This is a genomic window from Lysinibacillus sp. NPDC093210 (genome assembly GCF_044753985.1).
Lineage (GTDB): Bacteria > Bacillota > Bacilli > Bacillales_A > Planococcaceae > Lysinibacillus.
The window spans coordinates 115,344-173,014 of the sequence record NZ_JBIVOE010000005.1 but is presented as its reverse complement, the minus strand read 5'-3'; the positions used below and the strand labels follow the sequence as shown (position 1 = coordinate 173,014).

Annotated in this window: 51 protein-coding genes, 1 riboswitch and 1 other annotated feature (2 of these 53 cut by a window edge); of the genes, 33 read left to right on the top strand and 18 right to left on the bottom strand. The window is 35.6% G+C overall.

Features of this window, described 5'->3' with window-relative positions:
- Positions 1–222 carry the 5' portion of a serine hydrolase domain-containing protein gene (locus tag ACIP9C_RS14075; RefSeq protein WP_401011538.1) on the bottom strand. 816 nt of this gene lie to the left of the window's left edge, so 222 of the gene's 1,038 nt are visible here — the first part of the coding sequence; it begins with the start codon at positions 220–222; its stop codon lies beyond the left edge, outside the window.
- A gap of 146 nt (positions 223–368) precedes the next feature.
- A complete protein-coding gene (ku, locus tag ACIP9C_RS14070; RefSeq protein WP_401011536.1) occupies positions 369–1,187 on the bottom strand; it encodes a non-homologous end joining protein Ku in 819 nt (272 codons plus the stop codon).
- A 102-nt stretch (positions 1,188–1,289) separates the two neighbouring features.
- Here ku and ACIP9C_RS14065 point away from each other — a divergent pair, with 102 nt between their 5' ends.
- Positions 1,290–3,116: a DNA ligase D gene (locus tag ACIP9C_RS14065; protein WP_401011727.1), complete on the top strand. Its 1,827-nt coding sequence runs from the start codon at positions 1,290–1,292 to the stop codon at positions 3,114–3,116.
- 72 nt (positions 3,117–3,188) lie between these two features.
- Here the strand turns inward: ACIP9C_RS14065 and ACIP9C_RS14060 are convergent, their stop codons facing one another.
- Positions 3,189–4,142 carry an MBL fold metallo-hydrolase gene (locus ACIP9C_RS14060; RefSeq protein WP_401011534.1) on the bottom strand — a complete coding sequence of 318 codons (954 nt, stop codon included), beginning with the start codon at positions 4,140–4,142 and terminating at the stop codon, positions 3,189–3,191.
- A 141-nt stretch (positions 4,143–4,283) separates the two neighbouring features.
- Between ACIP9C_RS14060 and ACIP9C_RS14055 the strand changes: the two genes are divergently transcribed.
- The 5 genes from ACIP9C_RS14055 (at position 4,284) to ACIP9C_RS14035 (ending at position 11,959) form a co-directional block, all read left to right on the top strand.
- Positions 4,284–5,768, top strand: coding sequence for a methyl-accepting chemotaxis protein (locus ACIP9C_RS14055; protein WP_401011532.1), 1,485 nt, complete (start codon positions 4,284–4,286; stop codon positions 5,766–5,768).
- A gap of 341 nt (positions 5,769–6,109) precedes the next feature.
- Entirely contained in the window at positions 6,110–8,815 is a 2,706-nt protein-coding gene (gene acnA, locus ACIP9C_RS14050; protein ID WP_401011531.1) for an aconitate hydratase AcnA, read from the top strand.
- 176 nt (positions 8,816–8,991) lie between these two features.
- Positions 8,992–9,465 (top strand): MarR family winged helix-turn-helix transcriptional regulator, encoded by a 474-nt coding sequence (locus ACIP9C_RS14045; protein ID WP_401011529.1) that lies wholly within the window; start codon positions 8,992–8,994, stop codon positions 9,463–9,465.
- Between the two features lie 521 nt (positions 9,466–9,986).
- Positions 9,987–10,361 (top strand): DoxX family protein, encoded by a 375-nt coding sequence (locus ACIP9C_RS14040; RefSeq protein WP_401011527.1) that lies wholly within the window; start codon positions 9,987–9,989, stop codon positions 10,359–10,361.
- A 353-nt stretch (positions 10,362–10,714) separates the two neighbouring features.
- Positions 10,715–11,959, top strand: coding sequence for an MFS transporter (locus ACIP9C_RS14035; RefSeq protein WP_401011525.1), 1,245 nt, complete (start codon positions 10,715–10,717; stop codon positions 11,957–11,959).
- Positions 11,960–12,009: 50 nt separating this feature from the next.
- Here ACIP9C_RS14035 and ACIP9C_RS14030 read toward each other — a convergent pair whose 3' ends face one another.
- Positions 12,010–12,594, bottom strand: a complete 585-nt coding sequence (locus tag ACIP9C_RS14030) for a DJ-1/PfpI family protein (RefSeq protein WP_401011523.1) — start codon at positions 12,592–12,594, stop codon at positions 12,010–12,012.
- Positions 12,595–12,735: 141 nt separating this feature from the next.
- Between ACIP9C_RS14030 and ACIP9C_RS14025 the strand changes: the two genes are divergently transcribed.
- The 8 genes from ACIP9C_RS14025 (at position 12,736) to ACIP9C_RS13990 (ending at position 22,197) form a co-directional block, all read left to right on the top strand.
- Positions 12,736–13,176, top strand: a complete 441-nt coding sequence (locus ACIP9C_RS14025) for an Lrp/AsnC family transcriptional regulator (protein ID WP_401011522.1) — start codon at positions 12,736–12,738, stop codon at positions 13,174–13,176.
- 68 nt (positions 13,177–13,244) lie between these two features.
- Positions 13,245–13,760 (top strand): sigma-70 family RNA polymerase sigma factor, encoded by a 516-nt coding sequence (locus tag ACIP9C_RS14020; protein ID WP_401011521.1) that lies wholly within the window; start codon positions 13,245–13,247, stop codon positions 13,758–13,760.
- Positions 13,753–14,700 carry a DUF3221 domain-containing protein gene (locus ACIP9C_RS14015; RefSeq protein ID WP_401011519.1) on the top strand — a complete coding sequence of 316 codons (948 nt, stop codon included), beginning with the start codon at positions 13,753–13,755 and terminating at the stop codon, positions 14,698–14,700. The genes ACIP9C_RS14020 and ACIP9C_RS14015 overlap by 8 nt, the downstream gene beginning before the upstream one ends.
- A 101-nt stretch (positions 14,701–14,801) precedes the next feature.
- Entirely contained in the window at positions 14,802–15,206 is a 405-nt protein-coding gene (locus tag ACIP9C_RS14010) for a hypothetical protein (RefSeq protein ID WP_401011517.1), read from the top strand.
- Positions 15,207–15,240: 34 nt separating this feature from the next.
- Complete coding sequence (locus tag ACIP9C_RS14005) at positions 15,241–15,984, top strand: DUF2785 domain-containing protein (protein WP_401011515.1); 744 nt, start codon at positions 15,241–15,243, stop codon at positions 15,982–15,984.
- A gap of 139 nt (positions 15,985–16,123) precedes the next feature.
- Positions 16,124–16,362: a binding site (T-box leader), on the top strand.
- A 55-nt stretch (positions 16,363–16,417) separates the two neighbouring features.
- Positions 16,418–19,510, top strand: a complete 3,093-nt coding sequence (gene ileS / locus ACIP9C_RS14000; RefSeq protein ID WP_401011513.1) for an isoleucine--tRNA ligase — start codon at positions 16,418–16,420, stop codon at positions 19,508–19,510.
- 1,042 nt (positions 19,511–20,552) lie between these two features.
- Positions 20,553–20,780, top strand: a complete 228-nt coding sequence (locus ACIP9C_RS13995) for an ATP-binding cassette domain-containing protein (RefSeq protein WP_401011725.1) — start codon at positions 20,553–20,555, stop codon at positions 20,778–20,780.
- Between the two features lie 550 nt (positions 20,781–21,330).
- Positions 21,331–22,197, top strand: a complete 867-nt coding sequence (locus tag ACIP9C_RS13990) for a helix-turn-helix domain-containing protein (RefSeq protein ID WP_401011512.1) — start codon at positions 21,331–21,333, stop codon at positions 22,195–22,197.
- Positions 22,198–22,244: 47 nt separating this feature from the next.
- On the opposite strand, the gene ACIP9C_RS13985 is transcribed toward ACIP9C_RS13990, so the two are convergent.
- The 5 genes from ACIP9C_RS13985 to ACIP9C_RS13965 all read right to left on the bottom strand — a co-directional run bounded on the left by ACIP9C_RS13985 (position 22,245) and on the right by ACIP9C_RS13965 (position 27,767).
- Positions 22,245–23,462, bottom strand: a complete 1,218-nt coding sequence (locus tag ACIP9C_RS13985) for an MFS transporter (protein ID WP_401011510.1) — start codon at positions 23,460–23,462, stop codon at positions 22,245–22,247.
- A gap of 138 nt (positions 23,463–23,600) precedes the next feature.
- A complete protein-coding gene (locus ACIP9C_RS13980; protein WP_401011723.1) occupies positions 23,601–23,765 on the bottom strand; it encodes a zinc ribbon domain-containing protein in 165 nt (54 codons plus the stop codon).
- Between the two features lie 38 nt (positions 23,766–23,803).
- A complete protein-coding gene (locus ACIP9C_RS13975; RefSeq protein WP_401011509.1) occupies positions 23,804–24,748 on the bottom strand; it encodes a hypothetical protein in 945 nt (314 codons plus the stop codon).
- Positions 24,735–25,811, bottom strand: a complete 1,077-nt coding sequence (locus ACIP9C_RS13970) for an arginase family protein (RefSeq protein ID WP_401011507.1) — start codon at positions 25,809–25,811, stop codon at positions 24,735–24,737. The genes ACIP9C_RS13975 and ACIP9C_RS13970 overlap by 14 nt, the downstream gene beginning before the upstream one ends.
- A 1,353-nt stretch (positions 25,812–27,164) precedes the next feature.
- A complete protein-coding gene (locus ACIP9C_RS13965) occupies positions 27,165–27,767 on the bottom strand; it encodes a LysE/ArgO family amino acid transporter (protein WP_401011506.1) in 603 nt (200 codons plus the stop codon).
- Between the two features lie 100 nt (positions 27,768–27,867).
- Between ACIP9C_RS13965 and ACIP9C_RS13960 the strand changes: the two genes are divergently transcribed.
- The gene (locus tag ACIP9C_RS13960; protein WP_401011504.1) at positions 27,868–29,307 is read left to right on the top strand and encodes an aminotransferase-like domain-containing protein; all 1,440 of its coding nucleotides are present in this window, start codon (positions 27,868–27,870) and stop codon (positions 29,305–29,307) included.
- Positions 29,308–29,677: 370 nt separating this feature from the next.
- Here ACIP9C_RS13960 and ACIP9C_RS13955 read toward each other — a convergent pair whose 3' ends face one another.
- A complete protein-coding gene (locus ACIP9C_RS13955) occupies positions 29,678–30,256 on the bottom strand; it encodes a hypothetical protein (protein WP_401011503.1) in 579 nt (192 codons plus the stop codon).
- A gap of 294 nt (positions 30,257–30,550) precedes the next feature.
- On the opposite strand from ACIP9C_RS13955, the gene ACIP9C_RS13950 reads away from it, so the two are divergent.
- Entirely contained in the window at positions 30,551–30,784 is a 234-nt protein-coding gene (locus ACIP9C_RS13950) for a hypothetical protein (RefSeq protein ID WP_401011501.1), read from the top strand.
- A gap of 202 nt (positions 30,785–30,986) precedes the next feature.
- Positions 30,987–32,171: an oxalate decarboxylase family bicupin gene (locus tag ACIP9C_RS13945; protein WP_401011499.1), complete on the top strand. Its 1,185-nt coding sequence runs from the start codon at positions 30,987–30,989 to the stop codon at positions 32,169–32,171.
- 86 nt (positions 32,172–32,257) lie between these two features.
- Here ACIP9C_RS13945 and ACIP9C_RS13940 read toward each other — a convergent pair whose 3' ends face one another.
- Positions 32,258–33,409, bottom strand: a complete 1,152-nt coding sequence (locus tag ACIP9C_RS13940) for an MFS transporter (RefSeq protein ID WP_401011497.1) — start codon at positions 33,407–33,409, stop codon at positions 32,258–32,260.
- A 97-nt stretch (positions 33,410–33,506) separates the two neighbouring features.
- Between ACIP9C_RS13940 and yeiL the strand changes: the two genes are divergently transcribed.
- On the top strand, positions 33,507–34,172 hold the full coding sequence (yeiL, locus tag ACIP9C_RS13935) for a transcriptional regulator YeiL (RefSeq protein ID WP_401011495.1): 666 nt from the start codon (positions 33,507–33,509) through the stop codon (positions 34,170–34,172).
- Here the strand turns inward: yeiL and ACIP9C_RS13930 are convergent.
- Complete coding sequence (locus ACIP9C_RS13930) at positions 34,169–34,456, bottom strand: hypothetical protein (RefSeq protein ID WP_401011493.1); 288 nt, start codon at positions 34,454–34,456, stop codon at positions 34,169–34,171. The genes yeiL and ACIP9C_RS13930 overlap by 4 nt on opposite strands.
- Positions 34,457–34,738: 282 nt before the next feature.
- Here ACIP9C_RS13930 and ACIP9C_RS13925 point away from each other — a divergent pair, with 282 nt between their 5' ends.
- The 14 genes from ACIP9C_RS13925 to panF all read left to right on the top strand — a co-directional run bounded on the left by ACIP9C_RS13925 (position 34,739) and on the right by panF (position 51,083).
- Positions 34,739–35,719, top strand: coding sequence for a diaminopimelate dehydrogenase (locus tag ACIP9C_RS13925; protein WP_401011491.1), 981 nt, complete (start codon positions 34,739–34,741; stop codon positions 35,717–35,719).
- A gap of 393 nt (positions 35,720–36,112) precedes the next feature.
- Positions 36,113–39,301, top strand: coding sequence for a BTAD domain-containing putative transcriptional regulator (locus ACIP9C_RS13920; RefSeq protein ID WP_401011489.1), 3,189 nt, complete (start codon positions 36,113–36,115; stop codon positions 39,299–39,301).
- Positions 39,302–39,335: 34 nt separating this feature from the next.
- Complete coding sequence (locus tag ACIP9C_RS13915; RefSeq protein ID WP_401011487.1) at positions 39,336–40,166, top strand: alpha/beta fold hydrolase; 831 nt, start codon at positions 39,336–39,338, stop codon at positions 40,164–40,166.
- A gap of 168 nt (positions 40,167–40,334) precedes the next feature.
- Complete coding sequence (locus tag ACIP9C_RS13910; RefSeq protein ID WP_401011485.1) at positions 40,335–41,579, top strand: substrate-binding domain-containing protein; 1,245 nt, start codon at positions 40,335–40,337, stop codon at positions 41,577–41,579.
- Between the two features lie 110 nt (positions 41,580–41,689).
- Positions 41,690–42,466 (top strand): ABC transporter ATP-binding protein, encoded by a 777-nt coding sequence (locus tag ACIP9C_RS13905; protein WP_401011483.1) that lies wholly within the window; start codon positions 41,690–41,692, stop codon positions 42,464–42,466.
- Positions 42,441–43,148 (top strand): ABC transporter ATP-binding protein, encoded by a 708-nt coding sequence (locus tag ACIP9C_RS13900; protein WP_401011481.1) that lies wholly within the window; start codon positions 42,441–42,443, stop codon positions 43,146–43,148. Before ACIP9C_RS13905 ends, ACIP9C_RS13900 begins: the two co-directional genes overlap by 26 nt.
- A gap of 15 nt (positions 43,149–43,163) precedes the next feature.
- Positions 43,164–44,036, top strand: coding sequence for a branched-chain amino acid ABC transporter permease (locus ACIP9C_RS13895; protein WP_401011479.1), 873 nt, complete (start codon positions 43,164–43,166; stop codon positions 44,034–44,036).
- Positions 44,033–45,052 (top strand): branched-chain amino acid ABC transporter permease, encoded by a 1,020-nt coding sequence (locus tag ACIP9C_RS13890; RefSeq protein ID WP_401011477.1) that lies wholly within the window; start codon positions 44,033–44,035, stop codon positions 45,050–45,052. The genes ACIP9C_RS13895 and ACIP9C_RS13890 overlap by 4 nt, the downstream gene beginning before the upstream one ends.
- Positions 45,049–46,053: a 3-oxoacyl-ACP synthase gene (locus ACIP9C_RS13885; protein ID WP_401011475.1), complete on the top strand. Its 1,005-nt coding sequence runs from the start codon at positions 45,049–45,051 to the stop codon at positions 46,051–46,053. The genes ACIP9C_RS13890 and ACIP9C_RS13885 overlap by 4 nt, the downstream gene beginning before the upstream one ends.
- A gap of 12 nt (positions 46,054–46,065) precedes the next feature.
- Positions 46,066–46,977: an intracellular short-chain-length polyhydroxyalkanoate depolymerase gene (phaZ, locus tag ACIP9C_RS13880; RefSeq protein ID WP_401011474.1), complete on the top strand. Its 912-nt coding sequence runs from the start codon at positions 46,066–46,068 to the stop codon at positions 46,975–46,977.
- Positions 46,961–47,692 (top strand): 3-oxoacyl-ACP reductase FabG, encoded by a 732-nt coding sequence (gene fabG, locus ACIP9C_RS13875; protein WP_401011472.1) that lies wholly within the window; start codon positions 46,961–46,963, stop codon positions 47,690–47,692. The genes phaZ and fabG overlap by 17 nt, the downstream gene beginning before the upstream one ends.
- A 17-nt stretch (positions 47,693–47,709) precedes the next feature.
- Complete coding sequence (locus tag ACIP9C_RS13870; protein WP_401011471.1) at positions 47,710–49,176, top strand: class I adenylate-forming enzyme family protein; 1,467 nt, start codon at positions 47,710–47,712, stop codon at positions 49,174–49,176.
- A 198-nt stretch (positions 49,177–49,374) separates the two neighbouring features.
- On the top strand, positions 49,375–49,638 hold the full coding sequence (locus ACIP9C_RS13865) for a YhdT family protein (RefSeq protein WP_401011469.1): 264 nt from the start codon (positions 49,375–49,377) through the stop codon (positions 49,636–49,638).
- Positions 49,638–51,083 (top strand): sodium/pantothenate symporter, encoded by a 1,446-nt coding sequence (panF, locus tag ACIP9C_RS13860; protein ID WP_401011467.1) that lies wholly within the window; start codon positions 49,638–49,640, stop codon positions 51,081–51,083. The genes ACIP9C_RS13865 and panF overlap by 1 nt, the downstream gene beginning before the upstream one ends.
- A gap of 98 nt (positions 51,084–51,181) precedes the next feature.
- On the opposite strand, the gene ACIP9C_RS13855 is transcribed toward panF, so the two are convergent.
- A complete protein-coding gene (locus ACIP9C_RS13855) occupies positions 51,182–51,553 on the bottom strand; it encodes a nucleotide excision repair endonuclease (RefSeq protein WP_401011465.1) in 372 nt (123 codons plus the stop codon).
- A gap of 320 nt (positions 51,554–51,873) precedes the next feature.
- Positions 51,874–51,983: riboswitch (SAM riboswitch) on the top strand.
- Between the two features lie 104 nt (positions 51,984–52,087).
- Here ACIP9C_RS13855 and metA point away from each other — a divergent pair.
- Positions 52,088–53,023: a homoserine O-acetyltransferase MetA gene (gene metA / locus ACIP9C_RS13850; protein WP_401011463.1), complete on the top strand. Its 936-nt coding sequence runs from the start codon at positions 52,088–52,090 to the stop codon at positions 53,021–53,023.
- A 76-nt stretch (positions 53,024–53,099) separates the two neighbouring features.
- On the opposite strand, the gene ACIP9C_RS13845 is transcribed toward metA, so the two are convergent.
- The 5 genes from ACIP9C_RS13845 to ACIP9C_RS13825 all read right to left on the bottom strand — a co-directional run.
- Positions 53,100–54,398 (bottom strand): GerAB/ArcD/ProY family transporter, encoded by a 1,299-nt coding sequence (locus ACIP9C_RS13845; RefSeq protein WP_401011461.1) that lies wholly within the window; start codon positions 54,396–54,398, stop codon positions 53,100–53,102.
- 26 nt (positions 54,399–54,424) lie between these two features.
- The gene (locus tag ACIP9C_RS13840; protein WP_401011459.1) at positions 54,425–54,658 is read right to left on the bottom strand and encodes a hypothetical protein; all 234 of its coding nucleotides are present in this window, start codon (positions 54,656–54,658) and stop codon (positions 54,425–54,427) included.
- Between the two features lie 6 nt (positions 54,659–54,664).
- Positions 54,665–55,861 carry a Ger(x)C family spore germination protein gene (locus ACIP9C_RS13835; protein WP_401011457.1) on the bottom strand — a complete coding sequence of 399 codons (1,197 nt, stop codon included), beginning with the start codon at positions 55,859–55,861 and terminating at the stop codon, positions 54,665–54,667.
- 21 nt (positions 55,862–55,882) lie between these two features.
- On the bottom strand, positions 55,883–57,436 hold the full coding sequence (locus tag ACIP9C_RS13830) for a spore germination protein (RefSeq protein ID WP_401011455.1): 1,554 nt from the start codon (positions 57,434–57,436) through the stop codon (positions 55,883–55,885).
- A gap of 145 nt (positions 57,437–57,581) precedes the next feature.
- Positions 57,582–57,671, bottom strand: the final stretch of a protein-coding gene (locus ACIP9C_RS13825; protein WP_401011453.1) for a HesB/YadR/YfhF family protein. 201 nt of this gene lie beyond the right edge of the window; the window shows 90 of its 291 coding nt (coding positions 202–291); its start codon lies beyond the right edge, outside the window; the stop codon is at positions 57,582–57,584.

Sequence of the window (57,671 nt, the reverse complement as noted above, 5' to 3'; positions counted from 1 at the left end):
TAAGTAACCTTGTTCTACTAATTTCATCACTAACATGCTAGTTAAAAATTTACTAATTGAGCATGCATTGAAAATAGAATGGTCATTTACTTGTTGTTGCGTTCCTGCTTCAAGCGTCCCGTGGTGTTCCATTTTACTGATGTGTCCATTTTCAATAAACAATAAACTTAACCCTTGCACACGATAATGTTTCATTCGTTCTTCGATATTTATGTTGGTCATTTATACACTCCCTCCTTTCATTTAGTGTATCACAAACAGCAAACGTATGTTTCCTTATGTATATTTTCACCAACGGCATGAGTGCATAATAAAGGCATCGAGAGTAATTTTCTCGATGCCTATCTTTTTGTAAGGCAGAGCGACCATTACGCATTTTTCTTCGTTTTGGTTGCTCTTTTTCTTGTTGCTGGTTTTTTGGTTTTATCTAAAGAAGCTTGGAGTGCTGACATTAAATCGGTGACATTGTCAGGTAGAGGACGTTTATCGCTTGCAGAAACTGAATTTGTCGCTTTCTTTTCCTCTATGAGTTCCATCAAGGCATTACGATATTCATCCGTATATTTTTCAGGGTCAAATACAGTTGTTAATTGGTCGACAAGCATTAGCGCAGCGTCCAATTCCTTTTGAACAATCGTTGGCTCGCTCGGAATATTTGGAACATCTTGTACACTTCGTACTTCATCAGGAAAATGGATTGTTTCCATCACTAACGCATTTTGATAGACACGAACGATTGCTAGCTGTTCCTTTGAACGAATGATAATTTTAGCCACACCGATTTTACCTGATTCCTCTAATGTTTGTCTTAATAGCGCATACGCCTTACTGCCAGTAGTATCAGGTGATAAAAAATAAGTACGCTCAAAATAAATAGGATCAATTTCGCCTAAATTTACAAAATCTATAATTTCAACTGCCTTATCTTCATTTTCTTTACGTAAGTTTTCTATTTCTTCTTCATCAAGAACGACAAATTTATTTTTTGCATATTCATATGCTTTCACTATATTTTCATCTGTAACTTCTTGGTTGCAGCCCTCACAAACTTTTTTATAGCTAATAGGTGTATGGCATTCTTTATGAAGCTGTCGTAATTTGATGTCTTTATTTTCTGTAGCTGCATGTAATTTTACAGGAATGTTGACAAGTCCAAACGATATACTGCCCTTCCAAACTGTATGCATGTTGTCACCTCGTTTTTCTTACTATGTTATATTTTGATGATTTTTATGTATGCTAAATAGAAATAGTCACTACTGGACGAAAAAAGAAAGTAGGTGTGCATCATCAAACCAATGCTATTAACAGAAGCAATTGAAACGCCAAAAGGAGAAGAGTGGTTTTACGAAGCAAAATACGATGGTTTCCGCTGTATTTTACAGTGGGCAGAAGAAGAACCTATACTAATAAGTAGAAATGGTAATGTTCTTAATCATTTATTCCCGGAGATTATTGCGTATTGTAAAACTATTTTTAATCAAATAAAAGCATACTTACCATTAACATTTGATGGTGAACTAGTTTTTTTAATGAACGACTATAAAAGTGAATTTTCAATCGTACAACAAAGAGGTAGAATGCAAAATAAAGAAGTAATTGCTGCACACGTAAAATCTTTTCCATGCCATTATATTGTATTTGATTTACTATATTTTAAAGGGGAAAGTCAAGCAAATCGATATTTAAAGACACGTAAACAGCAACTAGCGACCCTTTTTACTCATTTGAAGCTGCCGACTACTATTAATTATGAAGAGAACCGACGTTTGCAAGCAATCGATGTTTTCGAGGCGAGTCAAACTTTATGGCATTTAATAACTATCAATAATGGCGAAGGTCTTATTGCGAAGAAAAAAACGAGTAAATGGCAAGAAGATGTACGCTCCACGCAATGGATGAAGATAAAAAATTGGAGAATTGTTACGGTGATTGTCACCAAATTTGATAAAGGAAATGGTTATTTTCATGGTTGTGTAGAGCGACAGGGCGAATTAACGGAAGTTGTTGTTTTTAGACATGGTATGAAAAATGATGAGTTAAATACACTCATCGCGTTTTTCCAAGCAAATGGTCGCAAACTGAATGAGACATGGCAATTAGAACCATCCATCTGTGTAGATATAGCTTGTATAGACTTTGATGGCAAAAAGTTAAGAGAGCCACGATTTCATGCCTTTCGATTAGAGAAGGCTCCACAGGAATGTAATTGGCAACAAATGCAACGACAGCTAATGCCGATACCTGAAAGTGTACAAGTAACACATCCAAACAAGCCGATTTGGCCAGATATCGGTATTACAAAGGATAGCTATTTGTACTATTTACAACTGATATCACCTTTTATACTGCCTTTTTTACACCAACGACCTGTGACATTAATTCGTTTTCCTCACGGGGTACCTGGTGAGAGTTTTTATCAAAAAAGCAGTCCAGACAATCTACCGGAATTTGTCGCAACGGAGAAAGTTAGTGATCATCATGCAATTCTATGCAATAATCTCGAAACATTATTGTGGCTAGGAAATCAGCTTGCGTTAGAATTTCACATTCCTTTTCAAACAATAGACACTGAGAAGCCGACTGAAATCGTTTTCGATTTAGATCCGCCTTCGGTTGATGCATTCGCACTTGCGATAAGTGGTGCACGCCACTTAAAAGAAATATTTGATTATTTTAAGTTAAAGTCATTCGTTAAAACTTCCGGCGGCAAAGGATTACAAGTTTACATTCCGTTACCGTATAATGCTTTTTCGTATGAGCAAGTTCGAGTATTTACAGAGTTTGTAAGTCGTTTTTTATGTGAGCAAAAACCCGAATTATATACAATTGAGCGGTTAAAGAAAAATAGAAATGGACGATTGTATTTGGACTATATTCAACATGCGGAAGGAAAGACTATTATATCGCCATTTTCCACTCGTGGTAATCCGATGGGGTTAGTAGCTACACCGTTATATTGGGGTGAGGTAAATGAACAGCTAAGACCAGAACACTTTACAATACCTGCAGTCATTGAGCGAATCAAACAACTAGGCAACCCATTTAGAAATTTTCGAACAATAGGGGAGGAGCAGGATTTTCATTCTGTGCTCCAGCATTTAAATAATCAATGACTGTCGTAAAAAATCTGCAAAATTTCTCGAAATAGGACGGAGAAACATTGCAGATTTTTATTTTTTATTTTATTAGACGTTTTTCTTTTTTTGCAAATAATCGAGAATACCCATAGCCGATACGATTGTATCATAAGGAATCGTTTGATAGACAGGATGGCTTTCTGCTATACCATTTTCTTGTAGAAAATGATGTAATAACGTTTGTAATCCTCTATCTAACAATTTAACTTGTTCTGTAAAGATATCAGATGCTGCTAGTGCCTTTTCACCTTCAGCTAGAAATAATGGTGTCCAGTAGCGTACTTGCCGATAAGCTTCAGTAGGGTTTTGATAGGCACCGTAATGACCGAAATACAATTCATGTACATTTAGTTCCTCGTATAATTGAATAGATTTTTCCATCGTTACAGGGTCGTACTGATTAGGGGAGGTAGAAGGGATAATTAAATCAATTGCTTCATCCGCCATCTCTGGATATCTGACGCCAGTAGTATCACCTACAAACAATCCGTTGGTAGCAGAATAATGCATCGATACGTGGTGCTTTGCATGACCCTCCGTATGATAAAACGTTAGCTGTTGGCTGCCTAATGACAATATATCCCCATGTCCAGCTTCAATAATTCGTTCTGGAGCAATGGGCACTATTGGGTCGAAAAGGCGATCAAATTCATTACCATATACAGCCTTTGCACTGGCAATTAGACGAGTTGGATCAACCATATGTGATACACCACGCGGGTGTACAACCAACTTTGCGTTTGGGCAGCTTTGAAGGAACAGTCCCGCTCCACCTGCATGATCTAAATGAATATGTGTAACAATAACATAATCAATATCATCTAATGTAATTTGCAATTCATTTAAACCTTCTATTATATAAGGAACTGAAGGACTAGCAGATGTCTCGACTAAAGCAATTTTTTCATCAATCAGTAAATAGGCACTTGTACGTTCTTTCCTATTTAAATCATTTGTATCAATGCAAAAAAAGTTTGGCGCTATTTTTTGTGTTCGCTCCATTAAATAAATCTCCTCCTATTTTGAAAAAACCTTTTTTTTCTCTAAAATACCTTTTTTAGCTACAAAAATAGTAGTTATACTATATAATAATGGAAAAACAAACTGAATGTCCATTCATTTTTAAAAAAGGAGAATGATATAATGGAGAAAAATATCCGCTATGACACACGTAAAGTTCATCAAGTTAATTTAGCAATCATTTCAATTTTGGCCATTCTTATTTGTGGTCCAATGATCCTTTCGAAAGGTATTGTATTTTTATTCATTGGTCTAGCGGTAATTGCTTTAGCTATATGTAATTACTTTTTACCAATTAGTACATATGTTAAAGGTTTTATATTCGGCATGATTCCTACATGTATTGTCTTTACATTGTTTTTACTTGATAGCTTTTCATTAAACAAACATTATATTTTGCTTTGTACAATTGCTATTATTGCGTTGTATTTTAAAAAGGAGCTAATAGTCGCTTATGGGGTTATTCTAAACAGTTGCTTTGTTATTTTATATATCTTTAAATCAGAATCGTTATTGGGGCCATTTAACGATATTATTGTATTCGTTACACTTATAGCTATTACAAATGGGGTAATCATCGTTTTCTTCCTACTCGCGAAATGGGGGAATGAGCTTATTACACATGCAGCTGCCCAGCGAAATGAAGTAAGGATTTCTCTCGAACAGCTACAGGCGACCTTCAATCAAATTGAGCAAAGTAGTTATCAACTAGATGAGCATGCAACATTATTTCAACAAACTATGAATAATATTTCAGGATCAAGTAAGCAAATACTTCAAGCAACCGAAGATATTGCAGCAAGTATTCAACAAGAGGCATCAAGCTTACAATTGATTCACGGCACTATGAAGCAATCAGTACACTTTGTAAATAAAACATTTACAATATCAAAGGATACTGTATCTAAATCAAGTGATTTACAACAGGAAGTGTTAGCTGGTTGGGAGAAAATGCAAGAAGCGATGGCTCAAATGAGCGTAATGAACAATGCGATGTGTTCAACAGCTGACACAGTCCAAGCGCTACAGCATAGTTTGCAAACCGTTGATACGTTATTAAAGGGAATCCATCATATAGCGCAGCAGACTAATTTACTAGCGTTAAACGCGGCTATTGAGGCAGCTAGAGCTGGTGAGCAAGGAAAAGGTTTTGCTGTCGTGGCAGATGAGGTGCGAAAATTAGCTGAAGAAAGTGCTGCCATTACTGTTAGCATTACAAAAGTAACAAAAACGTTATTTGAAAAATCTACGGAAGCGCAACAGCAATCAAGTGAAGGAGAAAAAGCATTACAGTATGGAGAAAGTCTGTTACAGGAAGTCAGCCATTTTTTCAATGTTTTAAAGGAATCTTATGCAAAGACCAATACTGATTTAACAAGTGGTATGAATGAATTAAGTAGTGCTATCCAGCAGTTTGAAAAAATTCAACAACAAATTGAAAAACTAAATGAGATGACCGAAGAGAATGCAGCTTCTACAGGTGAGATTTTACTTTCAGTAGAGGATGAACATCAAATGCTTGAAATGATGACGACTACAACGGATCAAATCCAAAAGCTTAGTATTAGGTTGAAATCACTTGTTACAAATGAACAGTTAGCAACATAACATAATTGCAACACCAACTTTTTCTCTCAGAATTTGGTGCATTAAGGATATATTCCTTGTATTTTTATAGCAAACAAATAGTTTTACTATTGTTCAAAACTATATATGAATATTTTTTTAAGAAATGTTCACAATAAATTAGGCCGAAATATGTCATTTTCGTCACAAATTCGCTCATTCATGTAAATTAAACGAAATAAATTCAATGTCATAAGAAATACTTATTGAAAAAGATAATATTAATGTAATTTACTTATGAATATAAATACGCTATCATGGGTGGTGGAGAAAAGATGCTTTACATTAGGCCTTTTCAAAAAGATATTTAGGGGGATCCGCAAATGGCACAAGGTAATTTACACAACAGCCGTGCATCATTCGAAGTTAATGGTAAAACTTACAATTACTACGACTTAGCTGCGATTGAAAAAGCTGGCGTTGCAAAAGTTTCAAACCTTCCTTACTCAATCAAAGTATTATTAGAATCTGTTTTACGTCAATATGATGCGTATGTAATCAAAGAAGAACACGTAAACCAATTAGCAAAATGGGGTAACGGTGCTGATCCAGAAGCAGAAGTACCATTCAAACCTTCTCGCGTTGTATTACAAGACTTTACTGGTGTACCAGTAGTAGTTGACCTTGCATCTCTTCGTTCAGCAATGAAAGAAATGGGCGGCGACCCAAGCAAAATCAACCCTGCTATTCCAGTTGACCTTGTAATTGACCACTCAGTACAAGTTGACAAATACGGTAATGCATCTGCATTACAAGCAAATATGGACCTTGAATTCGAGCGTAACGCTGAGCGTTATAACTTCTTAAAATGGGCTCAAACTGCTTACAATAATTTCCGTGCTGTACCACCAGCAACTGGTATCGTTCACCAAGTAAACTTAGAGTATTTAGCTCCAGTTGTACACGTAAACGAAAATGCTGACGGTACATTCGAAACATTCCCAGATTCAGTAGTAGGTACTGACTCACATACAACAATGATCAACGGTATCGGCGTTCTTGGATGGGGTGTTGGTGGTATCGAAGCTGAAGCAGGTATGCTTGGTCAACCTTCATACTTCCCAATCCCAGAAGTTATCGGTGTTAAATTAGTTGGCGATCTTCCAAACGGAACTACAGCTACTGACTTAGCATTAAAAGTTACACAAGTTTTACGTCAACGTGGCGTAGTTGGTAAATTCGTTGAGTTCTTCGGACCTGGCGTATCTAAATTACCACTAGCTGACCGTGCAACAATTTCTAACATGGCTCCTGAATATGGTGCTACATGTGGTTACTTCGCAATTGACGAAGAATCATTAAACTACATGCGTTTAACTGGTCGTGACGAAGAGCACATCGCGGTTGTAGAAGCTTACTTAAAAGCTAACCACATGTTCTTTGATCCAGCATTAGAGCCAGTTTACACTGATGTATTAGAAGTAAACTTAGATGATATCGAACCAAACCTTTCTGGTCCTAAACGTCCACAAGACTTAATTCCACTATCTCAAATGCGTTCTCGTTACAAAGAAGCAGTAGTGGCTCCACAAGGTACTCAAGGTTTCGGTTTAACAGAAGCTGAATTCGAAAAAACTTCTGTAGCTAAATTTGCTGAAGGTGATGTAGAAATCCCAACAGGTGCTGTAGCAATTGCTGCAATCACTTCTTGTACAAATACATCTAACCCATACGTATTAATCGCTGCTGGTTTAGTTGCGAAAAAAGCTGTAGAAAAAGGTCTAACTGTACCTAAATGGGTAAAAACTTCTTTAGCACCAGGTTCTAAAGTTGTAACTGGTTACCTTGAAGATTCAGGTTTACAAACGTACCTTGACCAAATCGGTTTCAACACTGTAGGTTACGGCTGTACAACATGTATCGGTAACTCAGGTCCATTACTTCCTGAAATCGAAGACGCTATCAAAGACAACGACTTATTCGTAACGTCTGTTCTTTCTGGTAACCGTAACTTCGAAGGTCGTGTACACCCACTTGTAAAAGCTAACTATTTAGCTTCACCACCACTTGTTGTTGCTTATGCACTTGCTGGTACTGTGGATATCGACCTACAAAAAGATTCATTCGGTAAAGACAAAGATGGTAACGAAGTATTCTTCGCTGATATCTGGCCTTCAACTGAAGAAGTTAACGCAGTATTAGGTACTGTAGTTAACCGTGAATTATTCCAAAAAGAATATGAAACTGTATTCACAGCGAACGAAAAATGGAATGCAATTGAAACATCAACTGAGTCTCTATACACATTTGATGACAAATCAACTTACATTCAAAACCCACCATTCTTCCAAGGTCTTGCTAAAGAGCCAGAAGCTATCAAAGGCTTAGACGGCTTACGCATTATGGCGAAGTTCGGTGACTCAATTACAACTGACCATATTTCTCCAGCTGGTGCAATCGGTAAAGATACACCTGCAGGTAAATATTTAATCGAAAACGGTGTTGCAATCCGTGACTTCAACTCATATGGTTCTCGTCGTGGTAACCACGAAGTTATGATGCGTGGTACATTTGCCAACATCCGTATCCGTAACCAAGTAGCTCCTGGTACAGAAGGTGGATTCACTACTTACTGGCCAACAGGCGACGTAGAGTACATCTATGACGCATGTATGAAATACCAAGAGCAAGGTACTGGCTTAGTAGTACTTGCTGGTAATGACTACGGTATGGGTTCTTCTCGTGACTGGGCTGCGAAAGGTACATTCCTACTTGGCGTGAAAACTGTTATCGCACAATCTTACGAGCGTATCCACCGTTCAAACTTAGTTATGATGGGTGTTCTTCCTTTACAATACTTAAACGGTGAATCTGCTGATTCTCTAGGTTTAACTGGTAAAGAAGAAATCTCTGTAAACATTACTGACAACGTAAAACCACGTGATATCTTAACAGTTACTGCTAAATCTGAAGACGGTACAGTTAAAACTTTCCAAGCTTTAGCTCGTTTCGACTCAGAAGTAGAAGTAGACTACTACCGTCACGGTGGTATCCTACAAATGGTTCTTCGCGCGAAAGCTGCTGAATAATTATGTTATTAAAGCCGATCTCTTAGGAGGTCGGTTTTTTTGTTGTATTTGTTTTTTCAGTGGCTTTTTTTGGAACAGTTCAATGTAAATAATCGTTGTTTTAGTATTGTTGAAGTAGAAACAAAAATTCATTATACTATTGTTAAATGCACCATCGAGTAGGAGGGCGGCTGGCCATGAACAAAGAAGAACAAATTATAATGGGATTTCGGGACGTATATAACAAAATGGTTTGGCTTAATAAAGATAAGATGGAAGAAAGCCTTAAAGGGCATACACCTTCAGAGGTACATTGCATCGAGTACATTGAAAAAAATGTAGATTCCAACGTAACTAAACTTGCGGAGTTCTTTTACATGACGCGCGGTGCCATTAGTAAATTAACGAAGAAACTTATAAAAAAGGGCCTTATTGAAAGCTATCAAAAGGCGGATAATAAAAAAGAAATCTATTTTAGACTTACTGAACAAGGGAAAGTAATTTTTAATATCCATGAGGAGCTCCACAAAGAGTTTCGAGAGCGTGATAAGATCGTCTTTGAGCAGATAACGGATGCTCAATTAGATAGTATGCTTAGCTTTGTAGAAAAGTATCGGGCGCATTTGGATGCAGAAATAAAGAAACAAGATAAAGATTTGAAGAAAGAGTAAATTTGAATAACAAAAAAGCAGCCTAATTTTGAACTACACCCCAATTGTTATGTCTAACAATTGGGGTGTAGTTCATTCTAACAAGAAAAGGTTTTTTTTATAATTATTATTATTTTATTGTTGATTAGGAAACAAAAATATGTTATTATTTTGTTTCTTAGGAAATAAAAAAGTTGTTAAGTCCAGATTCAGTTCAGCACAGCTATATAGTAAAGGTAGCGCTAAGTTGGGGACCACTTATTACAATTGCCAACAGTATTAGGTAAGAATTACTTTTCTCAATGTCGTGAAGGAATTTATAACTTAACGAACCGCAATAAAGTGTGAGGTCCTATGGGAAAAGGTTTCTACCTTATAAGTGAACATTATGTAATGATAACATCAATTGGAGGAGTGAAATGATAAAGGAGTTGTCCGAAATTATTATAAACTAATGCAATGAAGATGGTCATTCTCCGATTGGATCAGCGTATCTAACAATGCAAAATAACATTAAATTGATGGAAAAAGGGAGTTTGAACATGAATATTGTATCGATTATTTTACAGACCTTATTGACGCTTATGTTTCTTATGGCGAGTTTCGGTAAGTTGAGAGGTGCTAAAACACCTATTGAAGAATTTAATAAATTGAGATTACCCCAATGGTTTCGAGTAATCACAGGTGTCATCGAATTCATTTCAGCAGTCGCTCTAATTATCGGTTATTGGGATGCTAGTTGGCTTGCAATAGGAGCGCTTCTAATTGCATGTACAGCTATCTGCGGAGTTTTAGCACAAATACGCATTAGAGATTCTTTTAAAAATATGCTAATGATTATAGTAATAGGTGTAATGGCAATTTTCTTATTTATAAACAACATGCCTGCACTTTTAAATTTTTCTAGTTTTAAATAATAGGCAATAGAAATGAAACAGTTCTGGGTCTTGATTTAAGAAGAATCAGTAAATTAAGAACAAGTAGTAGAAAATTAAATATTAAAGATAATACCTAATGCAGTCCGTCTAAAGTTAAATCGGTCTGCATTTTTGTTGTCATTTTAGGAGAATTTTTTAATCGAGATTGGAATTATTAGAACAGGTTTTCTATAAACAGTAAGAATTATATACAAATTCTATATAAATAAAGTAAATAGAGACACCCACTATCCCAGATTACCTTTTTTGATTTTTGTTGACTGAGAAACAAAAAGGTGTTATTATTTTGTTTCCTAGGAAATAAAATAATAACGTTCAAGGAGAGAATTCGCATGTCAAACTTTAAATCACATAATGAACTAAGCACAGAACAAACCATAGATAAACACGCATTAATATTCGGCCTTTTTTCGGTGTTTCTTTGCGGAATAGGCTTCAGTATCATAATACCTGTCGTTCCATTTTTAGTTCAGCCATATACGAGTAGTCAAGGACAACAAGCAGTAGTTGTGACATTGCTGACCTCTGTATATGCAGTTTGCGTATTTTTTACAGCCCCCGCACTTGGAGCTTTAAGTGACAAATATGGTCGCCGTCCATTGCTTCTATTCTGCCTTTTGGGTTCTGCTATCGGCTACTTCGTTTTTGGCATAGGTGGCGCTCTATGGGTACTTTTTGTTGGGCGTATAATAGAAGGGATTACAGGAGGAAGTATAAGTACTATCTTCGCATATTTTGCAGACATCATTCCTCCAGAGCAGAGAACAAAATACTTTGGATGGGTTAGTGCCGTTGTAGGTGTTGGCACCGTCATTGGGCCTACGCTGGGGGGATTACTTGCTAAGCTTGATTATTCTGCACCGATGTATTTTGGCGCAATTATCACTTTAATGAATGTGGTTTACGGATTCTTTTTTATGCCTGAAAGCTTGAACAGGAAAAATAGATTAAAAGAGATTACCTTTGCCAGATTAAATCCATTTATCCAGCTTGCAAATGTACTTTCTGTAAAAAACTTAAATAGACTACTTGTCTCAGCATTTTTACTTTGGATACCGAACGGATCGTTACAAGCAATTTTTTCACAATTTACAATGGATACTTTCAGTTGGAAACCTGCGTTAATAGGGCTTATGTTTTCAATTATGGGCTTCCAAGACATCATTTCACAAGGCTTCATTATGCCAAAGCTATTGAAAAAAATTAGTGATCAACAGATTGCAATGTTAGGAATGTTATCAGAGATTATAGGCTACAGTCTAATTGCAGCATCAGCTTTATTTACCTTTTATCCTCTTTTAATCGCTGGAATGTTTTTATTTGGATTTGGAGATTCGATTTTCGGACCTTCTTTCAATGGAATGCTCTCTAAGTCAGTCGATTCGAGTGAACAAGGCAGAATTCAAGGAGCTAGCCAATCAATTCAAGCTTTAGCAAGAATAATTGGACCAATCATTGGAGGTCAAATCTATGTCTTACTTGGCCATACAGCTCCTGCTTTTATGGGGATGATTCTTATTACAGTAGCAATAGTCGTATTGCATAAAAGCAAGCGTGAAAAACTATCGATGGTGTAAGCCTAATAAACAAAAGTAAGGGTTTCAGAGCGCTCTGAAACCCTTTTGTGTTATTTAAATCCCATTAAATCTTTTACTCTCAGTGTATTTTCAGATGTTGTTAACATTTCAAGTAAGCCAAAGGCAACATCGAAAGCAGTGCCTGGATTCGATGATGTAATAATGTGTTCTGTCTGTACAATTCGTTCGTTAACAATATCTACTCCATAAGAACGGAGCTGCTCTAATCGTTTACTTGTTGGATGATTGTAGGTTGTCGCTTTTTTATTTTGTAATATGCCACAATGTCCTAAAGCAAGAGAAGCTACACATATAGTAGCAATTGGTTTTTTCAAATCGTTAAAGTGGCGAATAACTTGCTGAAATTCTTCACTAAAAGCATCCTCATAAAAACCCGCTTCCTCAAAGCCTCCAGGAATGGCAAGTGCATCAAAATCCTCTAGAGCAATCTCATGCAGCCATTTTTCTGGTGTGACCTGAAAATTCCATGTGCATTGTAGGTGTTTATGTAATCCAACTGTAACGACTTCCGTAGTGCCATCGCCCTCCCATTTATTCCAGCCTAGTACATCGGTAAAGACACTTGCTTCTACAGCTTCAAAACCATTTGCTAAAAGTAATAATATTTTTTTCATGTAGTTTATGCCTCCTTTATAGCTTTAATTGTAATAAATGAAGTGATTTAATTACATACGCTATATAATGTAAATAAGAGTGTTTTCCTAATATTCAAAGGATTTATTTGAAAACTCATTAATAAAAAAAGGTGGATTCTAATGGATAAAATTGATACGGAAATTTTGCGCCAATTACAGTTAAATGCAAAAATTTCAATGAAAGAATTAGCAACGAACGTTCATTTATCATCTCCGGCTGTAATAGAACGTGTTAAAAAGCTAGAAGAGCAAGGGATTATTGAAGGTTATACAACGAAAGTAAATTTAAAAAACATGGAGCGTTCTATACAAGCAATCGTGTTGTTTAAGTCTATTGATTGTAAAAGTCTTTCAAATTTTTGTAACGCCCATCCAGATGTTCTAGCATGTTATCGAGTAGCTGGAGAAATTAGCTATATTGTCAAACTTGCCACGTACTCAGTTGAAACGTTAGAGCAGTTTATTGATGACGCGATGCCTTACGGTACACCATCAACAAATATTGTGCTGTCTTCAAATGAAAAAACAATGATCCTTCCATTTTTTGATGAAAATCAATAATAAATTCCCAAAAAACAAACCTTTGTATCTTGAGCACCGTTTATAGGGTATAGAAGGGAGGCGAGACGTTGCTAGTAAAGGAACTAGAAGAAATAATGGAGCTACATACGGAACGACTTATTCGTCTTGCTTATTATTATGTAAAAAATTTACAGGAAGCAGAGGATATTGTACAAGATGTCTTTATTAAGTTTTACGACAATCAACAAAAATATGAAGAACGCGGAGAGCTAAAGGCGTATTTATCGAGGCTTGTCATTAACAAAAGTAAAGATTATTTACGCAGTTGGAGCTATCGAAAAGTACAAGTGCAACAGAAAATTTTCGCTAAGCAAACGATTGAGAAAAGGGACATGCTCGTACAGCAAGATGAGCAAACATTAATTGAAACTGCCATATTCGCACTACCATTAAAGCAACGGGAGGTACTCAGTTACTTTTACTTTGAGGAAATGCCCATTGCGGAGATTGGCAAGCTTCTAAGTATTCCTGAAAGTACAGTGAAAACAAGGCTACGTAGGGGACGTGAATTATTAAAGCCAAAGCTACAGCATATTGAATGGGAGGTGTTGCTACATGAGTAAATACGAAGTAGAAGCTTTAAAAGACTTACAAGCTAGTAAAAATCGTGTCATGACAAATGTAGTGAGGCAAATAGAACAACGCGCAATACCCAAACAATCTAGACGGTGGCAGTATAGTATGTTTACCTTGATTCTGACAGTATGTATAGGCTTATTTGTATACGCACAAGTCAACAACGGGGACAAGTTATCTGCAAATGCTGTACCAATATTAGATGAAAAAATATATGATATGGTTCTTCAAGAAGCAATTGATGCAAATGAAAGCCAAGAATCTATTAATATGACTTTTCAAACATTATTCGAATTGGATGCTTATTATGTCTATGCAGAAAGTAAAAACATCAAATTTAGCGAAAAGGCAATTGCTAAACAGATGCAAGCGGAAAGAGAAAAATTAGTAAAGTCATATAAAGAGAGTGCAGTATTTAAAGACGGTTTAACAAGGCTCAATCTAACATTAGATGAATTTTTCGATAAATATTACAAAGCAAATGCACTTAAATGGTTTGCCCAAGCAGAACTAATGAAGGAATATTACCGAAAATACGAAAATAGTTACCAAATGCATGCTTACTTTGCAGTGAAAAAAGAAGCGATGGATTATTTCACTGCTAAATATGGCCAACAAATTGCTTATTTAGAAAACAAATACAATGTGTCTAAACCAAACACGTCTATACAATACAAATATGGTACAGTCGTTGCCATTGAGGAGGATCGATTTTTAGTTGTTACAGGTGCACAAAAGGATGAAATTGGTCGTTTATCAAATGAAGAAATGATTAACATGCACACAAATGGCGTGTGGTTTCCTCTTCTTGCCGTACAACAAAAAATTACAATCGGTCAAAACGTAAATGTCACATATAGTTGGCATGTACGATTAAATCAATACGATTTTGTTGCGAATTTGGATGAAATCGAAATTTCAGAGTAGCAACGCTCTTAAACAGCTTACATGTATAAGCTGTTTTTTCTTTTGGATTAAGGTACACTTATTGTAAGTTACTGTATAAAAATGAAAAAGGAGCTTTATCTTTGATTGATTATTTCGAACGGACATTAAGGTTAACAGATTTAGAAGTCTGGACAATACGTATTCAACGAGTACATTACAGCTTGGTTATTGTGGATGAAAGAAGAGAGGCCACAGTTGAAGAATTAGAGATAGCTGATTTTATCATGGATGAAGACGAGCAACGAACAAATTATGTATCCGTTAGCATTTATTCAGAAAGCGATGTACAAGACGAGCATATCGAACCATTAGCAGATTTGGCAAAGCAATTAACAGAGCATTTAGCACTTGCACACTGTGATGTAATAACAAAATTTTATACCGAGGAACCAGCAATCGCTGTTGATCGTTTGCTCGTTGAGAAGTATGGCTATAAATTAGCGGACATCTCATTGGAAAAATTATGGCATTTAAATCAAGAATAAATGATGTTGAAAACAAAAGGAGAAATTATTACATATGATATTACATGAAAAAGTATTAAGTGAAGCTGATTTAAAACGTGAACTTCAAGCATTCCTAAATAACAGTAATGCCTGGCAACAAGCAGATCAACAAATACTTATTCAGTCAATGCTTGCACATATTGGTTCGGTAGATAGCGAACTGCGAGACGGTTTAATCTACGATTCCTTCTATACAATGATTTTAGAAAGAAATTTATTAGATCATGCCATATTAAGCGACACGTTGGACTACTGTTTAACTGTTTTATTAAGTGAAGGCATTGGAGAAGATAATTCAGATTTAGTTTTTACTAGAACGTTTACTTTGTTACTAATCGCACTAATATTAGCAAAAGATAATGAAGCTGATTTTATAGAAGTGCACAAAATCGAGGAACTTACAAATAAGTTCAGCACTTATTTATTGGCTGAAAAAGATGTAAGAGGCTATATACCTGTAAAAGGGTGGGCTCATAGTGTGGCACATGCGTCAGACGCAGTAGATGAATTAGTGAAAAGCCCGAAATTCAAGAAATCTTCTTTTATGGATATTTTACGTCCTTTATGGAACATGATGTTGCAAACAAATTATGCATTCATTCATGATGAGGATGAAAGGCTATTAGTACCTATTTTTACAATGCTAAAACAAGGTTTGCAGCAGCAAGAAGTTATCGCATTATTAAATGAAACGATGGCAACGTTAGCTGCTCAAAAGGAACAGCTTGATGTAGCACTATCGAATAGTACGATTTAACTGGAAAACATTATTAAAAAGTTTTTATATTCAAACTGCTGATAGTCCTCAATATACGGCACTTCATCAAAGCGTCGTAGAATGTCTGAATATTGACAAGTAAATGGCAGTTTGTTAAGATGAGTGACAATAAAAGCATACAAATTCGTTGATGAGAAAGAGTAGTGTTGCATTTTGTTCTACAGAGAGCCGACATTTTGGTGGAAGTCGGTGTGCAAATGTTTCATGAAGATCCTCTCTGAGAAGATTAGCTGAAATGAGTAAGCTAATTCGGGTGTCTACCGTTAAAAAGAACACGTATGATTGTACGTTGCTGAGTGCTATTGAGCGGTTTTCAATAGAATTAGGGTGGTATTCGCGGTTAACCCCGTCCCTTACTTGGGACGGGGTTTTTTGTATGCCTTTTATACACTACTGTATAGGAGGAGATTGCATGCAAGTCGAAAAGAACAAAGAGACAACTGTTGAGAGAGAAGAAAGAGTTCGTAAAATATGGGAGGAAGAGAGAACGTTTCAAGCGTCCATTAAAAATCGTTCTGCTAGTAAACCCTTTGTATTTTATGAAGGACCACCAACAGCAAATGGCTTACCACACGTAGGTCACGCTTTTGGTAGAACGATTAAAGATGTGGTGGCACGATATAAAACAATGCAAGGTTTCTACGTTGAACGAAAAGCTGGTTGGGATACACATGGGTTACCTGTAGAATTAGGTGTGGAGAAAAAATTAGGGATATCCGGTAAACAAGAAATTGAAAACTTTGGTGTAGAACAATTTATTAAGGAATGTAAAGGTAGCGTTTTTACGTACGAAAAGAAATGGCGTACGTTTACCGAACAATTAGGCTATTGGATTGACTTGGATGATCCTTATCTAACGTTAAGTAATGAGTATATAGAATCTGTATGGCATATTTTAAGTCATGTGCATCAGGAAAGGCTTTTGTATAAAGGGCATCGTGTGTCCCCTTATTGCCCAAGTTGCCAAACGTCTTTAAGCTCTCATGAAGTAGCACAAGGTTATAAGGATGTAAAAGATTTATCGGTAACAGCGATGTTTAAACGAAAAGACAAGGACGAATATTTTCTTGGTTGGACTACAACGCCATGGACATTGCCGGCCAATGTAGCGTTGGCCATGAATCCACATATCACATACGTTAGAGTAAAACATGACAATACCATTTATATCCTTGCAAAAACACTTGTTGATAAAGTATTTTCTGCACCTGTTGAAGTGTTAAGTGAGCATTTAGGTCAAGACTTTGCAGGTGTTGCCTATCAACCGCCATTTTCATATGTAACAGTTGAAAAAGGCCATGTTGTCGTATTAGCAGACTATGTAACGGATCAAAGTGGAACGGGCATTGTGCATACTGCTCCGGCATATGGCGAAGATGACTATAAAACTGTGCAACAACACCAGCTTTCTTTTGTCAATGTGGTGGATGTCAAAGGTTGCTATACAGAAGAAGTGCAGGAGCTTACAGGTAAGTTCGTCAAAGACTGCGATGTCGATATCATCAAAATGCTTGCGGAAAAAGGGCTGCTGTTTGCTAAAGAAAAATATGAACATAGCTATCCTTATTGTTGGCGCTGTGATTCACCACTACTTTACTATGCAACAGATAGCTGGTTTATCAAAATGTCGGCATTAAAAGATCAAATCCTACAAAATAATGAACAAGTAACATGGTATCCTGACCATATTAAACACGGACGTTTTGGAAATTTCTTAGAAAACATCGTAGACTGGAACATTAGCAGAAATCGCTACTGGGGTACACCGTTAAATATATGGATTTGTGAGACATGTGGTCATGAAGAAGCGCCAAATAGTATTGCTGCGCTAAATAAACTAGCAAAAGAAGCATTGGACGAAAACATGGAACTGCACAAACCATATATCGATGACGTAATTTGTAGTTGTCCATCATGTCAAGGGGATATGCAACGTACACCTGAAGTGATTGATGTATGGTTCGATAGTGGCTCAATGCCGTTCGCTCAGCAACATTATCCATTTGATAATGTTGATGCATTTTCCAATCAGTTTCCTGCAGATGTTGTCATAGAAGGCATCGATCAGACACGCGGCTTTTTCTACAGTTTATTAGCAGTATCCACATTATTTACAGGGAAAGCGCCATACAAAAATGTGTTGTCCTTAGGCCATGTATTAGATGAGCACGGACAAAAAATGTCGAAAAGTAAAGGCAATGCATTAGAGCCAGTTGAATTAATCCAACAGTATGGTGCGGATGCTTTACGATGGGCATTTTTAGTGGATAGTTCACCTTGGAATTCGAAGCGGTTTTCTAAGAAAATTGTGATGGAGGCAAAGTCCAAACTCGTTGATACATTCGATAATACATTTAAATTTTATCAGTTGTATGCGGATATAGATGGCTTTCAATACGATGCTAAAAAAACTGGTAAACGGACGAAATTAGATAATTGGATAAAATCCCGGTTACACCATACGATTCAGCTTGTGACAAAATATATGGATGATTTTCAAATGACACAAGCTACAAGGGAAATTGGCAAACTTGTTGAAGAGCTAAGCAATTGGTATATACGTCGGTCACGCACTCGTTTTTGGGCAAACGGTTTATCAGACGATAAACGTGGTGCCTTCAGTACATTGTACGAAGTGCTGACAACTGTAAGTAAACTGCTTGCACCATTTACGCCTTTTCTTGCAGAAGATGTATACAGAAGTTTATGTGGTGAAAGTGTCCATTTACAAGACTATCCGAAGTACGATGCAAAAATACTAGACCAACATCTTGAACAACAAATGGCAAATGTTCTTGCAGTAGTTGAACTTGGTCGAAGTATTCGTAATAGTGAAGGACTTAAAGTGAAGCAGCCATTAAAGGAAATGGTGATGTCAGTAGTTGGAGAAGTGGAAGATTATGCTCAGTATAATGATATTATTCGAGATGAATTAAATGTGAAGGAATGTAAGTGGACACAGGACTTTACTGCTTATGAAACCATTCACTACAAACTAAACTACAAAACAGCTGGTGCAGCATTTGGATCACAAGTGCATAAAGTAAAAGATTATGTTACGCGATTAAGTGAAGCAGAGCAAAAGGCACTACAGTTAACAGGTGCAATTGCAATAGATATTGATCATCAACAACTTACTTTGTTAAAATCACATGTGTTAAAAGAATCCGTCATCAAGGAGCATTATGTATTGGCAGAAGAGAATGGATGTCGTGTCTTACTGAATACCCAACTAACGAATGACTTACTTCAGGAAGGGCAAATAAGAGAGTTAATACGTACGATCCAAGATACACGAAAAAAATGGCAATTACCTGTTGAACAATATATTTCGATTTCAATCTCTGCAGATGCTGAAACTGAGAAAATCATCCAACACTATACTGCATTATTGAAAGCTAATGTATTGTTAAATGACATTTTATTCGGGGAAGTGAAAACAGGAGAAAATGTGATTCAGGCGAAATTGTTTGATAAGGAAATCGAGATTACTTTTAATTTCTAATATGTAGTTTAGGAAAAGTCGATTAAAAGATGCGCTAAAATCTTTTAATCGGCTTTCTTTTCTTATTATTTATATTTAAGTAAGCTTATTGTTTTCTTTAATGCCCACAACAGAAAGCACCCCTATTATAAAGAAGATTAAACCTTGAGAAAAACCTAAAACTATAAATATTCAAGCGATAAATAGATAGCTTGCTACATTAGGATTTTTATAATTAATCGTCTTCAAGATATTACCTCCTGCAAACTAATCACTTATATTCACAAAATATTCAAAAAATATACACTTTTCATCTTGCAAAAAGCATTTTATACTGATTGTAAAAATAATATTTATTTTCAAAGAGGGTGAATAGAATGTTATTCTAGATGACATCAGCTAAAAATGTTTTAAAATAGAGTGACAAGTAGTATGTAAGGTAAAATATCAAGTGAAATCTACCCATCGGATTATTTGCTCACAACTTCCATGTATATTTCACTCTGTTTCTGATGTGGAACAGCCCAAAGATGGACGGTGCACAACACAATAAACTATGTCTTTAATCTTGATATAGCTTCTTTATCATATACTAAATATAAACATTATAAAAAATTGATTAGGAGGAATTGGTTATGAATTTAGAAGTGAAAAATGTCAATTATCGATAAAGTAAGTATTGAATATGGCCCCCATAGTAATGCTGTTTTAATTACAAAATTACATCTAATTCGATCCTTAATAAGTCATTATGAGAACAAAGAATTAATTAATGATTTAATTAATGAAGTGAGCCTTCATTATGCTAGAACTTAAATCAATTTATCGAATCTTAAAAATGTGATTTAAAATAAGTGATGATTCCCAAGAAGCCTTAAAAAATTTATATGATAATATTAATTCTATTCAAACTGATAAAGTAAGGTTTATTGTCGCAGAAATGAGAGAACCGCTAATCTACGCTGATAAATTATTTAATGAAAAAATTAGCATGTTAGCCCAAAGGACATATATAAATTTGGAGGACTTATGATTATTAAACATGTTTATGATTATAATCTAGATCATTCCTTTATCTGGTGGTCAAATACAGAGAATTGCATTGTCTAGGGCTTTATTGAGAAATAAAAATATTTTACTTTTAGATGAAATTACAGCTAACCTGGACAATAAAACTGCCGAAAAAATAGAACATTTTCTATTTAGTAGAAGGGATTTAACAATTATTATGGTGACGCATAGAATAAATGATCGCTTACTTAAAATGGTCGATGGCATTTTACAATTATAACTGATTATAGAATTTCTAAAATGATTGAGGACTGTTTATAATTTTGCTGGAAATGGCACTTTGCCTGTCACGTGAACTTAGAAGCGAGTAATAATAAACTTTTTGTTGTTTCGTCTTTGTAAAACAGAAATACTAAAATAATTATTAAAATAGTAAAGGAACCAATAGTACTAAAATCGAACCAATACTAAAAACTAATACCACTTTTATTATGTCTTTTTTCAAGATAACACCACCTTAACCTAAATGTAGTTAACTAAAAAAGAAAATAAGGGTTAAAAAAATAATATCATCTTTTTTTCCGAAAATTCTAATTAATATATATATTATGAAGACGCAAAATCAGAACTTAATCTAGCAATTCACTCAATGGTTCGTGAGTTCTCTAAAGCAACGATGAAGGGGCTTATGGTGAATAAAAAGCGACCAATATTGTAAATTTTGAAATTTTTATAATAAGTTAGACACTTTAAGATGAAATTTATATAGCACAAAACGGAGGGCAATTCGATCAATAATTTCTATTTTATATATGATAAAGGTGATTTTTATGGATAACTTAGGTAATACTTTTCGCAAGTTACGGTTACACAAAGGTTATAGTCTTAATAATACTGCAAAAGATATAATTTCTGTTTCTCATTTATCTAAATTTGAAAGAGATGAAACTGGCATTACTGTTTCTAAGTTATTATTGTTACTTAATCGAATTAATGTAAGTTTTGAAGAATTTATCTATATCCATAATGAATTTAAAGTAGGGCATTTTGAAGAATTAATTATAAACATGAAGGAATCTTATTTGCGTGGAGACTTAAAGTTTTTAAATAAGTTAAGAAATGATGAAATTTTTAAATTTGAATTAACTAATGTATTGTCATATAAATTAAACAGTATCATGATCGAAGTAATTATTTCGGACCTTACTGACAAAAAAGTTAAACAAGAAAATTTAGAAATACTCGTTGATTATTTATGGCAAGTAGAAGTTTGGGGAGAATATGAATTAATTCTTTATGGAAATACGTTACATTTATTGGATATAGATACTGTAATTATGCTATCCTCAGAAGTCATTAAAAAGAGTATTTATTTCAAAAACATGTTAAGTTACAAGCGTAATTTATTTGATATCTATTTTAATACAATTAGAACATGTCTTGAGCATAATAAGTTAAAAGAAACTGAAGCATACTTATATGAATTAAAAAATCAAAATATACCTGAAACCTTTATTTTAGAAAGAACAATTCTAAATTTTTACTTCGGTATATTCAAAATGCATACAAAATATAAACAAGGTCTTGAACTTGCTCAAGAATCAATAGATATATTACATAAGGTTGAATCCTTGAATCATGCTCTAAATTATGAAGAATACTTACAATCATATATAAAAAAGCTTAAAAACGAATAAAAATATAATAGCCAGCTATCAATAAAAAAACAGATAGCTGGATTTTTTTAAGAATGCCTTTCTTCTAAGATTTCCTTTTTATCTCGTAAAGATGGTAAGTAGAAAATCGTTACTAAAGCAATTACTATTAAATAGGCTGCAATAATAAAACCTGTATTAATTATGCCGATACGATCAATAAAGTAACCGAAAAGTAAGTATCCTGGCAAGCTTACTCCAGTGTAAACGAAATGGTATAAGCTGTATACTCGTGAAAGATATTTCTCTTCTACATTGCTTTGTAAATATGTATTTATAAAAATTAAAAATAAACCTTGTGCAAATCCACCGATAAGTAATCCTATTAACAATACCGCTAGTGGTAATTTCAATGAGAATAATGCGATAATAATACCAAAGAATAGACTTGAGGCATAAAGCCCTATTTTAGGATTAATTCGTTTGTATAAGTAAGGTGATATGAAAGATCCTAAACCAATTCCAATCAAACTATATGTGGTAATTATATATAAATCTTCATGTGGTCGTTCCAATATTTCCACTAAATATGATATTAAATAAAGATCCACTGATGAACCAACTAACCATGCAGCACCAAATATTTGAAACAGCTTACTATATAATTTATTTACTTTAATATAAGCTAATCCAGCTTTTACGTCTTGTATGATAGTTTTCGGTTCGTTGTTTGATAAATTTTTGTGATATGGCTTTACCGCTAAAATCATAATCATCGAAATAATGTAAAATGAGCCTATGATAAGTAGCAAACTAGAATAACTCAATCCACTTTTAATCAACCAGGCCCCCACGCTATAAGAACCTATTTTTGCAAAGAGCATTGTGATTTGGATATAGCTATTTGCATTCGCTAAATATTCCGTCTTAACAATTTTGGGCAATAGAGACGAATTGGCCGGGATGTAAAATACATTACACAGGACAATGGCAAAGATAAATATATAAATTATAGTAGGTGTTAAATGAATCGCGTTAATTATTGCTAGACATCCAACTAAAACAAATCGTATTATATCAGTAAAACTCATGACTTTTTGAAGGTATTTTCTTTCAATAATTGCCCCTGCTGGCAAAGAAAATATAATGGCTGGGAGTGTAGAAAATATAAAGAAAATTGAAAGTCCGATAGCGTTAATACCAAAAATACCCAATAAAGATAATAGAATTATAAATAACATAGCATCCGCAAATACACTAAAAAAACGAGAGAAAAACAGTAAAACAAAATTATGATTTTTAAACATAATAGCCCCCCTAGGCGAATTATTACTGGCTCGTCATCTTTACTTTGTAAAATACTCACCCCTTAGCTAAACCTAACAATTCTTAACACTTGAAGTGGGTGCTTCTTGGGGATAGAGCATACTTGCAAGTGTATGTCTTTACTTACGGTGGTTTCTCGCGAATGCTATTATTCTTAGACCTTTAGTCAGAATATTGATACTTGCATTTATATCGCAGTCATGATGAGTATGACAAATAGGACCAGTCCATTCTGGAATTTCGAGCGGTTTCGTGCGGTCTTTGTATCCACATGCTGAACAGATTTGACTAGCTGAATTAAGTTAAAATAATCTGCTGTTTATTAATCTAATTTGTATACATTTCCTGTAGTTAAATCTAATCCTAATCCATTATTACTTCGCCAATCAATCGATGGACTATTTGTCATTGAATTTTTTATTTCTATCCAACTATTCACATAAAGATGATGCCTATACCAAAATCTCCATAATTCAGGTTGATTGATTAGTGTGTTTCTAAAAATGGTGTAAATTTCATTTACAGATTGCTCAAAGTTCTCTTTCCTAAAATATCTTAGATTCTCAGCTTTCAAACGAGGTTCTCCATTCGAATTTAAATCTGCCATTACAAGACACAGTGGCTTTTTAGTTAACTGCAACAATCGGAAAATACCGCTTCTTAACCTTATTAATGATGTAATATGTTGAACTTCAATTGGTTTTGAATCTTCTCCAGCTCCTGTATTTCCATCTAAATATAATAGAAATGAGCCTCCTTGTTTAAGTAAGCGAAGCAACTTTAACCCACTTATATTTTCCTCTGCAATTATGTAACTTATATTATTCTTTTGCTTAATTTCATTCCACTTTGTTAATTTTAATTCACTATTATAAGATTCTCTGTCTACTACAATATCCAATGAAAATTTGTTACAATTATTTAATGATTTTGTTAACTCTAAAGGAACGTGACGGTAATGGCCAAAATGAAAAGTAGCAAAACCCCCGCCTTTTTCGAAGCAAGAAATAATATTCTCCATACCTATTTTTTCCTTGAATCCCGAAAAAGCAAATGGCTCCTGTCTTAAGTAGTTTTGTACTTCATTATTAAAGCGATACTTTTCCCATACTTGTTTTATTTTTAATTTATCATATTGTAATAAAGGTTGTAGTTCTTTTGATAAATTCACTAATGCTATAAAATTATCAAAATCTGATCCATACATCGATTCCTCATTTAATTTCAGCATACAATCATATTGAATTTGATTTTCATTTTTTATCATGACTACTTTTCATCTCCCTAGTTAACCCTTCCAGTAGATATAATAAAATATGAAGAACCGAATCATATTGTTCTGGCTTACCTCCTGATTGTCCTTCTACTAAATCTACTGCTTTTATGGATGGTACAATTTTAAAAATTTCCTGTATCATATTGATAACTTCTTGTAATTTTGGTCCTTCAATTTTTGGAAAATCTACTAATGGGAAATCTCTAGGTTCTAATACATCAACATCGAATGAAACATACCCAATTATTTCATCTTCAATATTTAATAATTCAGATACAATTGAATGAAGCTTATCTAAATCAGCAAAATTGAGTTGAAAAAGTTTAGGGTGATTATAATATTGTCCTAATGATCTCAGCCCTCTAACACCTATTTGAATGATTCCAGCAACCAATTCCTCTTGTAATAAAAAACGAACAAAATTGCTATGACAAATCTCTTTATCCATTTTTAAAATATCCGATCCGCAGTCATGATGAGCATCAAATTGAATAATAAGTATTCTTTTCGATAATATCTTTGTTAGGTTTCTTACAAGAGTATATGTGATTGAATGATCTCCACCTACTACACAAAATTTTGTTTTTTGAGGTTCTATGTAGTTCAACACTTGGAATATTTGGTGATTAGCTTCTTCTAAACTACCGTTGACTATCGATAAATCACCATGATCGACTAACAAACAATTTTTCATCAAATATTTATCTCTTAAATAATCATAAATACCCGAAGTTTGTTCATTATATTCATCTAAATATATTGGAAGTCGTAGGCTCGATTCCCTTAAAGCAGCAGCAAAATTTTTCACTTTTGAATTACTTTTATTAGACCCTTTATTAAAAGGGATTCCGAATAAATGAACATTCCCAAATTTTTTTAATGGGTAGGAAAAGAAGGCTTTATCCACGGAGGTAAAGAAATTCATTTCTTCTTTATCTGTATTTTCTGCATGATAAATTTCTTTGGATTCCCAAAATAAGGAATTGTCCTCGTTTGTTAAAAGAATTTTGGAATTACCATATCTTACTTTATATTTTTTATCCGTTGTTTCCATATTCGATGCTCCTATACTTACTTATTTTTCTGAAAATTTTATATAGTAATAGCGCGGGTAATATCATAATAATTAATGAATTACTGAATGAATTATCGAATAGTACAAATAAATATTTCCATGTGAAGAATATTGATATAAGAATAGATAAAATAAATAGCAAATAAAAGAAAATAATAGAACCTTTTATATTCTTTAATAGTGGCAAAAGATAATATCCATCTAAGGGTTTTATAGGCAAAATATTAATTAATATTGCCGGTATATGAATAACAGCAACTATTTTTATGAATAAGCTATAGTTTTGTAACAAAATCAGTATGGAAAGCGTTAGTTGCAATATGATCCCAGAGAGCGTTATGATGTAATTTTCTAAATTGCTCATTTTCCTTCCAAAACTGAAAGAGGTACTAGGATTAACATTTTTTATATTTAATACAATTCTTGTTTGCCTTGCTCCAAGAAGTTTTGCAGCAATAAAATGTCCAAATTCATGAACATATAGACTTAAATACGAATATAAATTAAAAACTATAAAGAATAAAAATAGATAAAATAATATCATTTTATCAACCTTCAAAGAAAATCATTTGTAATTTAATTTTCCTAATAAAAACTCAAACGTAAAGTAGAACACAAAGAGCGAATAAAATTCGTTCTTTGTGTCTTAAAACTAGCATCGAATAACAGTAATCTTGTCGCCGTTACGAACTTCTTCAAACTTCACTAATTCTTCTGAAGAAATAGGTTGTAATTTGCCCATTCTATATCCTCCTCCCTTGTGATAATTTAAGTTTATAATAATAAATCTGATTATTGAAAAAATTCTAATATTTTAAAATGGATATATACATGAAAAGAGTGGATAGCATCCTCTAAATTTAGAAAAATAATAAATACTAAGCTCTTATTAATGCTGTTGAAAAAGTAAAGTAAAAGAAATATATTTTCATTTTTTGGTTTTCCATTTTTTCATATATTAAAAATCGTTAGTATATACGCCCAGATATATTTAAATAAAATGGAGGTGATTTTACAAAGTACAAAGGGGAAATTTACATTAAGAAGCGGACTAGACAGAATAGATATCACTAGGTTGGAAACTCATTTGAAAAATATAGGACGATTACTATTTATTATAGATTTTTGAAACATTAAGACCACTCGATACGGGTGGTCTTGATGAAAATTAAAGAAGAATAAAAGGCGACTTGGAGCAATCATCATTGAAATTGTGAATAACTTTATTAAAAGTTAAGCTCTTTAAAACTTATATAAAACAAAAACGTCGTTATAACAATGCAACTACAGCAACTATTTATTATAAAATGTATCTCTAAACTATGTAACAGATTAAAGTAAACCACTCAGTAAATAAATAGCGGTTGCCCAAATAAAGATTGCAGAGCATTTATTAAAAATATTCATCAACTTGCCTGAGCTATCAAGCTTTTTAAAAGATGCACCTGCTAGTGTAAGACCGAAAAACCATAGCCATGAAATAAGTACACATGCAGCAGTAAAGAGTATTTGTTCAGTGCTATTATATTTTAATGCGCTTGTGCCAATCACGCCGATTGTATCTAAAATAGCATGTGGATTTAATAACGAAACAGACAGCGCAAATACAATTTGTTTTTTGACAGGCATTGCTTCGCTCTTTTCGCTAGTGGTTGCTGTCGAGCGCCAAATACTATAGCCGATGTACAACAGAAACACGATACCAACGCACATTAAAGCCATACGTAGCCATTCAAATTGCAAAACAATAACGGATAAACCAAAAACAGCAAGCAAAATCAATAAAGTATCGCAAAGAGCTGCCGTAATAGTAGCTGGTAGGGCAAGTATGAAACGTTGTTGCGTAGCGCCTTGTGAAAAAACGAAGACATTTTGCACACCTAACGGTAATATAAGTCCGAACGCTAATAGCATCCCATGTAAAAAAGCCTCCAAAGACAATCCCTCCTTTCCATACTTATTCTACCTATGTTATAACTAAAAGAAAACGACCAATTGGATGGTATTTCACCCACCCAATTTACGAGGTGAAAACATGAACTGGCAACCAACTAGACAAGGGGATAGTACTTTACAACAACAAATTGTTACTTGGATATCAGAGCGCATTGAGCGAGGGGATTGGGTTGCAGGTACGAAGTTACCAACGCAAAGACAACTTGCGATGCAATTAGGGGTTAACAGAAGTACTATTCAGCATGCATTGGAGGAATTAAAGGCAGCGGGCATACTGGAAACGACAGTAGGCTCAGGTATTTATGTAGCGAACTCTTCCTGGCATTCCTTAATTAAACAAAGACAACCAAATTGGCAAACTTACATTGAAACAAGTTTACACAAGCCAAACTACCATACCATTCAATTGATCAACGAATATGAACAAAGGGATGATATTATTCGCTTAGGAACTGGAGAGCTTGCACCAAGCCTTTTGCCAACGAGTGAAATGGAGGCATCCTTAAAGGAGTTATTCCTACAGCCGAAAGCTTTAGGGTATTCATCTCCGCAAGGCAATAAGCGACTGCGGGAAGCAATTTGCCAATATGTACAAAAAAGAGGCATACAGGCTGAAGCTGAAAATGTTTGTATTGTGTCGGGTGCACTACAAGCATTGCAGCTTATTGCGGTTGGTTTGCTTGAGCAGGGGTCTATCGTATTTCAGGAAAAAACGTCTTATTTAAATTCGGTTCATCCTTTTCAATCTGTTGGGATGCAAACGATGGCGATCGACCGTGATGAACAGCTCGCCCAAACATTAGCCCTTAAGAAAAGAAAAAGACAGGCTGTTTTTTATGCGGTACCTACGTTAAATAATCCAACTGGAGAAGTGTGGACATCGCAAGAAAAAAGGCAACTCTACGAGGCATGCAAACAATCGCGTATTCCTATAATCGAGGATGATGTCTATCATGAATTGCTTTTCAATGAAGAATCACCATCTATAAAGTCAATGGATGATAGTGGACAAGTTTTATACATTGGCAGTGTTTCCAAAACACTCAGTCCTGGACTACGCATCGGTTGGTTAATTGGACCAACAACAGTGATTGAACGATTAGCAGATATTAAAATGCAAACAGACTATGGGTCAAGTGCCATTTCACAGGAAATTGTGTTGCACTGGCTGCAATCAGGTAAGTACGACCGTCATATTGAAGGCTTACGACACGAGCTTCAGCAGCGAGCAAATTTTGTTGAGAACTTATTACATGAAAAATTGAAGGACATTGCGAGTTGGGAAAAGCCAAAGGGTGGTTTTTATATATGGCTAAAATTCAATGCACCGATTGTTAATAAAACATTTTTTATGAAGTTATTGCAGTTGAATATCCTCATCAATCCTGGCTATATATATGATGCGCAAGATACACAGCATATTCGACTTTCATATGCCTATGCATCACGAGAAGAATTGCAATATGGGATAGAAATGATGGTTCAAGTGGCAAAGTCGCATTTGAAAAAATTGTACTAAAAGATTCTCCTATGTATATTGAGGGATATAAAAAAGCGTTTTGTATCGTGAAAAAACGAAGCAAAACGCTTTTTTTTTCAGAAATATTAATTGGCTAGTATCAGCAATTACTTATCCATTATCTGCAAAAATCCTAAGTAGGATAGAATGCCAGTTACTATAAAATATAATGTCGCTGGGATAGCTCTTTTTTGTGGAGTATTGTATTTACGACTCAAAAAATATTCAAAGGTAAATATGTTTAACACCATTAGAATAAAAAGGATGACAGTAGGGTAGATGGTTCGGGTGATATGATAGATGGTTAGACACGTAAATAGAAAGATAGTTGAAAAATTAACAGAAAGCTGGTATGTTTTCAAAAAAATTTTTAGTTTGGACATGCAAGTGACCCCAAATAGTAAGCCGCAGCAATACCAGTCCCAACTGTCCAACCTACTGGTCCTGAAATACCTAATAATACACCAGCTCCTGAAACAGCTGCAGCATGAGCAAGTCCTAAGCCACCTAACCATTTACTACATGATCTTTTTACGATACGTGGTGCAGTCTCCGTTCCATATTGAATAAGATTTCTAGATTTAACTAGTAATTCTGTCGTTTCACCATTTCCGTTTTCTTCAGCTAATTTAGTATTTATGTCAGCAATTGCTAAATTAATCTCCTCAGCAGTAATAATAGAATTAATGTTTTGTAATTTTATCTCCATCTCTGAGATATTAGAAAGTGTAAAAACACCAACACCATTTTTTCTTTCATAAGATACATGATCTGTTATAATTTGAGCTTCTTCAAGCTGTTGTTCAGAAAATATTACATTGTCAGTAGCATCTTCTATAGTTTTATTTTCCACCGCTTTAGCTTCACTAAGGTTAAATGGCAAAATAACTAAATTAGAAATTAAAGACATTGAAACAATCGTTACAATTGAATTTTTTTTCGAAAACATCCTATTCCTCTTCTCCTTTCATTAATTTACTTCTATATGGAATAGTGGTGTTGGCATTATGATGCCTTTTAGTTAATTGAATAGCTGAGGCGATAAGGAAAGCGATGATAAAAAATTTAAAACTATTAAGTGGTTAAAAGATGAAATTTCATATATATTCCTCCCGTTTAATGGTTGTTATATAATTAATTTTAAGAAAAATCAGATGAATTTCAACTTTTATTGAAAATTTCGTTTATATCGTTTTTAATAAGGATAATATTAACTTTCTTATAAATTAAAGGGGAGTGTATTATGGAAGACAAAATTGTAGGTTCACTGTTTTTACTTATCGCAGCTATTTTCATTTCTACACAATATATTGTGACGGCTATCCTAGTCTCAAATTTAACGTATGTAAGTAAGGAAGCTTTTTATCATTCATTTTTTGATTCGGGCTACTTGTTGATTCTTTTCAGTTTAATTTTCTTTATCGTAGGTATTCTTTTCTTAGTTAGAGGCTTTACTCATCATAGAATGAATGAGTAATTTATTACAATGCAAATACATATAGGGTCAAATATCATCACAAAAGAACGAACTTTTGCAGCTCCACTTTAACCAGCTTAGCTGAAAGTGGGGCTATTTTAATGATGGACTCATTACAAGTGCTGAACTTTACATTAAAAGAATAAAACACATGATGCATCATACATTTTATATAGCGATTACTTAATAAAGAGGTGAATAGTTGGATAACAAGCCAGAGGGCTATTATTATGTTCCGCAGCCTATTCGCAATGATGGTGCTGGAGGGGTGGATAAAGGGCCGCGTGATATTATGCGGGATTTAGAAAATCCAGATTTGCTTGTTCCACCAATAACAGATGCAGGTCTTTTACCGAACTTGAAATTTTCCTTTTCTGATACACATATGACGTTAAATAATGGTGGTTGGTCTCGAGAAATTACTGTACGAGATTTGCCAATCGCCACTACATTGGCAGGTGTCAATATGAGTTTGACACCTGGTGGCGTGCGTGAGCTTCATTGGCATCAACAGGCGGAATGGTCTTACATGCTTCTTGGTCATGCTCGCATTACTGCCGTCGATCAAAATGGGCACAATTTTATTGCCGATGTTGGGCCAGGCGATTTATGGTATTTCCCGCCAGGTATACCTCATTCCATTCAAGGGCTTGAAGATGGCTGTGAATTTCTACTAGTGTTTGACGATGGGCATTTTTCAGATCTAAATACATTATCTATATCTGACTGGTTTGCGCATACACCGAAAGATGTGCTGTCGTCTAATTTTGGTGTTCCGATGAGTGCTTTTAATCATATACCAAAAGAACAAGTGTACATTTATCAAGATAAAATCCCCGGACCTATCGAAACACAGCAAGTACAATCTCCATACGGTAAAATTCCTCAAACATTTAAACATAGTCTGCTTGCCCAAACGCCCATTAAAACACCAGGTGGCAGTGTGAGAATTGTAGACTCCACGAATTTTCCAGTTTCCAAAGCTATTGCTGCGGCACTCGTCGAGATTGAGCCTGGTGCGATGAGGGAGCTACATTGGCATCCGAATAATGATGAATGGCAATATTACCTCCAAGGAACAGGTCGGATGACCGTGTTTGCAGGAAACGGTACAGCTAGAACCTTTGATTATCGAGCTGGAGATGTAGGATACGTGCCGTTTGCAAACGGTCATTATATTGAGAATACGGGGACTGAAACATTATGGTTCCTTGAAATATTTAAAAGTGATCGATTCCAGGATGTTTCCTTAAATCAATGGATGGCGCTTACACCATCTGAATTAGTAAAGAGCAATTTACATGTTGGTTCTGAACTTCTCAATGCTTTACGCAAGGAAAAATGGCCAGTAGTCAAATACCCTGGATTTTCTTATTATCCAAGGTAGCATTTAGTAAGAAGCTAGGACCAAAAAGAAAAAGTGTTAGATTGACTACAAACAATCTAACACTTTTTTGCTATCCGCCTATATTTTTAATAATGAAATCTATTTCTAGTAGCTAGTAATATCCCGATTGCCGGCACTGTACAAATAAGCATTGCCGCAAAGGCAAGACCAGGGGAAATTTCATATAAATAGCCACCTAAAAATGTAAGAATTGCTGTGCTTAATCCCATTGCTAGTGCAGAGTATAAGCCTTGTGCATTAGGAATTTGTTCTTTCGGTAGGTTTTTCGTTAAATAGCCAATGAATGCAAAATGTGCAAGTGCAAAGGATAGGGCATGTAATACTTGTGAGCCGATAAATACCCAAACGTTTGGAAATAAGAAGATGAGTAACCAACGTAATGACGATCCACTAGCCGCTAGCAGTAAAAGTGAAGATGAGCGCCATTTTTTAAACAGTGTATCCGCCTTCATAAAATATAAAATTTCACAAATAACCGCGATGTTAATAATCATGCCCATATAAAATGGATCAACGTGCAAATCCTCTAAATAAATATAGCCATAACTATAATAGGATGCGTGTGCACCTTGTAATAAAATAACGATAAATAACACAATAGGAAAACCTTTAATAGTCCATAATGTTTTCATTGAAAGTGATTGCGCTCGTTGTTCCTTCGTTGGTACAATAAGTAATTCTTTTGGTGTTGCCATTTGTTGCATTAATAACATACCGATGATGCCAAGAATCATGCTCCAAAAAATAATTTGTTTACCAAAAACACCTGTTAACATACTAATAATGAGTACCGCTATAACAAAGCCAAATGAACCATAGGAGCGACTTTTACCGTAATGTACGTTGCCATGTTGTACTAGCGTTGCCGCGCTGCTTTCCACAGCAGGTAATAGAGCAGGGTAAAAAATACTGAATAAAATAGTTACAAAGAGAAGGGCGATAAAGCTAGTACTTGGAATGTAAAGTAAAGCCGTTAGTAGTGCTCCAATTGCTAAAATTGTAATAAGTCGTTTATTGTGTACGTATTTTGCAAGGATTGGAAAGAAAAAAAGATTTGACGTTGCGCGAGCCAAAAGACCACATCCCATTACGACACTCGCTTGAGATACGGTAAGGTGCTTTGCATCGACTAGCCAACCTGTCCAATAAGGTAAGAAAATACCCCATGTAATAAAAAATGCAAAGAAATTTTGAGAAAGCCATCGTTGATTGTTCATAAAATTTTGTACCTCCATTTAACTATGTTGAATAATAGCATGTTCCTCGCTACAATAATGTGAGATATCTCATATTTTGAATAGGAGTCTAGAAAAAATGCAAAAACTTACAGGTGAAGAACGTTCTTACTATATAAAAAAATTTAATATTGATGATTTTTTCTCTTTTGACTTTCATCCATTTATTGAAATATGTAAATTTGAAAAGGGAGAATGGATTTTCAAAGAAGGATGCTTTCCAGATACGATGTACTATATGATGGAAGGCAAAGCAAAACTATATGTGACGCATAAAAATGGTAAGGTTTCTTTGATTGAATATATTCAAGCACCATGCTTTATGGGGGAAATTGAATTGCTAAATGAGGCGAGATATACAAAAGGGATTCAAACTGTTACAGAAACCATTTGTTTATCGATTGCAACACAGGGATGTAAAGATTTGTTGCTGGCAGATGCGCCATTTTTACGTCGATTATGTGTATTTCTCGGGGAGAAAGCTTCCAATATGACATCAAAATACACGCAAAATCAGGCTTATCCACTGGAAAATCGATTAGCGGCTTTTATCAAGCTATCGTCGGACAATGGTATTTATAAAGAAAAACATACGGAAATATGTGAGTATTTGGGGGTATCATATCGTCATTTATTATATGTACTTGCTCAATTTTGTGAGGATCATATTTTGGAAAAGCAAAAAAATGGCTATCATATAGTCGATGAAAAACGGCTTTCTCGATTAGCGCAAGAAATTCATTAAAAGGTGCTTTCATTGTACTCACTTTTTTTAATAAACCAGCGTGCTATTTGCTTCTCACTATGGTAATTACTATGTGTTTCGCTAATATCACGCTCATTTATTGGAATTGAAAGAGGCATATTGGCAGGACAAGGTATTTTTTGCATAGCTCGTTCATTGCTGAGGCGCTTGCTTGTAGAAAACCTTGCATCTAAAACCCTCAATGGTGAAACAACAAAAATTACGTTATCTTTGGGATTTAAAAAAACCGCTGTTTTACATAGTGAATAACATTTACCTTTCATTCAACATGCCCCCTTTATTGTTATATATATTGTACAAGACCTATGTTGCAAAAAGTCTCGATTTACAAGCCTTTTACGAAAACTTAATGGTTCGTTATATTTTTTAGTAATTTGTAACCGTATTCATGCCATTCATGTATAGAAATCATAGAAAAATTGTATGATTTCACTAGAAAAACACGTACTCAAACTATTGTGAATTTTTCTAACTCAAAGTATTATTGTAATTAGATTTAACGTGAAAGGTTTCACATTGTCACGTTAACGTGAGGAGGAATTTTAATGAGTGCAATTCGAGTAGGTATTGTCGGTTATGGAAATTTAGGGCGCGGTGTAGAATTCGCTATTTCGCAAAATCCAGATATGGAATTAGTAGCAGTTTTCACACGTCGTGATCCTTCAACAGTAAGCGTTGCAAGTAACGCGAACGTATATTTAGTAGATGATGCTGAAAAATTTCAAAATGACATTGATGTAATGATTTTATGTGGTGGCTCCGCTACTGATTTACCTGAACAAGGACCACATTTTGCGCAATGGTTTAATACAATTGACAGTTTTGATACTCATGCGAAAATTCCAGAGTTTTTCGAAGCGGTTGACGCTGCAGCTCAAAAATCTGGTAAAGTATCTGTTATTTCAGTAGGTTGGGATCCAGGTTTATTCTCTTTAAATCGTGTCTTAGGTGAGGCTGTATTACCAGTAGGTACAACGTATACATTCTGGGGTGATGGCTTAAGTCAAGGTCACTCAGATGCAGTTCGTCGTATTGAAGGGGTAAAAAATGCTGTACAATATACATTACCAATCAAAGATGCTGTGGAACGCGTTCGAAATGGTGAAAATCCAGAGCTTACTACACGTGAAAAACATGCACGCGAATGTTGGGTAGTGCTTGAAGATGGTGCAGATTCGGCAAAAGTAGAGCAAGAAATTGTTACAATGCCAAATTATTTCGATGAATATAACACAACTGTAAACTTTATCTCTGAAGAAGAGTTTAATGCAAATCATACAGGTATGCCACATGGTGGTTTCGTTATTCGCAGTGGTGAAAGTGGCGCTGATGATAAACAAATTCTAGAATTCTCATTAAAACTTGAAAGTAATCCAAACTTCACATCAAGTGTCCTTGTAGCGTATGCTCGTGCAGCACACCGTTTAAGCCAAGCAGGCGACAAAGGGGCAAAAACAGTACTCGATATTCCATTTGGTCTGTTATCTCCAAAATCTGCTGCGCAATTACGTAAGGATTTATTATAATCAAAGCTCAAATCCCGATTATCTATAATGATAATTGGGATTGTTTTTATTTGTTAGAATACTAGTGAGAACTAGTCGATGGTAGCAAATGCGGTGACTACAGCGTTACAACAAACTGCGCATACCGAGCGTTATGGCTTACGATGTGCTCGTGGAAAGCATCCGCCGTCAACGACATAGCAAAAAAGTGTTAGATGCATGGCAGTAAATCTAACACTTTTTCTCTTTTGTATCACATAAAGTACTAGGAGTGCAGAAACAATTCATTGGAATAATGTAAAACTACATATAGTATATGGTAAAATGTCAATAATTTAACTATTCGCAAAGAATGGCATGTAGTTTATGTCACAACCCGTATTACTGTAATTATGGGGGAGGTAAGTGTAAGTAATGACAGCAGATATTATTATTCAATCGAAGTGTATTCCACCTAGTCCATCTAGTCATTGTATTCGTAGAGCGTCATTAATGAAAAAACTGAAAAAAGGTCTTGGACATACTTGTACATTTATTCATAGTGGTGCTGGATACGGTAAGACCACTATCCTTGCACAATTTTTACATGCGGAATCAAGTAAATTCTCTTGGTATAGTGTTTCAGAAGAGGACGATAACATATTACCCTTCCTAAGACATTTATTTCATAGTATTAGACGAATTATACCGCTTTTTGGTGAACAATTTGATAATTGGAATCAGCTATCACGCTTTCCGAAAATCGAAGAATTGAATCGGTGGTATAAGCTATTTGTTAATAGCTTATGTGAGATACAAGAGAACTTTTTCGTCGTTATTGACGACTACCATTTAGTAGACCATGAATTTCATATTAACTATGTAATGGAGAAAATCATTGAATTTTCACCTCCAAATATTCACTTTATCTTTGCCTCTAGAACATTACCGAATTGGGATATTATTAGAAAACTAAAAATGCACATGAAAGCACATTTTATTACAGAAGCGGATTTAGCATTTACAGATGAAGAAATTGCCGTTTTTTTTGAAGATTATGCAGCGATACAACTATCGGAAAATGAAATATCGAAAGTATTAAATATTACAGAAGGTTGGGCAATCAGCATTGCATTGCTAGCTGAGCAATGGAACAATGAAGCATTAGATTACTGGTTAACTATTCATTCAAATGATCTGTTTTCCTACTTATCAGAAGAAGTATTTTTAAAGATGCGTAAATCCGAGCAAGATGCACTACTCAATTTAGCTATTTTCCCTACTTTCTCAGTGGAATTAATTACACAATTTTATAATAGAGAAACCGCCGACACGCTAAAACAGTTATTAAAGAAACATCTGTTTATTCAACCAGTTGCTGAGAATGGCTCCTATCGTTTTCATGCGTTATTTAGCCGATTTTTAGAGATGAAGTGGAAGCAATTTCCGACACACTATATGAATTTGCATAAAAAGGCTGCTTTATATTACGTCAATAACAACAATGTTCATGCCATTTTACATCATGCATTTAAATCAAATGATGCAAATTTTAGTGGTGAACTACTGCAAGACCATGCTGAGAGTATAGTGAAAGCTGGTCAGTTTGAATGGCTGTTAGAGAAAATTCATCGTTTTTCGACAGATGTAAAAATAAAGTTTTACCGTTTGTATTTTTTTGAAGGGGAGTGCCACCGCTATCGTGCCTATTATGAAAAAGCGAAACATGCTTACGAAATGAGTGAGCAGCTTGCTAAAAGGAACAACGATGCACTCTTTATGACGAAGGCACAGGCTGGATTAGCTCACATTTATCTTGATACAATTCAGCCTGCTTTAGCAGAGCCCTATTTAAAACAAGCATTACAATTAGCTCCTGTTGCGTCATTAAGCAATGAAGAACATATAGAATTACAACGACAGTATACTGAAAATTTAGTGAATTTAGGAAAAGCGCAAAAGGCAAAACAATTTATAGAAAAAGTAAATTTAAGTGAAGCTGTTTTGTATAGAGCGAATGTTGATGTGCGGATATTGTTAAGAACGGGACAGCTGTTGGAGGCAAAAAATCTATTGATTGAAAGATTGGAAATGCCCCCTCAATTGGTAGCGACACACAGGGAAAGTGAGCTTTTAGCATCGTTCGTTTTCGCCTTATTAGGTCAGGGCGAAGAAGCTTGGTATTCTGCACAGCATGGTATTCGGAGAGGGATACGTGAAAAGTCCATTTTTATTGAGGCAGTTGGCTATAATCGAAAAGCTCATGCTTTATTGTTATTAGATTATCCTAATTATGAAGAGGCTTGTGATGCTTATGAGAAAGCTATTGCGCTAATGAATGCAATTAATATTTCACGTGTAAAGGCTGAACCATATATGGGACTTGCAATTGCTAAACATGCACGAGGGGATTACGTCGCTGCTCGGAAGTACTTAGCACTAGGCTTACAGGAAACGGAACAAGTACAAGATGCTTGGATGACAGCACTTATTTTACTAGCTGAAGTGAAAGTGATGATTTCTTGTAATGAATGGCAAGAGGCAAAACAAATTTTATCAAAGGCACAAAAGCTATTCCTTGATTGTGGTGATCAATATGGGGAAATGCATGTTTATTTCTATCAATCTGTTATCGCCTTCAAAGAAAATAATGCAATAGCATTTACACATTGTTTTCAGCATTTTGCTAGTTATTGTATTGACTATGGCTACGATTATTTTTTTCAAAGAAAAACGATTCTCGGTCCAACGAATTTAACGATTTTTTATGAGCTATTACAGTATAGCGAGAGCTGTAGTGAAGACAATACAGCGATTCATGTGATGCGCAATTATTTTCAAATGGAAGGGAATATCGTTTATCCTGCTGATGAAATGCAAATAAATTTATTTGGTAGTTTAAATTTAATTAGAAATCATCGTAAATTAGGAGACAAAGAATGGCAGCGAGAAAAGTCGAAGGAGCTTTTTGTCTATTTATATTGCCATCGCCATAGGTATATGCCCAAAGAGGAAATTGCACAAGCATTATGGCCAGAGCGGTCAGTAGAAACATTAGATCGGGACTTTAAAGTAGTTTTAAACACTTTATTAAAAGTGCTTGAACCGAATCGAAATGCTCGTCAAGATAGCTTCTTTATTCATCGTAAAAATAATATGTATCAACTACAGCATATTCAATTTTTGCATATCGATGCAGAACGTTTTCATTATTATTATGCGCTAGGTATGGAAGAATTTGATCCACTATTGTCAGATGAGTGGTTGCAAATCGCTGCTAATAGTTACACAGATGTATTATATGCTGAAAAAAAGCAAATCGATTGGCTGACGCAAGATCGTGACAAACTGCAAACTTTATATATTGAAGTACTTGAACGATTAGCGCAAAATGCAACACGACAACAACAGTTTAAACAAGCTATTTTTTATGCCGAAAAGATGATTCAAGAAGATATACTTTGGGAGGAAGGGTACCGTCTTTTAATGTATAGTTACTATCAATTAGGGAACCGATCTCTTGCATTAAAGTGGTATGAAAAATGTGTGCAACAATTACAAAAAGAACTCAGTACATCTCCGATGGAATCGACAATGGCTGTTTTTGATTTAATAATGAATTAGCACACTTATACATTGAAATATTGGAGGGGCACGCATGCCATTTTGTAAAGTAACGAATGCAAATATTTATTATGAAGTGATAGGTGAAGGAATACCGATCATTATGTTACATGGATTTTCCCCAGATCATCGCCTTATGAAAGGATGTATGGAACCGATTTTTAAAGAGAGTGATGGCTGGAGGCGTATTTATATTGATCTCCCAGGCATGGGCAAGACAGAAGACTATGAAAATATCAGCAATTCAGATGAAATGTTAGCAACTGTACTAGAGTTTATAAAGACATTCGTGCCGAATCAACCTTATGTAATAGTGGGTGAATCATATGGTGGCTATTTAACAAGAGGTATTATGCAAACTCATAGAGATCGCATTTTAGGTGCTGCTTTTATTTGTCCTTTGATTTTACCAGAAAAGCGAGATCGAACAGTGCCGGCACATTCGATCATAGCTGAAGATCAAACATTTTTAGCCACATTAACGAAACAAGAAGTAGACGATTTTAGTTCGAACCAAGTTGTCCTTGATGAATATAACTGGAAACGATATACAAATGAGGTGTTAGCCGGTTGCCATATAGCAGATGAGCATTTTCTAGAAAAAATTCAACAAAGCTACGGCTTTTCATTTCACCTAGAGGATATTATTTTTCATCAACCAAGTCTCTTTTTATTAGGAAAACAAGATGCGGTAGTAGGCTATAAGGATGCTTTTGACGTGATAGAGTTATTTCCAAGAGCAACATTCTCGATTTTAGATCGGGCAGGACATAACCTACAAATTGAACAATCCAATATTTTTTATGTACTTGTGAGCGAGTGGTTAGATCGAGTAATCGAATCAAATCGGTCTTCTTTCTTGTAGGGTCAAAAACCTGTATTTATCTTGAGTTCGGTCTTGTACTGGACTCTTTTTTTATTTTCTTATTTTAGCGAAAGAAATTTGTAACTGATTTGTAACTGGACTTTTATATAGTAAGTGCATAGCAACGAAAGCGCTTTCTTTACAACTCATTTTGAAAGGGGTTTTGGGATGAAAAAGGTTTGGTTATTATTACTGTTAGCCGTTTTATCACTGATGATGGTGGCTTGCAATGGAGAAGGGGCAAAAGAAAATTCAGCAGATGAGCCTGCTTCAAATGATGAGGATAATGGGTCTGCAGTGAAAACTGAGGGGGGCACAATTAAAATCGGAGTACTTGCTTCGTTGACAGGTGCCCTCGAATCATATGGTAAGCAAACACAACGTGGTTTTGATTTAGGCATTGAATATGCAACAAACGGCAGTATGGAGGTAAATGGTAAAAAAATCGAAATTGTGTATGAAGATACAGAAACGAAACCTGAGGTAGCGGTACAGAAGGCTACAAAGCTATTAGAGGATGATAAGGTAGATTTTTTAGTTGGCTCATCTAGCTCAGGTGACACGCTCGCTGTATTACCGCTAGCAGAGGAATACGAGAAAATTATGGTTGTTGAACCAGCCGTAGCAGATAGTATTACAGGTGCTGAATTTAATGACTATATATTCCGCACAGGACGTAACTCTTCACAGGATGCATATGCAGCAGCTGCTGCAATCGCAGGCAAAGGCGTGAAAATCGCAACGTTTGCACCAGATTATTCATTCGGATGGGATGGTGTGAAGGCATTTAAAACAGCTGCGGAGAAACTAGGTGCTGAAATTGTGTTAGAGGAGTATGCAGATCCAGCTGCAACAGACTTTACCTCTAATTTACAAAAGGTAATTGATGCTAAGCCAGATTATTTATTTGTCGTATGGGCTGGGGCAAACTCGCCTTGGAATCAAATTGCCGATCTTAAAATTCAAGAAAAAGGTATAAAAATTTCTACAGGTGCGCCCGATATTATCGCCCTAAAGTTTATGAATCCGCTAATAGGAATGGAAGGATTCTCGGTTTATTATCATACGTTACCGCAAAATGATGTGAATAAATGGTTAGTAGATGAGCACCAAAAACGCTTTAATGAAGTACCAGATTTATTTACCCCTGGTGGGATGTCGGCTGCTATTTCAATTGTAGAAGCATTGAAAAAATCACAAGGGGACGCAGATGCAAAGAAACTAATCGGCATTATGGAAGGTATGTCCTTTGAGACACCAAAAGGCAAGATGACTTTTCGAGAAGAAGATCATCAAGCTTTACAGTCAATGTATTCTATTCGCTTAGAACAACAAGAAGGTGTTGATTACCCAGTGCCAGTGCTAATTCGTGAACTAAGCCCTGAGGAAACTGCGCCACCTGTTATGAACTAGACTTTTCCCTAACAATCGAGAGACAGAAAAATACGTAGTTCTGTCTCTTTTCATCTCATTTCTGTTGAGAGCAGATGAAGAGTGATAGAAACGCTAGAAAGGAGATTGAAATGGAGCCCATTTTACGAACAGAAAATTTAACAATTCGTTTTGGTGGCCATACAGCAGTCGATCAAGTGAACTTTACGATGCCTGAAAAACATTTGAAATCAATTATTGGACCAAATGGAGCAGGAAAAACGACCTTTTTTAATTTAATTAGTGGGGAGTTAAAGCCTACTACTGGTGATGTGATTTTCAAAGGGCAATCACTTGCACAAGTATCATCGGTTGAAAGGACGCGCATGGGACTAGGACGGTCATTTCAAATTACAAATGTTTTTCCGAATTTAACTGTTTTAGAGAACGTTCGTCTAGCAGTGCAATCTAAAGAAAAAATACGCTATCAATTGTTTCGCCATCATAAAAGTTATAAGGCAATTACAGAAAAAGCGGAGGAACTATTGACGCTTGTTTTGCTTGATAATAAAAGAGATGCGCTGACGACGATGCTGTCCCATGGTGAAAAGAGAAAATTAGAAATTGCCATGTTGCTAGCGCTAGATACAGAAATTTTACTGCTCGATGAACCTACTGCTGGCATGTCATTAGAAGAAGTACCTGCCATTTTAGAGGTGATTCGTACGATAAAAAATAATGGAGACAAAACAATTTTGCTTATTGAACACAAGATGGATATGATTTTAGATTTGTCAGACTCCATTATGGTGTTATTTAATGGTCAGCTTCTTGCAGATGGAACACCAGATGCCATTATGCAAAATGAAACTGTTCAAAATGCCTATTTAGGGGGGCTGTACGATGAACACCTTACTGAAATTAAATGATGTTCATACACATATTGGGCAATACCATATTTTGCAAGGGGTAAATTTTGAAGCGCTTGAAGGACAGGTCAGTGTCTTACTAGGGAGAAATGGCGCAGGAAAAACGACCACTTTAAAAACCATTATGGGGCTAACACCCGCTTCTAAAGGGGATGTTGAATTTCGAATGAAATCGATAAAAAAAAGCCCCACTCACAAAGTGGCTAAACTAGGCATTGGCTATGTACCTGAAAATCAAGGGATTTTTGCGGATTTAACGGTAGAGGAAAATATGAAAGTTGCCATGCGCAAGGAAGACAATGCGGCAATGGAGCGGCAACAATATGTTCTCGAGCTTTTTCCAGATTTAAAGAAATTTTGGAAAAAGGCTGGTGGTCATCTTTCAGGTGGTCAAAAGCAAATGCTGTCAATGGCAAGAGCATTTATCAATGACAGTAAATTAATTTTAATAGATGAGCCGTCAAAAGGACTTGCACCGATTGTTGTTGAGAAAGTAATGGAGGCAATCGTTGAAATGAAAAAGCAAACGTCCATTGTCCTTGTAGAGCAAAACTTTATAATGGCGAGTCGAATTGGTGACACGTACACATTAATCGATGATGGTCGAACGGTACATTCAGGAAACATGAAAGAACTTATCCAAAATGAAGAGTTGAAACGTAAATATCTTGGAATCGGATAAAGGGGGTGTGTTTCGTTGGAGCTAATCGTAAATTTAGTAATCAACGGGCTTGCTACAGGCATGTTAATCTTTTTGCTTGCAGCAGGACTGACGTTAATTTTTGGGCTAATGGATGTATTAAATTTTGCTCACGGTGGATTATTTGTATGGGGCGCTTACGCCGGGATATTTACGTATATGTACACAGAAAGCTTTTTAATTGGCATTATAGGAGCAATCGTCGCAGGTGCTATTTTAGGCTTACTGACGGAGAAGTTTATTATTACACCGGTATACGGCAATCATATCCAACAAATTTTAATTACTTTAGGGTTAATGCTTGTTTTACAAGAGATGATTAAAGTCGTTTTTGGACCAAATGGTGTATCAGTAAAAACACCTAGCTATTTAGCGGGAAGCTGGGAAATAGGTGATGTCATTATTATTAAATATCGATTATTTATCATTATAGTAGGTTTTGTGATTTTCGGTATTTTCCAATACATGCTAAAACGAACAAAAATCGGGCTAATAGTACGAGCGGGTGTACAGGATAAAGAAATGGCGCAGGCGCTTGGTATTCATATTAAACAAGTATTTTTATATGTCTTTATGGTAGGTGCGGCGTTAGCGGCATTGAGTGGCATGTTAATGGCGCCATATTCAGGAGTTATTTATGCCGAGATGGGGATGGAATATGCTATTTTAGGCTTTATCGTCGTTGTCATTGGTGGAATGGGGAGTTTTTCTGGTTCACTGCTTGCTGCCATTTTAGTTGGGCTCGCTGGTAGCTTTATGGCTTATTATGTGCCTGTGTTATCGCTTGCTGTCAATATGATTTTAATGGCGATCGTGTTAATTTTCCGACCTCAAGGCTTATTTACAATCGGAAAGGAGAGATCGACATGATAAAAAAGCTGACGTGGAAACATCTAAGTTTTGTTTTACTGCTAGCTATTCTCGTTCTTCTTCCATTTGTTAATGACTCGAGGACACTCATCATTTTATTAACGCAAATTTTTATCTTTGGTATTTTAGCAATGAGTTACGATATTTTGCTCGGGTATACGGGTATCGTCTCATTTGGGCATGCGATGTTCTTCGGAATCGGAGCTTATACAACAGCCGTAATGCTGAAACAAGTCGATACGACGCTTTCCATCTTTTTATTGTCTATTGTGATTGGGATGTTTGTAGCAGGTATTGTAAGCTTCCTAGTTGGATTACTAACATTGCGTTTAAAAAGTCACTTTTTTGCAATGCTTACACTCGCCTTTTCTGGACTGTTTCTAGTTGTTGCTGAAAAATGGCGTTCCATTACATATGGCAATGACGGATTTACGTTTAGAGCACCAGAAATTTTTAAAGATCGAATCACATTTTATTATTTTGTATTAGCATGCTTAGTTGTAATTTTTATTGCCCTCTATCGATTTGTTCAGTCGCCAACGGGACGTATATTAATTGCTGTGCGAGAAAATGAGCAAAGAACGAAATCATTAGGTTTTCACACTCTACATTACAAAGTAATCGCATCAATTGTGGCAGGAACTGTAGCAAGCATAGCAGGTTCTCTCTATGCGTTGTCACTGCGTTTTGTGAATACAAGTGTTATGACGATGGACATTACACTTGATGCATTGTTAATGACGATTATAGGAGGTGTAGGCACATTAGTTGGACCACTGCTTGGTGCAGCGGTCATTGAATATGCACAGCATACACTTTCAGGATTAGCTAGGGATTATCCAATTTTCGAGCGATGGATTATTTTCTTCGGGATTCTCTATATTTTAGCCGTAATCTTCTTTCCAAAAGGGATCATCGGTTCTATCCGGCTCATGGTATGGAAATGGAGAATAAAGCTTAAAAAAAGACGGAAAACACCATCTGCACTGTCGCATGAGAAGGAGCGATTTGAATGACTGTAGGCATAGTCAGTACAGGTATTTATATTCCACAAACGAAAATGACATCAAGCGAAATAGCCCATCATTCGTCTATTCCCGAGCACATTATTCGCCAGAAGATGGGCATACACGAAAAGCCAATTCCTGGTGAACAGGATCATACTGTGCAAATGGGCATTTGGGCTGCACAAGAAGCCTTACAAAAGGCGGGGATTGAGCCAAAAACAATTGATGTTGTAATTTATATAGGAGAGGAACATAAGGAATATCCACTTTGGACGGCATCAATTAAAATGCAAGACGAACTTGGAGCTGTCAATGCTTGGGCATTTGATGTGCAATTACGATGTGGTACGACGATTATGGCACTTAAATTAGCAAAAAGTTTAATGGAATCGGATGAAGCTATTCACACCGTCTTACTCGCAGGTGGCTATCGTAATGTTGATTTTATAGATTATCAAAATCCACGAACACGCTTTATGTATAACTTGGGTGCCGGTGGAGGTGCTATTGTTTTACAAAAGAATTATGATAGAAACCACCTGCTAGAGGCAGATATTATGACGGATGGTTCTTTTTCAGAGGATGTTGTAGTCCCTGTTGGAGGTACAAAGAAGCCACTAACTCCTGAGCATTTAGCACAAAATCGATATCAATTAGATGTATTAGATCCAGTAGGCATGAAGGAGCGGCTTGAACAAAAATCATTAAATAATTTTTTGAAGGTCATTCGATCGTCTTTAGCGAAGAGTGGATTAAGAGAAGAAAATATTAGCTACCTAGCGATGCTTCATATGAAAAAGTCTGCACATGCGTATATATTGTCAGAACTTGGCTTACAAGAGGAACAATCCATTTACTTAGAAAACTACGGTCATATTGGACAAATCGATCAAATTTTATCATTACAGCTGGCATTAGAGGAAAAACGTATTCACGATGGGGACATCGTAACACTTGTAAGTGCTGGTATAGGCTATGTCTGGGGAGCTATTACAATTCGTTGGGGATAGGGAGGAAGCGCAATGTTACAAACAGTTCAACTATTAAATGGGGAAACAATTGCTTATCGTAAACGTGACGGGGGTAGCCATACTTTATTATTAATTCATGGCAATATGACCTCCTCAAAGCACTGGGATGTGCTAGTGGAAGCTTTAGATGCAAAATACACGATATATGCCATGGATTTACGCGGTTTTGGAGGTTCTTCTTATCATCAACCAATTACCTCAATTAAAGATTTTAGTGACGATGTCAAACTATTTGTAGATGCGCTTGCATTAAAACACTTTGATCTGATTGGCTGGTCTACAGGTGGAGCGGTGAGTATGCAGTTTGTCGCAAATTATCCTGGTTATTGTCAACGGCTGATTTTATTAGCTTCGGCTTCGACTAGAGGCTATCCATTTTACAGTGATTTAGGAACGGGTAATCAATCTTCGTTCAAAAGAGCTTCCACCTATGAAGAAGTACTCGTAGATACGTCTAAAACTAAGACTGTACAAGGTTTCTATGATACAAAAAATGCGCAAGGCTTAAAATCAATTTGGGATGCACTGATTTATACAGAGCAGAAGCCAGATTCTGTTCACTATGATGAATATGTAGAAGATATGCTGACGCAAAGAAATCTAGCTGAAGTTTATCATGCATTAAATACATTTAATGTGAGTGCTGTCGACAATGAAGTGGCAAAAGGGACGAACGAAGTACAACAAATTAACATTCCAATTTTAGTGTTAAGGGGAGAACGTGATTTAGTCATAACAGAGCAAATGAAGGATGAAACAATGCACGATTTACCTAAGCATGCGCAGTTTGTCAGCTTAAAAAATTGTGGTCATTCTCCTCTTATTGATGATTTACAGCAGCTTTCGTTAGAAATCGAAACATTTTTACAATTTGGAGGGAAACATAATGCGCTTACACAATAAAGTAGCAATTATTACAGGGGCTGCAAATGGCATCGGATTTGCAGCTGCAGAACGGTTTATTGAAGAAGGAGCCATTGTTTTTATTGCTGATTTTGATGACAATGCGGGGATTATCGCAGCGAATCAACTAGGTGAAAAAGCTACGTTTGTGCAGGTTGATGTTGCTGACAGAGACAGTGTAAAAAAGCTTGTGACAACAGTAATTGCGCAAGCTGGACGTATTGATATTTTAGTCAATAACGCAGGTATAACACGTGATGCAATGCTGACAAAAATGACGGAGGATCAATTTCAGCAAGTGCTTGATGTAAACCTATCAGGGGTCTTCCACTGCACGCAAGAGGTTAGCCCCCATATGGTTGCTGCTGGATACGGTAAAATTATTAATACTTCCTCTGTAAGTGGGGTTTATGGAAATGTTGGTCAAACAAATTATGCTGCGACAAAGGCTGCGATTGTAGGTATGACGAAAACATGGGCAAAAGAGCTTGGGCGGAAAGGGATTAACGTAAATGCTGTAGCACCAGGCTTTACAGAGACAGATATGGTTAAAAAGATGCCTGAAACAGTGCTAGAAAAAATGCGTTCGATTGTGCCGCTTCAAAGATTAGGAACACCGAGGGATATCGCTAATGCTTATTTATTTTTAGCATCTGAAGAGGCTTCCTATGTCCATGGCCATACTCTCCATGTGGATGGCGCTATTATGATGTGATAAAGGAGGAGTTCAAGATGTTTGCAGAGCAAGCTTGGATTTTAAATCGTGCATCTTTAACACCGCATCGTTTAGCATTAGTTAACCTAGAAACAAAGGAACAATGGACATATCAAGAGTTAACACATGAAATTGCAAAATGGAGCTGTTTTTTCGAAGAACAAGGTTTACAGACTGGTAGTCGTGTAGCGGTTTTTGCTAGAAATAACATGCATCTATTTGCCATTTTATTTGCTTGTGGATTGCGAGGACTTATTTATGTCCCTTTAAATTGGCGCCTGAATACGAAGGAACTAAACGAAATTATTGCAGATGCTACACCTTCCTTGCTTCTTTATGATCAGGCCATTCGTTGTCCTTTACAACTAAAAAATATGTATCCCATCCAACAAGTTCAACAATCAGAAACTGTTCCTAGCACGATAGAAATGGATTTAAATGAACCTTGGCTAATGATTTATACAGGTGGCACTACCGGTAAAGCAAAGGGGGTAGTTTTGTCCTTTAATTCTGTTAATTGGAATGCAATTAATACAATTATTAGTTGGGGGCTATGTGAAAAAGACTGCACGTTAAACTATATGCCGATGTTCCATACAGGAGGGCTAAATGCTTTATCCATCCCGTTGCTTATGGCAGGAGGTACGGTGGTAATTGGTGATAAGTTCGAAGCGGAAACGGCACTTAGAGCAATTAATCATTATAAGACAACCATTTCTTTATTTGTTCCAACAATGTATCAGGCAATGATTTCAACAAATTACTTCCAGATAAGTAATTTTCCATCTGTGAAAGTGTTCTTATCTGGCGGGGCACCGTGTCCACTCCCGATATACGATGCATTTTTTAACAAGGGACTTTATTTTAAAGAAGGCTATGGATTAACGGAGGCTGGGCCGAATAATTTTTATATTTCTCGTGAAGATGCCTATTTAAAAAAAGGAGCAGTAGGGAAAAGCATGCAATTTAATGAAGCAAAAATTATGAATAAAGAGGGGGAAAATTGCACTGCTCATGAGGTAGGAGAGCTATTTGTCAGAGGTAAGCATATGTTTAGATTTTATTGGAATAATCAGCAGGAAACTGATAATACGATACGTGATGGGTGGTTAAGGACCGGTGATTTAGCCACAATGGATGAGGATGGTTATTTCTATATTGTCGGTCGCAGGAAAGAAATGATAATTAGTGGTGGTGAAAATGTTTATCCACAAGAGGTAGAGCAATGTTTATTGCGTCATCAGCTCGTAAAAGAAGCGGCAGTCATCGGGGTACCGGATAACTATTGGGGCGAAATTGTAACGGCATTTATTGTTTGCCAACATGAGACAGATACGCTAGTTGAAGAAGTGGAGACACTATGTCGAAACGAATTAGGTCACTACAAAATCCCTAAAAAAATTATTATTATCGATGAATTGCCAAAAACAATCGTTGGCAAAATCGACAAAAAAGCGCTTCAAATGCATTTGAAAAGCTCTTGATCATAGATAGAATATGAGGAAACGCAGGTGGCTTGTGTGCGAAATCGCCACTAAGGCAAAGAAGCTGCAGGAAACTTAGAATTTACTTCATTCAAAAGGCATTGTTCGCTAACTTTCGTTTTTTTTATCTATTTTTTCACAAAGCTTCCCATAATACCTACATACCAGTAAAATAGAGTAGGTTAGGGGGATTCTATATTGAAAGATCAACGCTTTAAAATTGCGCATCGTGAAGCGCTCATTGGCATTGGACTTGTAATTGTCAACTTTGCTATTTGGTACGGCTTTGCATATGGCCTAGGCTCGGGGGATCCAACAAAATATACGTATGTTTGGGGTTTCCCTGCTTGGTTTTTCTATAGTTGTATCGCTGGAACAGCTTTTATGATTGTCTTAATTTGGCTCGTCCTAAAACTCTTTTTCAAAGATGTTCCATTTGAGGATGGGGAGGTGGATGAATAATGCATTGGCAAGTTATTTTTCCGCTCTTCATATTTTTAATTATCATTTTTGGAATAGGTATATGGGCGAATAAACATGTCCGTTCATCGAACTCGTTTTTACAGGAATATTTTCTTGGTGGTCGTGAAATGGGAGGCTTTATTCTAGCGATGACCATGATTGCCACTTACGGAAGCGCAAGTAGTTTTATTGGTGGACCAGGTGTCGCTTATAATAAGGGACTTGGATGGGTACTGTTAGCGATGGCGCAACTACCTGCGGGGTATTTTGTATTAATGATTTTAGGCAAGAAATTTGCGATTATCGCTCGCCGTTATCAAGCGATTACATTAATTGATTTTTTACGTGAACGCTATAACAGTCATGTCATCGTGATTTTATCTGCAATTAGTATTATTGTCTTTTTATTTTCTGCGATGATGGCACAGTGGGTAGGTGGAGCGCGCTTAATTGAATCATTAACGGGTTTAAATTATACTGCGGCACTCTTTATTTTTGCAGCGTCGGTATTAATTTATGTTATTATCGGGGGCTTCCGAGCTGTAGCTTTAACGGATACGGTACAAGGTTCGATAATGGTAATTGGTACTGTTATTTTACTAATTGGGACAATCGTTGCGGGCGGGGGAATAGATCAAATTATGACATCCCTTGTTGCAGAAAATCCAAAACTCGTGACCCCATTTGGTGCAGAAGGAGAACTTACTCCGTTGTATGTCTCTACATTTTGGATTTTAATAGGAATTGGCGTAGTTGGGCTACCTCAAATTGCAGTTCGTGCTATGAGCTATAAAGATTCAAAAAGTATGCATTTAGCGATTATTATTGGTACCATCGCCATTGGGACAATTATGTTCGGTATGCACCTAATTGGTGTGCTAGCTCGTCCAGTAATGCCAGGCATTGAAATTGGCGATAAGGTGATGCCACTACTAACGTTAAAAGTTTTACCGCCATTTTTAGCGGGTATTGTTTTAGCAGCACCAATGGCAGCAACGATGTCTACGGTTAATGCGTTGCTCATGTTAGTTAGTTCAACAGTCGTGAAGGATATTTATTTAAATTACGTGAAGCCAACTGCCAGCGATGGAGAAATTAAGCGTGCAAGCTTTATCGTTACTACAGTAATTGGTTTAGCAGTTGTTGTATTTGCGTTAAATCCACCAGACTTACTTGTGTGGCTTAATTTATTTGCATTTGGCGGCCTAGAAGCTGTCTTTATTTGGTCAGTCGTTTTAGGCTTATATTGGAAAAAGGCTAATAAATACGGCGCTATTGCTTCCATGATTACGGGCATGACGTTATATATTGTAATCGATCGCTTTTATCCGTCAATCTTTGGCATGCATACAGTGACAATCCCAATAGTGGCTTCATTCATTATTTTTGTCATCGTAAGTTACCTAACAGCTAATAAATTTAAAGATGAAAAAATATTTATTTAAATATCAAAATACCTTGGGAGGATAAAGCTCTCAAGGTATTTTGCATTTTTGAGGAAAAAAAGAAAAACCGTTAGCATATTTCATGCTAACGGCATTTTTTAATAAAATACTTTTTCAAGATTATATTTTGCACGGAATGTGTTAATTGCATAAGTTTCGTAAATTTCACGTTCCATTGGATCATCAATTTCATATACTTCAATTTTGAAAATTTCATCACGGTATTTTTTCATTGGTGATACATTATCTTCAAAATGCTTTTTAATGCGTTGACGAATTTTACGCGCTTTCCCTACAAACAATAGCTCATTTTTTTCGTTGTAGAATAAGAAAATGCCACCTTTTTCGCGAGTGATTTTATGGAAATCAATAAAACCATGGAATGGCGGGATTTCTACATCCCCAGGTTTTAATACTTGCTCACGTTGACGAATTACCAAGTCTGGTTTTGGGAGTTCAATTTTAATCAAAATATTCACGTTCCTCTCTGTTACTAAAGGTATATGTTAACATAATACCTCCTTGATTACCATTCCGATTTATTTGTACAAAAATCTATTTACTGCGCATAGCTGTAATCGGGTGTAATTTGTCATTTGTTTGTCATCTACTTAGGCTAATAGATGTTAAAAATGATTTTTAAGCCGTATTTACGTAATCTACAAAAGCTTTAGGTAGAATTGATTATAGTGTTTAACAAAAAATATACTTCCATTCATTTAAATACTAAATATTCTATGTATTATTGAAATTCTTAATCGTTCATGATACAATTCTTTTTAATTAAATAATCTTATCAAGAGAAGCTGAGGGATTTGGCCCGATGACGCTTCAGCAACCTCTAACAATGTTAGAAAGGTGCTAATTCCACCAAAGGATTTTTCCTTTGAGAGATAAGAGTGAACGTGATAATTATCCTTCTCATTCTTGCTCTAAAGGAATGAGGGGGATTTTTTAATTTTTATTAGATAGAGAGAAAAAATTAACGAAAAGGGGAATTCAATATGCCTATTAATATTCCAAAAAACTTACCAGCTGGAGAACATTTACGTGGGGAAAAAATATTCGTAATGGAAGAAGACCGCGCCAAAACGCAACAAATTCGTCCTTTAAATATTTTAATTTTTAATTTAATGCCAGAAAAAGAAAAGACAGAGCTACAATTACTGCGATTGCTCGGTAATACACCATTACAAGTGAATATTACATTTTTAAATACAGCAACACACGAATCAAAAAATGTTAGTAAATCACATTTACAGCTATTTTATTCGACGTTTAAAGAGGTTCGCCATCGTCGCTTTGACGGTATGATTATTACGGGGGCTCCTGTTGAAAAAATGGCATTTGAAGAAGTGAATTATTGGGAAGAAATCTCAGAAATAATGGATTGGTCCGTGAAAAATGTTACGTCTGTAATGCATATATGTTGGGGTGCACAAGCTGCGTTGTATCACCATTATGGTATCGGTAAATTTGAACTGCCAGAAAAGTGTTCTGGAGTATATTCACATGTCATTACCGATTTAACAGTCGATCTAGTGCGAGGCTTTAGTGACTTATTTACAGCGCCACATTCACGCTATACATCGGTTTCTATTGATGAAGTACGTAAGCACCCAGATTTACGCTTACTGTCCTATTCAGAAGATGCTGGCGTTTTTATTGTGCAGTCAAAGGATAATAAAAACATAATGATTACAGGTCACTTAGAATACGATGCGACAACATTAGCTGATGAATATTACCGTGATGTTGAAAAAGGAATTGATATTGCGATTCCTGTTAACTATTTCCCGAATAATAATCCTTCTAATGAGCCGATTAATACATGGCGAGCACATACGCATTTACTTTTTTCGAATTGGCTTAACTATTATGTTTATCAAGAAACACCGTACGAATGGGACTTTGTTGATGAAATTGAATACCATATTTAATTTGGAACTATACCATTTTGCAGTTAGAAAAACCACATTTCTCATTAAAAGTGAGAAATGTGGTTTTTGTGTTAACTTATTGAGATTCGGAATTTGGTTTGGTCGCATCTTGCTGCTTTTTTGATTCTGGTTGTTCCTTTGGAGCTTGCTGCGTTTTTGATTCTGGTTGTTCCTTTGGAGCTTGCTGCGTTTTTGATTCTGGTTGTTCTTTTGGAGCTCGCTTGTCTTTTGGTTGTTGTTCTTGAGATTCTTGCTGATTACTTGAAGAGCTTTGATTGTCTTCATTCTTTTTTATTTTGCGAATTTTTGCGACTGTTAGTAACAACAATGGAAGTAAAACGGTTAATAATCCTGAATACAACGGCCAAATATTCTCATTATAATTATTTGAATGGACGATATTCGGGTGAGCAATTTGAGCCAGTGCAACCATACATAATCCAAGTGGTAAAATGAGTGGACGAGGATCTTTTATTTTCAATATTTGTCCTAGACCAAGTACCGTTGCGTAAAAATAAATGAATGTTCGAATGTAAATGGATATAATCCACATAACAGCCATGATAATTTCAACGCGTTGAAAAAAATTACCTATAGAAATTCGTTGAGCTAGCGCATAGCTTGGAAATGTCTTAATTGATGTATTAGTTGAGCCAAGAACAAGTGTTGAAAGGGCAATAATGAGAATTAAGACAATTCCACCTAGCAGTGTGCCGATATAATATCCTTTTTGAGCTGCTTTATGTACATTGACTCCAGAAGGGAAAAACATAAGCAACACAGCAAGTGGGAAAGAAAAAACACTCGTAAAGTTTAGCGTACCGACGATTAATGATTTTGTGTCTGTTTCATAGACTGGCATGATATTTTCAATATTGATTTGAGGGGAAATACAAATAATAAAAATAATAAAAATTAACAAAAATATTGGAAAGAGTATTTCCACTGAACGTGCAAAAACTTCAATCCCTAAATACGACGCGAAAACGATAATAATCGTAAATAAAACAGCAAAGGACAGAGTAGGCGTTTCAGGCATCACTTCCGTTTGCATAAAAATCCCGATGAAATATAATAATTCGCTTGCTGAAAAAAATGTTAAAGACATAAAACAAAGCGATGTCAAAGTACCGATGAATTTGCCGAATATTTTTCCGTTCGCTTCAATAAACGTAAGGTTTGGAGTTTGATTTCCTAATGATACAAAGAGCTTTATTAATAAAAAGCTTAATAGTACACCAATAGTCGCTCCAATCCACGCATCTTGGCTGAGTTTTTCTGTAATACTTGCTGGCACAATTAATATAGCGGTTCCAATTGAATAGAGAAGGGTAATGACTGTAAATTGTCTTGCGCTAATGAGTTGTTTATCCATCGTACACTACCCTTTCTTTTCATTTTTTATTGAAAAAATGTAAGTAAAAATTTTCTAATAGGCGTTAAAATAAATGTAATGAAATCTAAAGGACTGGGAATGTTCTTTTTTAATCCAATGGCAATATTTAATGTCGCTCCTATGCTTAATATAATGGAAAAGACGATAATTGTTTTTTTTTCGCCTTTTTTCTTTAAATTAGGAATGACACTGTAGGCAATGGCTAAAGAAAATACTACGAAAACAATCGTTATAAACATCGCTAGCTACTCCTTTGAATTGTGCAATAATGAATTTTGGATTGTTCCTAATCCTTGTGTAGCCACATTGACTTCGATATTGACAGCTACTTCGGGATATATTGTAGACCATTCTTTTTTTGTTTCCTTCCATTTTTTAGGGTCTTTCCGATGGAGTGCTTCCCCAAAGCCCAATATATCGAGTTTATAATTTTTTTGAATCGTATCTAGCGTTTTTTTCGTTTGTTCTTTTATCCGTTCTTCGGTCTTTTTATTAATATAATGAATGCTTTTGTTTTTAGTTAAATTAATTGGGCAATTTACTTCGCCGATATTTTGTGTAATATCAATTTTTATTGTTATTTTTGGAATGCCATTTTTAAAAGTTCCCTTAATTTGAGATGTCGATTTTGTAATTTCTGTCGACAACTTCCCACCATTTGGGCAAGAAAGAACTTCTACGGTACTTTCAATTTTGTTATTTAAAAAATTATAGTAAATACTTTCCTCTTCGGATAAAAGCCCTATCAATTTATCTTCTTTAAAAACAGCTATACCAATATATTTTAAAATAACGGGGGTTTTAATTCTTTCTACATTTGTTTGATCTATTCCTAATTTAGTATCTCCTTCTATTTCAACAACCGATAAAACAGCACTTTTTTCTTTGCTACTAAGGGTGTTAAGTAGTTCGTCTGTATTTACAGATAATGTTGAACCCCAAGATTTTTCGGATACCTTAATTGAATTTAACAATTTATTGGCAGGCATTTTTTCAATCGGGGTTAAGACGTTGAGCACTTCTTTTGCTGTTGAATCATGCGTTATGATAACATCAAAATCGTTTCGAAATTCATGATCTCTTGCGATAAAGTCGAGTGGTTCGTTTATTCCTTCTTCAGCTAATTTCTCACCGATAACTACCATTTGGAGATGAGCAAAATAAGGTCTCCGGGGTGTTATAGTCGTCATTCTTCGAATTGCTTCAAACACACTTTTTCCTTTTGCATGGTAGGTGACTACAGGTGATCGTCCGCTAGAAGGTTGCTTTGAGGAAATTTCACTAGGATCAACGACTTGGATAGAAATTTCATATTCATCATCTATTTTATCTACACCAAGTGCAACGACAATCGCTAATTCGTTTAACTCACGCTTACTCCAGCAACCACTTAATAATAAAGTGAGGATTAACAATAACAAAATCATCTTCATTTTTGACATGACGTATTCCTCATTTACACATTAATGTTGATTTCTTTTTATTTCTTCGTGATATCGTTGTTCTCTAACTTTATTTTTTTGACTGAACAGCCTCGGTCTTGTGAGTAAATCTCTACGTGGGAACAAAATCATTGCATCTTTTTGATCTTTCATAATGAGTGGCCCAAAAGGACTCATATATGGAACGCCAAATGAACGTAAACTACATAAGTGAAGTATAATCATCATAATGCCAAACATAACGCCAAATAAACCAAACATCGCGGCTAAAATCATCAATGGGAAACGTAGAACCCGAATCGTGTTTGATAAGCCATAGGAAGGAAACAGAAAGCTACAAATGGCTGTTAATGCAACAATAATGACCATTACAGCTGATACTACGCCCGCTTCCACGGCTGCTTGACCAATTACTAATGTCCCTACAATGGAAACTGCTGGTCCAATCGTTCTAGGCATTCGAAGGCCTGCTTCACGTAAAATTTCAAAGGCAATCTCCATAATTAGTGCTTCTACTACAGCGGGGAAGGGCACACCTTCTCGCTGTGAAGCGATACTAATAAGCATTGCCGTTGGAAGCATTTCTTGATGAAAGGTAGTAATGGCTACATATAGGGAAGGCATTACTAATGCAAGACAAATACCAAAAAAACGTAAAAGTCGAATTAATGAACTAATAATCCAATTTTGGTAATAATCTTCTGCAGCCTGTAAAAAAGATGTGAATATTACAGGGACGGTTAGTACAAGAGGTGTTCCATCCACTAATATTGCTATTTTACCTTCTAACAACTCTGCTGCAACGACATCTGGGCGCTCCGTATTATAAATCATTGGAAATAAAGAGAATTTAGAATCCTGAATAAAGTCCTCTAAATAGCCGGTTTCTAATACGCCATCAATGACAATATTATCTAAACGATCTAGCACCTCTTGGACAATTTTGTCATTGGCAATGCCATTTATATACATTACAGCTACGTCTGTTTGCGTGACATCTCCAATAATTCGAGATTTTATCCAAAGGTCTGGACTTTTAATCTTTCGACGGATGAGTGCCGTATTTGTACGCAACGTTTCAGTAAAAGACTCTCTTGGACCTCTAATTACGGACTCTGTTTGTGGCTCAGTGACAGCTCTATCTTTTGCGCTTTTGGTGTCTGTCGCAATCGCAATCGATTGTCCCTCTAATAGAATGACTGTTTCACCATTTAGAATGGAGGCAAAAAAAGCGGTGAAATCTAAAATATCCTTTGCACCGCCTACCGCTAAGCATTGCTTTTTTATATAGTCGTTTATGTTGGTTACTTTATTGTCAGACCCATTGTCAATTTCAAGCATCAAATCTTCTAATATAAAGTCTGTAATCACATTTTTATCGGATATGCCATCAATGTTAATTAGCGCGATGGATTGGTTATTTAATTTATTAAGTGTAATTTCACGGATAATTACATCGTTGCTATTACCAAGTGCTTCTTTAATCGTATAAATATTTTCTGAAAGAGAAGTGTGCAGTAAATTCGTTGAAGGATTTTGCAGTTGGGAGGTATTGTTGTTTTCTGAAACTGGCATTTTGTTTCCTCCTCAAAATATAGATTGACTAGTTAGAGGATGGTCAATTTTACAAAGAGCTAAACCAAATAGTGCAAACTAAAGATTGTGATTACACAAAATGAAAAAAGTGCTTCCTTTCATTTTGGTGAAAGGAAGCACTGTATTATTTTAAATAGTCATATTTTAATTCGTAAAGTTGTTTGTCAACGTCAATGTGTAAGTTATAATCGTTAAAAAACCATAAATCTTTCTC

Bases quoted from the DNA above. Each gene is read 5' to 3' on its own strand.
- ku (WP_401011536.1), bottom strand. From the start codon at position 1,187: ATGCATACAGTTTGGAAGGGCAGTATATCGTTTGGACTTGTCAACATT.
- ACIP9C_RS14060 (WP_401011534.1), bottom strand. From the start codon at position 4,142: ATGGAGCGAACACAAAAAATAGCGCCAAACTTTTTTTGCATTGATACA.
- ACIP9C_RS14055 (WP_401011532.1), top strand. From the start codon at position 4,284: ATGGAGAAAAATATCCGCTATGACACACGTAAAGTTCATCAAGTTAAT.
- acnA (WP_401011531.1), top strand. From the start codon at position 6,110: ATGGCACAAGGTAATTTACACAACAGCCGTGCATCATTCGAAGTTAAT.
- ACIP9C_RS14045 (WP_401011529.1), top strand. From the start codon at position 8,992: ATGAACAAAGAAGAACAAATTATAATGGGATTTCGGGACGTATATAAC.
- ACIP9C_RS14040 (WP_401011527.1), top strand. From the start codon at position 9,987: ATGAATATTGTATCGATTATTTTACAGACCTTATTGACGCTTATGTTT.
- ACIP9C_RS14035 (WP_401011525.1), top strand. From the start codon at position 10,715: ATGTCAAACTTTAAATCACATAATGAACTAAGCACAGAACAAACCATA.
- ACIP9C_RS14030 (WP_401011523.1), bottom strand. From the start codon at position 12,594: ATGAAAAAAATATTATTACTTTTAGCAAATGGTTTTGAAGCTGTAGAA.
- ACIP9C_RS14025 (WP_401011522.1), top strand. From the start codon at position 12,736: ATGGATAAAATTGATACGGAAATTTTGCGCCAATTACAGTTAAATGCA.
- ACIP9C_RS14015 (WP_401011519.1), top strand. From the start codon at position 13,753: ATGAGTAAATACGAAGTAGAAGCTTTAAAAGACTTACAAGCTAGTAAA.
- ACIP9C_RS14005 (WP_401011515.1), top strand. From the start codon at position 15,241: ATGATATTACATGAAAAAGTATTAAGTGAAGCTGATTTAAAACGTGAA.
- ileS (WP_401011513.1), top strand. From the start codon at position 16,418: ATGCAAGTCGAAAAGAACAAAGAGACAACTGTTGAGAGAGAAGAAAGA.
- ACIP9C_RS13990 (WP_401011512.1), top strand. From the start codon at position 21,331: ATGGATAACTTAGGTAATACTTTTCGCAAGTTACGGTTACACAAAGGT.
- ACIP9C_RS13985 (WP_401011510.1), bottom strand. From the start codon at position 23,462: ATGTTTAAAAATCATAATTTTGTTTTACTGTTTTTCTCTCGTTTTTTT.
- ACIP9C_RS13975 (WP_401011509.1), bottom strand. From the start codon at position 24,748: ATGATAAAAAATGAAAATCAAATTCAATATGATTGTATGCTGAAATTA.
- ACIP9C_RS13970 (WP_401011507.1), bottom strand. From the start codon at position 25,811: ATGGAAACAACGGATAAAAAATATAAAGTAAGATATGGTAATTCCAAA.
- ACIP9C_RS13960 (WP_401011504.1), top strand. From the start codon at position 27,868: ATGAACTGGCAACCAACTAGACAAGGGGATAGTACTTTACAACAACAA.
- ACIP9C_RS13955 (WP_401011503.1), bottom strand. From the start codon at position 30,256: ATGTTTTCGAAAAAAAATTCAATTGTAACGATTGTTTCAATGTCTTTA.
- ACIP9C_RS13950 (WP_401011501.1), top strand. From the start codon at position 30,551: ATGGAAGACAAAATTGTAGGTTCACTGTTTTTACTTATCGCAGCTATT.
- ACIP9C_RS13940 (WP_401011497.1), bottom strand. From the start codon at position 33,409: ATGAACAATCAACGATGGCTTTCTCAAAATTTCTTTGCATTTTTTATT.
- yeiL (WP_401011495.1), top strand. From the start codon at position 33,507: ATGCAAAAACTTACAGGTGAAGAACGTTCTTACTATATAAAAAAATTT.
- ACIP9C_RS13930 (WP_401011493.1), bottom strand. From the start codon at position 34,456: ATGAAAGGTAAATGTTATTCACTATGTAAAACAGCGGTTTTTTTAAAT.
- ACIP9C_RS13925 (WP_401011491.1), top strand. From the start codon at position 34,739: ATGAGTGCAATTCGAGTAGGTATTGTCGGTTATGGAAATTTAGGGCGC.
- ACIP9C_RS13920 (WP_401011489.1), top strand. From the start codon at position 36,113: ATGACAGCAGATATTATTATTCAATCGAAGTGTATTCCACCTAGTCCA.
- ACIP9C_RS13915 (WP_401011487.1), top strand. From the start codon at position 39,336: ATGCCATTTTGTAAAGTAACGAATGCAAATATTTATTATGAAGTGATA.
- ACIP9C_RS13910 (WP_401011485.1), top strand. From the start codon at position 40,335: ATGAAAAAGGTTTGGTTATTATTACTGTTAGCCGTTTTATCACTGATG.
- ACIP9C_RS13905 (WP_401011483.1), top strand. From the start codon at position 41,690: ATGGAGCCCATTTTACGAACAGAAAATTTAACAATTCGTTTTGGTGGC.
- ACIP9C_RS13900 (WP_401011481.1), top strand. From the start codon at position 42,441: ATGAACACCTTACTGAAATTAAATGATGTTCATACACATATTGGGCAA.
- ACIP9C_RS13890 (WP_401011477.1), top strand. From the start codon at position 44,033: ATGATAAAAAAGCTGACGTGGAAACATCTAAGTTTTGTTTTACTGCTA.
- ACIP9C_RS13885 (WP_401011475.1), top strand. From the start codon at position 45,049: ATGACTGTAGGCATAGTCAGTACAGGTATTTATATTCCACAAACGAAA.
- phaZ (WP_401011474.1), top strand. From the start codon at position 46,066: ATGTTACAAACAGTTCAACTATTAAATGGGGAAACAATTGCTTATCGT.
- fabG (WP_401011472.1), top strand. From the start codon at position 46,961: ATGCGCTTACACAATAAAGTAGCAATTATTACAGGGGCTGCAAATGGC.
- ACIP9C_RS13870 (WP_401011471.1), top strand. From the start codon at position 47,710: ATGTTTGCAGAGCAAGCTTGGATTTTAAATCGTGCATCTTTAACACCG.
- panF (WP_401011467.1), top strand. From the start codon at position 49,638: ATGCATTGGCAAGTTATTTTTCCGCTCTTCATATTTTTAATTATCATT.
- metA (WP_401011463.1), top strand. From the start codon at position 52,088: ATGCCTATTAATATTCCAAAAAACTTACCAGCTGGAGAACATTTACGT.
- ACIP9C_RS13845 (WP_401011461.1), bottom strand. From the start codon at position 54,398: ATGGATAAACAACTCATTAGCGCAAGACAATTTACAGTCATTACCCTT.
- ACIP9C_RS13840 (WP_401011459.1), bottom strand. From the start codon at position 54,658: ATGTTTATAACGATTGTTTTCGTAGTATTTTCTTTAGCCATTGCCTAC.
- ACIP9C_RS13835 (WP_401011457.1), bottom strand. From the start codon at position 55,861: ATGTCAAAAATGAAGATGATTTTGTTATTGTTAATCCTCACTTTATTA.
- ACIP9C_RS13830 (WP_401011455.1), bottom strand. From the start codon at position 57,436: ATGCCAGTTTCAGAAAACAACAATACCTCCCAACTGCAAAATCCTTCA.